Raw genomic sequence first — 57,671 nt, 5'->3', positions numbered from 1 at the left:
CCGGCGGCACGACCCTTACGCTCGACGGCCTACCCCTGACCTATGGCAAGATCAGCCAGTCCGGTGAAGCCGATTATGCCAACCCGTCCTTCATCGCGAAGGGGGCATCTTAAGGGTAGGCATCGTGCAGTCACCCCTCATCCGACCTCGCTTCGCGAGGCCAGCTTCTCCCACAAGATGTTATGAGGGCGTGGATGGCGGCGTGATCTTGCAGCAAGATTGGTTTTTCCACCCACGCAACATGGGGAGATGACCAATGTCGCATGACCAACCGAGTGTCGTATCGACGACCGCCACCCGTAGCCATCATGATGCAATCCTGGCCTCTTTGGAACTGAGCACGTCGCAATGGCTGGTCACCTCGCTGCTGCCGGGCACCGAGAAGTTGTCCAGGCACACGCTTCGCGCGGGCGATGCGGACCAGCTTCTGGGGCTTTTTGCCCGGCTGCGCGGCAAGGCCGAGCGGCGGCTGGGCGGCCCGGTCGAGATCATCACCATCCAGGAAGCCGGTTTGGACGGTTTCTGGCTGCATCGGCTGCTGGAGCGCGCCGGCATCAGGAGCCACGTCGTCGATGCCGCTTCGATCCCGGTACCGCGGCGCAGCCGGCGCGCCAAGAGCGACAAGCTCGACGGTGAGAGCCTGTGGCGTACCTTGGCGGCGTGGTTGCGGGGCGAACCCCGCGTCTGTTCGATGGTGCGGCCACCGAGCCCCGAACAAGAGGACCAGCGCCGGCTGGGACGCGAGTACGATACGCTGACGCGCGAGAGGACCCGTCAGAGCAACCGCATTCGTGGCCTGCTCGCGGCGCAGGGCATCCGCGGCTACAACCCGCTGCTGCGCAATCGCCGCGCTGCGCTGGCGAAGCTGACCACCGGTGACGGCCGCCCTCTGGGCGCGCAACTCGTGAGGGAGCTCATGCGCGCGCTCGATCGCATCGAGCTCCTCATGGCGCAACTCGCCCAGATCAAAGCCGAGCGCCGCCAGCTGCTCAAGGGCGCGGCGGCCGACCCGGTTGCCGCCCAGTTGAGCACCCTCAAAGGCATCGGTCCCTCCAGCGCCACCACGCTGGCGCTGGAGGCGTTCTTCCGCAGCTTCGACAACCGACGCCAGCTCGCCGCCTTTGCCGGCCTTGCCGCAACGCCATGGCGCAGCGGCAAGGTCGAGCATGAGCAAGGCATCTCGAAGGCCGGCAACAAGCGCATCCGCAGAACCATGATCGAGATCGCCTGGCTGTGGCTGCGTCATCAGTGCCGATCCGCCTTGAGCCAATGGTTCTTCACCCGCTGCGCCGAAGGCACGCACGGCAAGCGAAACCGCTGCGTCTTCATCGTCGCCCTGGCGCGCAAGCTGATCGTCGCGATCTGGCGCTTCGTCAGCTTCGGCGAAATCCCCGAGGGCGCCATGCTGAAGGCCTGAAGGGAGCAACGACTGCCATATCGACCAGGCCTGATCAGCCCGCGTCGATGCTGGTGGACGAGGCCCGCTTCTCCCCTTGGCTGCAACATGCCGCTCACAAGATGGGAGCTTCGTCTGCCGAACCCCGTGCCTCGCGCATGCAAGATCTTGGTACCGCCCGAACGCGGCGCATGGCGCAATGCCCGGGCGGCCGTATGTGAGGTTCTGAGGGCGCGCCCACACCAGGTCCCCTCAGCCGCCCGAGGCAAAGGTGGTCCGGGCCAGCGATACGGCCTCCACGCCGCAGTGTGGCGCCGTGCTCGACCAGCGCAAGACCAAGCCGCTCCGCGGCGGCTTGCAGCCGGTCCTGCGCCGATCTGCGCGCGGCGCTCCAGCCAACCGAAGGCGGAACGACGCCGGGGCTGCTCCGTGCCAAGCAATGCGTCGCCAAATCAACCCCTTGACCTCCATGGCCCCCATGTGAGGGGAGAAGGTCGGAGCCTGGCTTCGGCGACTCTGCAAATCGTCGAACGATGACGATTGGCCGATACGCTGGCGCGAGACTTCCCTTCTCCCCTTGTGGGAGAAGGTGGCCGCGCGAAGCGCGGTCGGATGAGGGGTTTGGAGGCGCGAGTAGATAGTGAAAACACGATGGCCGGAGGTCTCCCTCCGGCCATTATGTTTATTCCACTGTAGGGCTGGACTATTCCACGCCGACGATCTTGCCGTCTTCCCACTTGAACATCGAGAAGCTCGGCGAGCTGAGATCGCCGCTTTCGCCATAGGTCAGCTTGCCGATCGCGGTGGTGATCGGCTCGCCCGACTTGATCGCGGCTGCGACCGCCGCCGGATCGTCGGCACTGCCTGCCTTCTCGATGCCGGCCTTGATCACCTCGACCGCGGCATAGGCGTTGAGCGTGAAGGCCTCCGGCGGAATGCCCTTCTCCTTCAGCACCTTCACCGCCTCTGCCGAATCCGGGTTCTTGAGCGCGTCGGTGGCATTGGTGAACAATGTGCCGGCCGCGGCGTCGTTGCCGATCGCCCAGTATTCGGTGTTGGAGAGCCCTTCCCCGCCGACGATCGTGGCATTGACGGAGATGTCCTTGAGCTGGCGGGCAAGCAGTCCGCCCTCCGGATGATAGCCACCGAAATAGATCAGGTCGATATTCTCGGATTTGAGACGAGTCGTAAGCGCGGACAGGTCCTTTTCGCCCGGGGTGAGCGACAAATAGAGCACTTCGTTGACGCCGCCGTCGTTGATTGCCTTCTTGAAAGCATCGGCGAGGCCCTTGCCGTAGGTGCCCTTGTCGTGGATGACCGCGATGCGCTTGTCCTTCAGGTTCTTCAGCACATAGGCGGCAGCGACATCGGCCTGCTGGTCGTCGCGCCCGCAGGTGCGCAGGACATTGGTCAGGCCGCGGGCGGTCAGATCAGGCGCGGTCGCGGTCGGCGTCACCATCAGCACGCCGTTCTCGGCAAACACGTCCGAAGCGGGAATGGCGACGCCGGAGGTCACCGGCCCGACCACGTAGCGCACGTCCTCGCCGACCAGCTTGTTGGCGGCCGAAACACCCTGCTTTGGATCACCTGCATCGTCGGCGAGCTGCAGGACGATCTTCTCGCCAAGAATGCCGCCGTTCTTGTTGATCGCGTCGACAGCGGCCTCGGCGCCGTTCTTGACCTGCTCCCCGTAGGCCGCAACCGGCCCGGTAAGGGGCGCCTCGAGGCCGATCACGATGTCGGCCCTTGCGGCCGAAGCGGCGAAGACCATTGAAGCGGCGAAGGCGACGCCAGCGAGCAGCTTTCTCTTGTTCACGTCAGTTCTCCTCGAACAAAGCTCGGAACCGTGGAGAATCTCCGGCCGGCCGGAGGTCCAGGACCCTTGGCTGGGCCCCTTAGGACAGCTGCAACGATAATTGAATCGGTCGGTTGTCTCGACCTGCGGCGGTGTGACTCACCCGGCAGGGATTCCCTGCCGGAGCGAGGCGCGCTAGCGGTAGCGACATGATCGACCGGCGCGGGATCCAGCAGCGGTGGGAGGCGGACGGCTCGAAGCGCGACGAGCGCGGCCGGCGCGTGTTCGCCGCCAGCGAGGCGCGCGCTGCGGGCCGGGGTGGGCTGGCGGCGGTCTCGGAGATCACAGGGCTGGCCCGCTCGACGATCGGGCGCGGGCTGAAAGACCTCGACGCGGCGCCGCCGCGCGGTCGGGTGCGCCGAGAAGGCGGCGGCCCGCGGCCGTTGACGGCGCGCGATCCGACGCTGCTTGCCGACCTTGAGCGCCTCGTTGAGCCGGCGACCTTGGGTGATCCGGAGCGGCCTCTGTTGTGGGTGTCGAAGAGCCTGGACAAGCTGGCGCGCGCGCTTGGCGACATGGGCCATGCGATCAGCCCCAACAGCGTGCGCAAGCTGCTTGTCAAGCTCGGCTTCTCGCGCCAGCTTAACCGCAAGACGGATGAAGGCGCGCACCATCCCGACCGCGATGCCCAGTTCGCGCACATCAACGCCAAGGTGGTCGCCGCGCAGGCGGCCGGTGAGCCCGTCATCTCCGTCGATACAAAGAAGAAAGAGCTCGTCGGCGCCTTCAAGAATGGCGGCAGCGACTATCGCCCGAAGGGCGACCCGCAGCGCGTCAAGGTGCACGACTTCGTCGACACGACGCTTGGCAAGGTCGTCCCCTACGGCGTCTACGACGTGGCCGCCAACGAGGGCTGGGTCAGCGTCGGCATCACCGCCGACACCGCCGAGTTCGCGGTCCACTCGATCCGCACGTGGCTCGAGCGCATGGGCCGCCAGCGCTATCCCTCGGCCGGCGCGCTGACGATCACCGCCGACTGCGGCGGCTCCAACGGGGCGCGCGTGCGGCTGTGGAAGGTGGAACTGCAGAAGCTCGCCGACGAGACCGGGCTTGTCGTCCACGTCCATCACTATCCGCCGGGCACGTCGAAGTGGAACAAGATCGAGCACCGACTGTTCTGCCACATCACGCAGAATTGGCGCGGCCGTCCGTTGACGGATCGCCTCGCCGTGGTCGAGTTGATCGGCGCGACCACGACCAAGACCGGGCTCAAGGTCGAGTGCGCGCTCGACGCCACCACCTATGAGAAGGGCGTGAAGGTCTCGGCTGCCGAGATGGCGACCCTCGATATCACCGGCGACCAATTCCATCCAGAATGGAATTACACAATCAAACCGCGGCGGTCGGCCATAGCGTAGCGGTTATCGTTGCAGCTGTCCTTAGGCCATCGAGGACCGTCTTGGCAATCGGCCAGGCCGGGCAGGGATCAAGCCAGTTCGCGCCGCCAGGGCGGATTGGCGCCGGCGCGCGAGACCGTCACCGCCGCCGCCGTCGCGCCGAGCGACAATGCGGCGTGGACGGCAGCTTCGGAGAGGGCGGCGAGCGAGGGCTTGGTCAGCAGCCCCTGGTCGTGAAGCGAGGCGAGCACGCCCGCGTTGAAGGTGTCGCCCGCGCCGACCGTATCCACGACTGCAACCCGGGGCGCGGCGACAGAAACCCTGTGCCGGTGCGTGAAGCCTTCGGCACCCTTGGCCCCGCTGGTGATGATCACCAGCTTCGGGCCGGCTTCCAGCCAGCGCGTCGCGATCTCGGCATGCGAGCCGGTCTCGCCGAACCAGGCAAGATCGTCGTCCGAGAGTTTGACGATATCGGCCATCGCCATCATGCGGCGCATGCGCGCCAGATGCTTCTGCTTGTCGGGAATGAAGCCGGGACGGATATTGGGGTCGAGCATGGTGACGCGCCTTGCATGCTCGCGCTTCATCAGCGCCTCATAGGCCGAGCCGCAGGGTTCGGGAATGAGGCTGATGGCACCGAAGAGCATGGCATCCACGGCGCCGTCGAGCGCGGGGAGAGCCTCCTCCGACAGCATGCGGCCGGCCGTGTTCTCGTCATAGAAGGTGTAGGTGGCGTGGCTGTCGACGAGGCGCACGAAAGCGAGCGTTGTCGGCCGCTCCGACACGACGGCATAGATCGAGCCGACATTGCTCGAGGCGAGGACTTCCCGGATCTGCTGCCCGAACAGGTCGGAGGAGAGACCAGAGAAGAACTCGGTCGGCACGCCGAGGCGACCGAGCGCGATGGCGGAATTGAAGACCGCGCCGCCGGCATAGGGTGCGAAAGCGGGCTCGCCCGTCGTGCTCTCGCGCGGCAGCATGTCGATCAGCGCCTCGCCGCAGCAAACGATCATGGATCGGCTCTCCGTGGACGATGATGCTCGAATAGGGGTTCGCGGTCTCCCGCGCAACTGAGAGCCGGATGGTCGCCGGTGTGTTCGGCCCTGACGCTCATGCGCTCTTCATCGGCGCGCCTGTGCCGATCAGGAAACGATCGGACAGCGGCAGGCTCGCAGCGCCGAGCGCTCGGGCGTGGCGGCCGACCGTTCCCTCCCGGACTTCTGGCAGGTGCAGGCCTTCAACGTCGATCTTCGCGAGCGCCTCCCGCACGGATGCGACCAGCCGGCTACGGACGGCTTCCGGCATCCAGCCGTCGATGACGGCTGCCTCGAAATCCAGGACCGACGAGGCGGCAACGATCGCATAGGCGAGAGCGGTTCCGGCCGCCGCGATCCATTCATCGAGATCGGGGCCGACGTCACCCCAGTCCTGGGGCGATGTCCAAAGATGAGAGGCCTCGATACCCCTAGCGTTGAGCGCCTTTTCGAGGATCGCGATCGAAGCGATGTCGATCAGCTGCGTGGGCCGGCCTTCCGGGCCGGGAACCGGCATCGAGCCCAGGGCTCCCGCATTTCCGCTCGGGCCGACGTGAAGGCTGCCGTTCAGCACGACGCCTCCGCCGGCAAAGGCGCCTAAATAGAAATAGATGAAGTCGCGAGGGATCGTGCCGCGGCCGAACACCAGCTCGGCCCCGCATGCCGAGCTTGCGTCATTCTGCAGATAGACCGGGAAAGGGCATTTCGCCTGGATTTCAGCGCGGATGTCGCGATGGCGCCACTCGTCCATGACGCTGCTCGGCGCTCCGGCCGTCTCGGCCCAGTTCCACAGCTCGAACGGCATGGCGATGCCCATGCCCGATATGCGCTTGTCCTGCCGGCCGGTCAGCGTCGAGCGGATCTGCTCCATGCCTCGGGTCACGAAATCGACGGTCTCGCGCGGAGTCGGATACCGATAGGAGAACTGCAGCATCGCCCGCACTGCACCGACGAAATCGATGAGCACCAATTCGGCGCTTCGGCGTCCGATCTTGAGACCGAGGAAATAGGCGCCGTCCGGGTTGAGCGACATCGGAACGGAGGGCTGGCCGATCTTGCCGCGGATCGGCTGGCCGCGCAGCAGAAGGCCTTCTTCCTCCAACTCGCGCATGATGACGGAAACCGTCTGCGCCGAAAGTCCGGTCATGCGGGCGATGTCGGTCTTGGCGAGGCTGCCGCTGCGCCGCACCAGCGACAGCACGAGCCTCTCGTTGAAGTCGCGCATGCCGCTCTGGTTCGTGCCGCGCTGGAACCGGCTCTCGGGCGGCTCGGCACCGCTTCTCGAAATCTCCGCTTCCATGGCATTCCTCCCAAGCCCCGAGGGCTTTCGACCAAAGAATGCGGCGGGATGCAATCCATGTCAATATTAAATCATAGTGATTTATTTATTGACTCGGCCTTCCGATTGGTATTTTCTGAATGGGCAGGACACCGGCGCGTTCAGGAGGCGCTTCGGATCCGGCGGCGCTGATGCCGCCATCGTTTCAAGCTCACCGGGAGGACTATCGTGGCGAAGCTCACTCTGAAATTTTCCGTGTTTGGCGCGGCGACCGCCGCGATGCTGGCGATCGCGTCCCAGGCTTCGGCCGCCGATGTCGGCGCCTGCCTGATCACCAAGACCGACACCAATCCGTTTTTCGTCAAGATGAAGGAGGGCGCGACCGCCAAGGCCTCCGAGCTTGGCGTCAACCTCAAGAGCTATGCAGGCAAGATCGATGGCGACAGCGAGAGTCAGGTCGCAGCCATCGAGACCTGCATCGCCGACGGCGCGAAGGGCATATTGATTACTGCTTCCGACACCAAGGGCATCGTACCCGCCGTGCAGAAGGCGCGAGACGCCGGCATCCTGGTCATCGCCCTCGACACGCCGCTCGAGCCGGCTGACGCGGCCGACGCGACATTCGCCACCGACAATTTCATGGCCGGCAAGCTGATCGGGCAATGGGCAGCCGCTACCCTCGGCGATGCGGCCAAGGACGCAAAGGTCGCCTTCCTCGACCTTGCTCCGTCGCAGCCAACTGTCGATGTCCTGCGCGATCAGGGCTTCATGACGGGCTTCGGCATCGACACCAAGGACGTCAACAAGATCGGCGACGAGGACGATCCGCGCATCGTCGGCCATGACGTCACCAACGGTAACGAGGAAGGTGGCCGCAAGGCCATGGAGAACCTTCTGCAGAAGGATTCCGGCATCAATGTCGTGCACACGATCAACGAGCCCGCGGCGGCCGGCGCCTATGAGGCGCTCAAGGCCGTGGGCATGGAGAAGAACGTGCTCATCGTTTCCGTCGACGGCGGCTGCCCGGGCGTGAAGAATGTCGAGGCAGGCGTGATCGGTGCGACCTCGCAGCAATATCCGCTTCTCATGGCCGCGCTCGGCGTCGAGGCGATCAAGAAGTTTGCCGAGACGGGAGAGAAGCCGAAGCCGACCGAGGGCAAGGACTTCTTCGATACCGGTGTGGCGCTGGTCACCGACAAGCCGGCCGCCGGAGTGGAGTCGATCGACGTCAAGACCGGCATGGACAAGTGCTGGGGCTGATCTGATCGGCTGACGGCGACAACGCCGGAGGCGGTCTCATGACCGCCTCCATCATGGGGCGACGCCCCTGCCGCATCGGCCCGAAATATCGGGATCGAACTTCGGGAAGCCCGATGCGCGGATGCACGGTGCTGTGACGTCTTTTGCGTGTGCAGATGTACGCACGGCGCTCCAGGAGGAAAAGACATGAGCGACGCTACGGCGCATGGCCGTCAGCCGCAGGAGTTCGAGAAGGTTCTCTCGGGCAGCGACACGGCGGTTGCGAGTTTCGACACCCACAAGCGCTCCGCCTTGGAGCAGGCGCAGCATTTTCTCCATTCGAGCCCGGCGGCCGTACCGCTCATCGTGCTCGTGCTGTCGCTGCTGGTGTTCGGCGTCCTGGTCGGCGGAAAGTTCTTCTCCGCCTTCTCGATGACGTTGATCCTGCAGCAGGTGGCGATCGTCGGTATCGTCGGGGCTGCGCAGACCCTTGTCGTGCTGACGGCGGGTATCGACCTGTCGGTCGGCGCGATCATGGTGCTTTCATCCGTTGTCATGGGCCAGTTCACCTTCCGCTACGGGCTTCCGCCGGCGCTTTCGGTCCTGTGCGGACTGGCCGTTGGCGCGGCCTGCGGATGGGTCAACGGCGTGCTCGTCGCCCACATGAAGCTGCCGCCCTTCATCGTGACGCTGGGCACCTGGCAGATCGTTCTCGCCGCCAATTTCCTCTACTCCGCGAACGAGACGATCCGCTCGCAGGACATCGAGGCGCAGGCGCCAATCCTTCAGTTCTTCGGCCAGAATTTCAGGGTCGGAAACGCCGTCTTCACCTATGGCGTCGTTGCCATGGTGCTGCTCATAGGGCTCTTGTGGTACATATTGAATCACACCGCATGGGGCCGGCACGTCTATGCCATTGGCGACGACCCCGAGGCGGCGAAGCTCTCCGGCGTACAGGTCAAGCGCATCCTGGTGACCGTCTACGCGATCTCCGGCCTGATCTGCGCGCTTGCCGGCTGGGCCCTGATCGGCCGCATCGGCTCGGTTTCTCCGACCGCTGGCCAGTTCGCCAACATCGAATCGATCACTGCCGTGGTGATCGGCGGCATATCGCTCTTCGGCGGACGCGGCTCGATACTGGGCATGCTGTTCGGCGCCCTCATCGTCGGCGTCTTCTCGCTCGGGCTGAGGCTGATCGGCACCGACCCGCAATGGACCTATCTCTTGATCGGCGCGCTGATCATCGCCGCCGTCGCCATCGACCAGTGGATCAGAAAGGTGGCCGCCTGATGGAACCGATTCTCACCGCACGTGGCCTGGTCAAGCGCTACGGACGCGTCACCGCTCTCAACAGTTCCGATTTCGACCTCTATCCCGGCGAGGTTCTGGCCGTGATCGGCGACAACGGTGCCGGCAAGTCCACGCTGATCAAGGCGATCTCAGGCGCCGTCCTGCCCGACGAGGGGGAGATCACGCTCGAAGGCAAGCCGGTACACTTCAGGTCTCCCCTGGAGGCGCGTGATGCCGGCATCGAGACCGTCTACCAGAACCTTGCCCTGTCGCCGGCGCTCTCCATAGCAGACAATATGTTTCTGGGACGGGAACTGCGCAAACCAGGCCTGTTCGGGCGCTGGTTCCGGATGCTTGATCGTCCGGCCATGGAGAAGCGTGCCCGCGAAAAGCTGTCGGAACTCGGCCTGATGACCATCCAGAACATCGGCCAGGCGGTGGAGACCTTGTCAGGCGGCCAGCGCCAGGGGGTGGCGGTGGCTCGCGCTGCGGCTTTCGGCTCCAAGGTGGTGATCATGGACGAGCCGACCGCGGCGCTTGGCGTCAAGGAATCGCGGCGGGTGCTGGAGCTGATCCTCGACGTGAAGAAGCGCGGCCTGCCGATCGTGCTGATCTCGCACAACATGCCGCACGTCTTCGAGGTCGCCGACCGCATCCACATCCATCGGCTCGGCCGTCGCCTGTGCGTCATCGATCCGAAGGAATATACGATGTCCGACGCAGTCGCCTTCATGACAGGGGCGAAGGAGGCACCACATCAGGCGCTCGCGGCTTGACCAGCCGATCGCACAGCCGTTGGTGTCGATATGACGCGGTCTTCAGATTCCGCGTGCAAAATCGCCTGAAATACGGCTAGCTTCGACAGATCGGGAGGAAGCGATCAACTGAAGGCAGCCAATCGCGGCGCGCCGGTTTGTACGGAAGACTGTGATGACCGGGACCAAGACGTTCGAACTCCCGAGGCCGATCTTGAACGATTCCGATCCAAAGACGCTCGCAACCGAGATCTTGAAGTGCCTGACCTATCGCATCGGCAAGGACGCGACGGTCGCCACGCCTTATGACTGGCTCACCGCGTCCATAAAGGTGGTGCGCGACCGCATCGTCGAGCGCTGGATCGACGCGACCAAGAAGGCCTATGACCAGGAGGCCAAGCGCGTCTACTACCTTTCGCTCGAGTTCCTGATCGGCCGGCTGATGCGCGATTCCTTCTCGAATATCGGCCTGCTCGAGCCGGTGCGCGAAGCGCTCGCGTCGCTCGGCGTCGATCTCGACGTAATCGCCGCGCTCGAGCCGGACGCCGCGCTCGGCAATGGTGGCCTCGGGCGCCTGGCCGCCTGTTTCATGGAAAGCATGGCGACCGTCGACGTACCGGCTCACGGCTACGGCATCCGCTACAAGAACGGCATGTTCCGCCAGGAGATTTCCGACGGCTGGCAGGTCGAACTGCCCGAGACCTGGCTCGATCACGGCAATCCCTGGGAGTTCGAGCGCCGCGAGCGCTCCTTCGAGGTCGGCTTCGGCGGCCATGTGGAATCCGTCACCAGCAAGGACGGCCGGCTGGAGCACCATGTCTGGAAGCCGCAGGAGCGGGTGCTCGCCGTCGCCTACGACACGCCCGTCGTCGGCTGGCGCGGCAATCGCGTCAACACGCTGCGGCTGTGGTCCGGCATGCCGGTCGACCCCATCCTGCTGGAAGCTTTCAACGCCGGCGACCATATCGGCGCTCTGCGCGAAAGCAACAAGGCCGATGCGCTCTCGCGGGTGCTCTACCCCGCCGACGCCACGCCCGCGGGGCAGGAGCTCAGGCTGCGGCAGGAGTACTTCTTCACCACCGCGTCGCTGCAGGACATCGTGCAGCGTCATCTCAGCCAGTTCGGCAACCTCGCTTCCCTGCCCGACAAGGCCGCGATCCACCTCAACGACACCCATCCGGCCGTTGCCGTCGCCGAACTGATGCGGCTTCTCATGGACGTGCACGAGATCGATTTCGACACGGCCTGGGATCTCACCAAGCGGACCTTCGCCTACACCAACCACACGCTTCTGCCGGAAGCGCTGGAAAGCTGGCCGGTACCGCTTTTCGAGCGTCTCCTGCCGCGCCATATGCAACTCGTCTACGCCATCAACGCGCAGATCCTGCACGAGGCGCGGGCCGCCGAAGGTTTCGATGGCGCCCAGATCAGCCGGATATCGCTCATCCATGAGGATGGCGAGCGCCGCGTGCGCATGGGTAACCTGGCCTTTGCCGGGTCTCATTCGATCAACGGTGTGTCGGCGCTGCACACGGAGCTGATGAAGGAGACCGTCTTCGCCGACTTCCACAAGCTCTATCCGGAGCGCATCAACAACAAGACCAACGGCATTACCCCGCGCCGCTGGCTGTTCCAGTCCAATGCAGGTTTGACGGCTTTGGCGAAGGAGGCGATCGGCGACGCTTTCCTCGACGACGTCTCGCTCTTGAGGGACCTCGACCCGTTTGCCGAGGATGCGGCGTTTCGTGAAAAATTCGCTGCCGTAAAGCGCCAGCGAAAGGAGCGGCTGGCGGCGGTGGTTGCCGAGCGGCTTGGCATCAGGCTCGATCCGTCGGCCCTGTTCGACATCCAGATCAAGCGCATCCACGAATACAAGCGCCAGCTCCTGAACATCATCGAGGCCGTGGCGCTCTATGACCAGATGCGATCGCATCCCGAGCGGGACTGGATTCCGCGGGTCAAGTTCTTCGGCGGCAAGGCGGCGCCGAGCTATCACAACGCCAAGCTGATCATAAAGCTCGCCAACGACGTGGCGAGGGTGATCAACAGGGATCCGGCGGTGCGTGGCCTCCTGAAGGTGGTGTTCATGCCCAATTACAATGTCAGCCTTGCCGAAATCATGATGCCGGCGGCCGATCTTTCGGAACAGATCTCGACGGCCGGCATGGAGGCGTCGGGCACGGGCAACATGAAATTTGCGCTGAATGGCGCCATCACCATCGGAACCCTCGACGGCGCCAATGTCGAGATGAAGGAACATGTCGGTGACGACAACATCGTCATCTTCGGTCTGACCGCGGAAGAAGTCGCCCAGCGGCGAAGCAACGGCTACAATCCGCGCGCCGTCATCGAGGCATCGCCGGAACTGTCGCAAGCCGCCGCGGCGATCTCGTCGGGCGTGTTCTCGCCTGATGATCCCACTCGCTATCGCGCGCTGATGGACGGCCTCTACGATCACGACTGGTTCATGGTCGCCGCCGATTTCGACGCCTATGCGGAGGCGCAGCGCCGGGTCGACGAGCTCTGGCGCGACAGCCCCGGCTGGTATGCCAAGGCTGTCCGCAACGTGGCTCGCATGGGCTGGTTCTCGTCCGATCGGACCATTCGCCAATATGCGCGCGAAATCTGGAACGTGCCGGCATGACAATCCTGTCTCGACAATCGCATGATGGCGGAGGGGCGCCGACCGCATGAAGTCGACATCGGCAAAGGGCGAAAGCGGGATGGCGGCTTCCACCGATGTCGAGGCGATTGTTTCGGGAAAGCACCGCGATCCCTTTTCCGTCCTCGGGGTGCATCAGGCCGGCAAGGGCCTCGTCGGGCGGTGCTTCATCCCGCATGCCGAGTTCGTCACCGCTTTCACCCTTGCGGGCAAGCCGGCCGGGGAGTTGCGCCGCCGCCACGACGCCGGCTTTTTCGAGGGCCGGCTTTCGATCCGCAGGCGCCAGCCTTTGCGCTACCACGCGCGCAAGGCCGGCGGCGACTGGTGGCTGACCGATGCCTATTCCTTCGGCCCGGTGCTGGGACCGATGGACGACTACTTCATCGCGGAAGGTTCGCACCTCAGGCTGTTCGACAAGCTCGGCGCGCATCTGATTTCGCATGAGGGCGCGTCGGGCGTACATTTCGCGGTCTGGGCGCCCAATGCCCGGCGTGTCTCCGTCGTCGGCGATTTCAACGACTGGGACGGCCGACGCCACGCGATGCGGCTGCGCAGCGACATCGGCGTCTGGGAAGTGTTCGTGCCAGACATCGGGCCGGGCAGGCCCTACAAATTCGAGATCATCGGCGCGCAGGGCAAGCGGTTGCCGCTTAAGGCCGACCCCTTCGCCTTCCGGTCGGAACTGCGCCCGGCGACCGCTTCCGTCACCACCGCGCCGTCCGCGCATGAATGGGGTGATCAGGCGCATCGTGATTTCTGGAGGGGGGCGGATCCGCGCCGGCAGCCGATCTCGATCTACGAGGTCCATGCCGGGTCCTGGCAGCGCAATGCCGAGGGTGGCTTCCTTTCCTGGGATGAACTCGCCGAGCGGCTGATCCCCTATGTGGTCGACACCGGCTTTACCCATATCGAGTTCCTGCCGATCACCGAGCATCCCTACGATCCGTCCTGGGGCTATCAGACGACGGGGCTCTACGCGCCGACCGCCCGTTTCGGCGAGCCGGAAGGCTTCGCCCGTTTCGTCGAGGGGGCTCACCGTGCCGGCATTGGTGTCATCCTCGACTGGGTACCCGCGCATTTCCCGGTCGACGAGCACGGGCTGGCGAAGTTCGACGGGACGGCGCTCTACGAGCATGCCGATCCGCGCAAGGGCTTCCATCCCGACTGGAACACCGCGATCTACAATTTCGGGCGGAAGGAAGTCAGCGCCTTCCTGGTCAACAATGCGCTCTACTGGGCCGAGAAATACCATCTCGACGGGCTGCGGGTCGATGCGGTCGCCTCGATGCTCTATCTTGACTATTCGCGCAAGGAAGGAGAATGGATCCCAAATGAGCGCGGCGGCCGCGAGAACCTCGAAGCCGTGCGTTTCCTCCAGGAGATGAACAAATCCGTCTACGGTGCCCACCCCGGCGTCGTGACGATCGCCGAGGAATCGACCTCCTGGCCCAAGGTCTCGCAGCCCGTGCATGAGGGCGGCCTGGGCTTCGGTTTCAAATGGAACATGGGCTTCATGCACGACACGCTCGCCTATTTCTCGCGCGAGCCCATCCACCGCAAGCATCACCACGACGCCGTCACCTTCGGGCTGCTCTATGCCTTCAGCGAGAATTTCGTGCTGCCGCTCTCCCATGACGAGGTCGTGCACGGGAAAGGCACGCTGCTCGGCAAGATGGCCGGAGACGACTGGCAGAAATTCGCCAACCTGCGCGCGCTCTACGCCTTCATGTGGGGCTATCCCGGCAAGAAGCTGCTGTTCATGGGACAGGAATTCGCACAGCGCGACGAATGGAACGAGGGGCGCGCGCTCGACTGGCACCTTCTCGACCACGCGCCGCATCGCGGCATGCGGCAGCTCGTCCGTGACCTCAATCTTCTCTACCGTTCGAAACCGGCGCTCCATGCGCGAGACTGTGAGCCCGAAGGGTTTTCCTGGCTGGTCGTCGACGATGCCGACAATTCGGTGTTCGCCTGGCAGCGCAATGCGCCTGATGAGGAACCGCTGGTGGTGGTCGCGAATTTCACACCTGTGCCGCGCGGCGATTATCGCGTCCCTTTTCCGAAGGCCGGGCGCTGGCGCGAGATCGTCAACACGGACGCCCGGGACTATGGCGGAAGCGGCATGGGCAATGGCGGCTTCGTCCAGGCGTGGCCGGTCGCGGGAGGGGCGTCGGCGCAGATGGTGTTGCCGCCGCTCTCGACCATCATGCTGGAGTGGGTGCCATGAGCAGGTTTCGCAAAAGCGTCCCGGGATTCCGACAAGGACCTGCGACATGAGAAGCCAGGCAGGCGAGGCCTGAGCGAAGCCACGCAAACCCCTTTTGGACCGGCTCGGGATTGGACATGGGAGGATGATATGGAAAAGAGGAGCCAGCCGCTCGCACGCGATGCAATGGCCTATGTGCTTGCCGGAGGCAGGGGCAGCCGGCTCAAGGAACTGACCGCGTCGCGCGCCAAGCCTGCCGTTTATTTCGGCGGCAAGACGCGTATCATCGACTTCGCTTTGTCGAACGCGCTCAATTCGGGCATACGCCGCATCGGGGTCGCGACCCAGTACAAGGCGCATTCGCTGATCCGCCATCTCCAGCGTGGCTGGAACTTCTTCCGGCCGGAGCGCAACGAGAGCTTCGACATATTGCCGGCCAGCCAGCGCGTCTCGGAGACCCAGTGGTACGAAGGCACGGCGGATGCGGTTTTTCAGAACATCGACATCATCGAAGCCTATGGTCCCGAATACATGGTGATTCTGGCCGGCGACCACATCTACAAGATGGATTACGAGCTGATGCTGCGCGAGCACGTGGATGCGGGCGCCGACGTGACCGTCGGCTGCCTGGAGGTTCCGCGCATGGAGGCCACGGGATTCGGCGTCATGCATGTCGATGAAAAGGATCGGATCATCTCGTTCATAGAGAAACCGGCCGATCCTCCGGGCATCCCCGGCAAGCCGAACTTCGCGCTGGCTTCGATGGGCATCTACGTCTTCCGCACGGCCTTCCTGATGGACCAGTTGCGCCGCGACGCAGATGATGCGGAGTCCAGCCGCGACTTCGGCAAGGACATCATCCCTTACATCGTCGAAAACGGTAAGGCGATCGCGCACCGTTTTCATAGATCCTGCGTGCGCTCGAACTTCGAGAACGCAGCCTATTGGCGCGATGTCGGGACGGTCGATGCCTATTGGGAGGCGAATATCGACCTGACCGACGTGACGCCGGATCTCGACATCTACGACCGCGACTGGCCGATCTGGACCTATGCCGAGATCAAGCCGCCGGCGAAGTTCGTCCATGACGAGGAAGGCCGCCGCGGCTCGGCCGTGTCGTCGCTGGTTGCGGGCGACTGCATCATCTCCGGCGCGGCGCTTCGTCGAAGCCTCATCTTCACGGGCGCGCGGGTCAATTCCTTCTCGTCGCTCGACGAGGCTGTGGTTCTGCCCGATTGCTTCGTCGGCCGCAACGCGCGGTTGCAAAAGGTCGTCATCGACCGTGGCGTGCACATACCCGAGGGGTTGGTGGTCGGCGAGGATCCGGTCCTCGACGCCAAACGCTTCAATCGCAGCGAGAAGGGGGTCTGCCTCATCACCCAGCCCATGATCGACCGGCTGGAGACCGCATGAAGGTTCTCGCCGTCGCTTCCGAGGTCTTCCCGCTGGTCAAGACGGGTGGCCTTGCCGACGTCGCGGGCGCGTTGCCGCTCGCGCTCGCCGGCCAGGGCTTCGAAACCCGCACGCTCCTGCCGGGCTATTCTTCGGTGACCGGCAAGCTGAAGAAGAAGCAGGTTCTGCACAGCTACGGCGACCTCTTCGGCGGCAAGGCGGCGGTGCTGAAGGTGGAACTCGCCGGGCTCGATCTCCTGGTGCTCGATGCGCCGCATCTCTTCAACCGTGCCGGCGGGCCCTATGGCAGCCCGACCGGCGAGGACTGGCCGGACAACTGGCGGCGTTTCGCGGCCTTCGGCAAGGTGGCGAGCGATATCGCCGGCGGGGCAATAGCGGGCTACGCTCCCGATCTCGTCCATGCCCATGATTGGCAGGCGGCAATGGCGCTTGCCTATATGCGCTATGGCGGCCGTTCATCCGTGCCCGGCGTGATGACGGTTCACAATCTCGCCTTTCAGGGTCAGTTCCCCGCATCGATCTTCCCGGAACTCGGACTGCCGGCGGAAGCGATGGCGCTCGGCGGCGTCGAATATTATGGCGGCGTCGGTTTTCTCAAGGCAGGCCTTCAGGCCGCATCGGCCATTACCACCGTCAGCCCGACCTACGCGCAGGAGATCAGGACGCCGGAATTCGGCATGGGTCTCGACGGGCTCGTCAATCTGCGCAGCGCGGACCTCCACGGCATCGTCAACGGCATCGATGTCGCGGTCTGGGATCCCGAGACCGATCCGCATCTCGCCGCCAACTATTCCGCCCGTACTCTGAAGGCCCGCAGGGCCAACAAGCGCGTCGTCGAGGAGCGTTTCAAGCTGGATGCCGGCAACGGCCCGATCCTTTGCGTGGTGAGCCGTCTTACCTGGCAGAAGGGTGTGGACGTGCTGGTCTCGGCTGTCGACGCCGTCGTGGGCGCCGGCGCCCGGCTCGCAATATTGGGGGCCGGAGATCAGGCGCTGGAAGGCGCGCTGCTTGCCGCCGCCGCCCGGCACCGGGGCAAGGTCGGGGTGATCGTCGCATATGACGAGGCGCTCTCGCATCTGATGCAGGGCGGCTCGGACGCGATCCTGATCCCGTCGCGTTTCGAGCCCTGCGGCCTTACCCAGCTCTACGGCCTGCGTTACGGCTGCGTGCCCGTGGTGGCGCGCACCGGCGGGCTGGCCGACACGGTGATCGACGCCAACGAGGCGGCTGTCTCCGCCGGGGTGGCGACCGGCTTCCAGTTTGCACCGGCCAGTGGCGATGCCTTCGTTCATGCTATCCGCAGGACGCTGGCCGCCTATGCCGAGCCGGCCGGCTGGACGTCGATGCAGAGGCAGGGGATGAAGGCCGATGTCTCGTGGGCGAAAAGTGCTGCGAGATACGGCGCACTGTACAGGTCGTTGATTGCGAAGAGGCAGAAGAGCGTATGATCAAGGAAGTCGCCACAACCCCCTATGCCGACCAGAAGCCGGGCACGTCGGGGTTGCGCAAGAAGGTGCCGGTGTTCCAGCAGGAGCACTACGCCGAGAACTTCATCCAGTCGGTGTTCGATTCGCTGGAGGGTTTCCAGGGCAAGACCCTGGTCGTGGGCGGCGACGGCCGGTACTACAACCGCGAGGTGATCCAGAAGGTCATCGCGATGGCGGCGGCCAATGGCTTCGGCCGTATCATCGTCGGCCAGGGCGGCATATTGTCGACGCCGGCAGCTTCGAACATTATCCGCAAATTCAAGGCCTTCGGCGGCCTGATCCTGTCGGCCAGCCACAATCCGGGCGGCCCGCACGAGGATTTCGGCATCAAATACAATATCGGCAATGGCGGGCCGGCGCCGGAGAAGATCACCGATGCGATCTTCGCGCGCACCAAGACGATCGACCGCTTCAGGATCGCCGATGTCGGTGTCATCGACATCGACCGGATCGGCGAGAGCAGGGTGGGCGATCTCGCCGTCCAGGTGATCGATCCGGTTGCCGACTATGCTGAACTCATGGAGACGCTTTTTGATTTCGAGGCGATCCGCAAGCTGTTCCGGTCGGGCTTCCGGGTGGCCTTCGACGCGATGCATGCCGTGACCGGCCCTTACGCCAAGGAAATCGTCGAGAATCGCCTCGGCGCGCCTGAAGGCACGACCCGGAACTTCGTGCCGCTGCCCGATTTCGGCGGACACCATCCCGACCCGAACCTTGTTCATGCCAAGCATCTCTATGACGAGATGATGGCTCCGGACGCGCCCGATTTCGGCGCGGCATCGGACGGCGACGGCGACCGTAACCTGATCATCGGCAAGGGCATCTTCGTCACGCCTTCGGATTCGCTCGCCTTGCTTGCCGCCAATGCCCATCTGGCGCCGGGCTGCAAGGCAGGTCTGAAGGGAATTGCCCGCTCGATGCCGACCAGCGGCGCCGCCGACCGCGTGGCCGAGAAGCTCGGCATCGGCATGTACGAGACCCCGACCGGCTGGAAGTTCTTCGGCAATCTTCTCGACGCCGGCATGGCGACGATCTGCGGCGAGGAGAGTGCGGGAACCGGCTCCGACCATGTCCGCGAGAAGGACGGAGTCTGGGCGGTCCTGCTGTGGCTCAACATCCTGGCCGCGCGCGGCGAGAGCGTGAAGGACATCGTGACGAAGCACTGGGCCGAATTCGGCCGCAACTACTACTCCCGTCACGACTATGAGGAGGTCGAGACCGAGGACGCCAACCGTTTGATGGAAGCATTGAGAGGCAAGCTCGAAAGCCTGCCGGGATCGGTCGTGTCGGGCATGAAGATCGCCACCGCCGACGACTTCGCCTATCACGATCCGGTGGACAAGTCGGTCAGCCGCAACCAGGGCATTCGCGTGCTGTTCGAGGGCGGGTCGCGGGTCGTCTTCCGCCTGTCCGGCACCGGCACGTCGGGCGCGACGCTGCGCGTCTATATCGAACGCTACGAACCCGACAGTTCCCGCCATGGCATCGAGACCCGGGAGGCGCTGAAGGATCTGATCGCCGCCGCCGACGAGATCGCCGGGATCCGCGCCCATACCGGCCGGCAGAAGCCGAGCGTCATCACCTGAGATGACGGAGCAGGCGGGCGGGACAAGGCACGGCGCGATCGTGACGGAGAACGGCATTCGTTTCTCCGTCAGTTCGCTTACGGCCGAGCGCGTCTGGGGCTCGCTGTTCGGGGCCGACGACCGGGAGACCGGGCGGATCGAACTGGAGCGCGGCGAGGACGGGAGTTTTGCCGCGTTTGTCCCCGGCCTCGCTGCAGGCGCGCGCTATGGATTGCGCGCGGATGGGGAATACGATCCCGCTCGCGGCCTCTGGTTCGACCCTGCCAAGTTGCTGATGGACCCCTATGCGCTCGCGATCGACCGGCCGTATCGTTATGATGCGAGGCTGGCGGCGCGGCGCGGCGAGGGAGGCGACACCGCGCCTCTGATGCCGAAGGCGGTCGCTGTCGCCTTGCCGCCGCCCGAGGCTCCGTCCGCGCCGCTGTTCCAGTCGGGTGGACTGATCTACGAAGTGCCTGTCCGCGCATTCACCATGCGGCATCCTCAAGTGCCGGAGGCCCTGCGCGGCACCATCGGTGCGCTGGCTCACCCGGCGGTCCTGGAGCATCTCATCCGACTGGACGTCGATGCGGTCGAACTGATGCCGGTGACGGCCTGGATCGACGAGCGTCACCTGCCGCCGCTCGGCCTGTCGAACGCCTGGGGCTACAATCCCGTGTCCTTCATGGCCCTCGATCCGCGCCTGGCGCCGGGCGGGCCCGCCGAACTGCGCGAGACGGTGGCGGCCCTGCGCAAAGCCGGCATCGGCACGATCCTCGATCTCGTCTTCAATCACACCGGGGAAAGCGACACGCTCGGCCCGACGCTCTCCTTGCGGGGGCTCGACAATCCGACTTACTACCGACACGTGCCGGGCGATCCTGGCCGGCTGGTCAACGACACCGGCTGCGGCAACACGATCCGCACTGATCACCCTGTCGTCATAAGGCTGATCCTCGATGCGCTCCGACATTTTGTCCTGCGAACGGGCGTCGACGGCTTCCGTTTCGATCTCGCGCCGGTGCTTGGCCGCAACGACGCCGGCTTTTCCGCCGATGCGCCTTTGCTGGAGGCTGTCCGCAGCGATCCGGTTCTGAGGGGCAGGGCGCTGATCGCAGAGCCGTGGGATGTCGGCGATCATGGATACCGGCTGGGCGGCTTCCGAGAGCCATTCCTCGAATGGAACGATCGCTATCGCGACGACGTCAGGCGTTTCTGGCGCGGCGACCGCGGCATGGTCGGGCCGCTCGCTACCAGGCTCGCCGGCTCGTCCGACATCTTCGGCGGGGCGGAGGCGACGCGTACGCTCAACTTCCTGGCGGCTCACGACGGCATGACGCTCGCCGATCTCGTTTCCTACGCAGACAAGCACAACGAGGCCAATGGCGAGGATAATCGCGACGGTCACAACGAGAACTTCTCCTGGAACAACGGTGTCGAGGGGAACTCGGACGACCGGAAGATCGTGGCCGGCCGGCGCCAGGACGTAAGAGCGTTGCTGGCCACGCTGTTCGCTTCGCGCGGCTCCATCATGCTCACGGCGGGCGACGAGTTCGGCCGAAGCCAGGGTGGCAACAACAACGCCTATGCGCAGGACAACGCCGTCACCTGGCTCGACTGGCAGGGTCGGGACAAGGCTCTCGAGACCTTCGTTTCGCTGCTCGCCAGCCTTCGCAGAACGAATTCAGCCTTGTTCGCAACCTCCTTCCTGAAGGGGGAGGCAAGCGATGACGCCGCATGGCCGGATGTCGAATGGCTCGACGAAGCCGGCCGACCGCTGACCGAGACCGGATGGAACGATCCTGACAGGCACCGGCTGACGATGCTGCTCGCGGACCCGGCGGCGGGAGACGCTGCACGACTGGCAGTCATTTTCAACGGCGACCGCCGGACCGCCGTTTTCGGCCTGCCTGGACCCGCCGGCTGGCAACTGCTCCTGTCGTCTTGCGAGACGGAAATCCGTCCCCTGGAAAACGGCCGATGGCTTGTCCCCGGCCGCGCGGTGGTTTTCATGAAACAGGCTTTCGCCGAGGCTGAGCCCGGCCCGACGGGAAACAAGCTCGATGACCGGAATTGACGGCGCCGATTGGTGGCGCGGCTGCGTGATCTACCAAGTCTATCCCCGTTCGTTCCAGGATACGACCGGCGACGGTATCGGTGACCTCCCCGGCGTCACAGCCCGGCTTCCGTACATCGCTTCGCTCGATGTCGACGCGATCTGGCTGTCGCCCTTCTTCAAGTCGCCGATGGCGGACATGGGCTACGACGTCTCGGACTACCGTGACGTCGATCCGATGTTCGGCACGCTGGAGGATTTCGACCGGCTGGTTGCGGAGGCTCACCGCCTCGGCCTGAAAGTGTTCATCGATCAGGTCCTGTCACACACGTCGGATCGGCATCCCTGGTTCAGGGAAAGCCGCGCGGACCGCAAGAACGCCCGGGCCGACTGGTACGTCTGGGCAGACCCGAAGCCGGACGGCACGCCGCCCAACAACTGGCTGTCTGTCTTCGGCGGCTCTGCCTGGGAATGGGACGGGATGCGCAAGCAGTATTACCTGCACAATTTCCTGGCATCCCAGCCCGACCTGAATTTCCACAACGGCGAGGTCCAGGACGCGCTGCTTGAGACGGTGCGCTTCTGGCTGGAGCGTGGGGTCGACGGTTTTCGCGTCGATGCGGTGAATTTCCATTTCCATGACCGTTCGCTGGCGGACAATCCGCCGGTGCCGGCCGGCAAGATTTCCGACGTTCCCGACACCAATCCCTACGGCTATCAGGAGCATCTCCACGACAAGACGCAGCCGGAGAATATCGGTTTCCTGAAGCGGTTCCGCGCCCTGCTCGATGCCTATGGCGGACGCGCGGCAGTGGGCGAGGTCGGCGACGGCGACCGGTCGCTGCGCACGGTCGCCGCCTATACCGAGGGCGGCGACAAGCTCCACATGTGCTACACTTTCGACCTTCTCAGTCCCGAATTCTCGGCCGGCCATGTCAGGCACAGCGTCGAAGCCTTCGAGACAGCCGTTGCGGGCGGGTGGATTTGCTGGGCCTTCTCCAATCACGACGTCGTGCGCCATGTGTCCCGCTGGGTGCGGCCGGGCGGCAGCAAGCAGGCGATAGCGAAATTCTCGATCGGCCTGCTTTCGGCGCTGCGCGGTTCGATCTGCCTCTATCAGGGCGAGGAGCTCGGATTCGAGGAAGCCGATATTGCCTTCGAGGATCTGAGGGATCCCTACGGAATCCGCTTCTGGCCTGCATTCAAGGGCAGGGACGGCTGCCGCACGCCGATGGCGTGGGAGCATTCGGCCGCGAATGCGGGCTTCACCACCGGCAAGCCCTGGCTGCCGGTGCCTGCCGCCCATGCAGCGCAAGCGGTCGATATCCAGCGGACGCTTCCCGGCTCCGTCCTGGATCACTACCGGGACGTGCTCGCCTTCCGCGGCCAGCATCCGGCCTTGCGCAACGGTACGATCGAATTCCTCGAAAGCGACAGTCAGGACGTGCTGGCCTTCCTGCGGAAGTCCGGCAACGAGGCGCTGCTTTGCGTGTTCAACTTCTCTGAAGATCCGGCGGGCTTTTCCATCCCGCCCGTGGTTGGTACGGTGTCGTCGCTCGATTTCCCGGGACAGGAAGCCGTATTGTCGTCGGGTGAAGTGCAATTGCCCGGCCTGGGTGTGTTTTTCGGCCGAGTGGACTGACGGAAAATTCTCCGTCGGTTCCTGCGGGAAGCGGCGGCGAAACTACTGCGTATGCAGGCGAAGCAGTGGGCTAGCCATGCAAGCCTGCGTCGGAACACGCGATGAAGATGGCAGGCATTGCCGCCGCCGGGGTTGTCCTTGCGGCGGGAATGCTTAGGTTTCGGGTCATGGAGAATCGACAATCCGTGCCGGCCGGCCGCCAGACGGCGGGATCCGGGCATAGCGTTGCCTCGGGTCTGCCAAGCCGGCTCGCCGGGCTGTGCGTGTTCCTCGATATAGACGGCACGCTGCTTGACCTTGCGCAGACGCCCGACGCCGTCGTCGTGCCGAACGGCCTCGATGCCGACCTCGCCGGGCTGGCTGCCCGTGTCGGCGGCGCGCTGGCCCTGGTCACCGGTCGACCGGTCGATTTCGTTGAGACGCTGTTCCCCGGGCACGGGTTTTTCGTTGCCGGTCTGCACGGTGCCGAGATCCGCACGCCCGGTTCCGTCGAGCCGGCTTTTGCCCTCGGTGTTCGACGTTTCGAGGAGGCGAAGACCCGCATCGCGGAAGCGGCGCGCAACTGGCCGGGCGTTCTGGTGGAAGACAAGGGCATCGCCGTCGCGCTGCACTACCGGCTGTCGCCGGCCAGCGAGGCGGCCGTAAACGCGCTCATGACCGAAATCCAGCGATCCGTTCCTGGTTGGGAGCTTCAGCCAGGCAAGTGCGTGCTCGAACTGAGGCCGGCGGGTCGCGACAAAGGGGGCGCCCTCAAGGCTTTCATGGAACACGCGCCCTTCATCGGGCGTTTGCCGCTCGCCATCGGCGACGACGTGACGGACGAGGCGATGTTCCGGGCGGCCAACGATGCGGGCGGTCTCTCCGTCCGTGTAGCGGGGGCCGGATTTCCGACCGCCGCGCGCGGGCATGTTGCGAGCCCAGCCGCATTGCGGGCCTGGATCGCGGCGCAGAGTCGGGAAGGGGATCGGGAATGACGCAGCCATCGTCGCTGGACCTGGGCGTGATCGGCAATGCCGCGGTCGCGGCCCTGATCGATCGTGATGCCCGACTTATCTGGATGTGCACACCCCGCATGGACGGCGACCCGATCTTCTGCCGGCTGCTGAAGGGCGAGGGCGACGAGGCGGCAGGAGGCGCGTGGTCGATCACGATCGATGACTGCGTCTCTTCGCAGCAGGCCTATCTTCGCAATACCGCGATACTCGAGACGACGCTCACGGACAAGGACGGCAATACGCTGCGGATCCGCGATTTCGCGCCACGTTTCAAGCGGGCCGGGCGCATCTTCCGTCCCGTTGCGGTCACACGGATCATCGAGCCGATATCGGGCACGCCACGGGTGACCGTGGCTGTCGATCCGCTCCATGACTACGGCGCTCGTGTGCCGGAGACCACGCGCGGCTCGAGCCATGTTCGCTTCCTGCTCGGCAGCCAGGTCCTGCGCCTCACCACGGATGCCCCTGTCGACTTCATCCTGCGCCGGACGCCGTTCGTGGTCGACCGTCCCTATGCTTTCGTTCTCGGTCCCGACGAGACGCTTACCACAGCGCCCGCGGCGGCCGCACAGCATTCGCTGGAGAAAACGCGCGAATACTGGGTGGAATGGGTCCGCTATCTGTCGCTCCCTGTCGACTGGCAGGATGTCGTCATCAGGTCCGCCATCACGCTGAAACTCTGCTCGAACGAGGAATCGGGCGCCATCATGGCGGCGCTGACGACGTCGATTCCCGAATATGGCGAAAGCGGCCGTACCTGGGATTATCGCTTCTGCTGGCTGCGCGACGCGTTCTTCACCGTGAAGGCGCTCAATGCGCTCGGCGCGACCAAGACGATGGAGGATTATCTGGCCTATGTCGTCAATGTCGTTGCCGGTTCGTCCGACGGCTATCTCCAGCCCCTGTTCGGCATCGGTCTGGAGCGGCATGTGGACGAACGTGTGCTCGGGTCGTTGGCCGGCTATCGCAACCTCGGTCCGGTGAGGAGCGGCAACGCCGCCTACACGCAGGTTCAGAACGACGGCTATGGCTCGGTGATCCTGGCAACCGCGCAGTGCTTCTTCGACGAGCGCCTGCCTGACATGGGAGGCGCGGCCTTGTTCCGTCGCCTCGAACCGCTCGGCGAGCAGGCTGTCCGCCGCTGGGACCAGCCGGATGCAGGAATATGGGAGTTCCGGACGCGCAATGGCGTGCACACCCATTCCAGCCTGATGTGCTGGGCCGCCTGCGATCGTCTCGCCAAGATCGCGGGCAAGCTCGGGCTCGCCGAACGGGCGGCCTATTGGCGCGGCCATGCCGAAACGATCCGCAAGGGGCTCCTCGATCGCGCCTGGAACGAGAAACTCGGGCATTTCACCTCGACCTTTGGCGGCGCCGATCTCGACGCCAGCCTGCTTCTGTTTCCGGAAATAGGGATCGTTCAGGCCGACGACCCTCGCTTCGTGGCGACGCTTGAGGCGATCGAGAAGCATCTGCGTTTCGGCAACCATCTCTATCGCTACCGGGCTCCTGACGATTTCGGCGAACCCGAGACCGCTTTCACCGCCTGCACTTTCTGGCTGATCGACGCCTTGGCGCGCGCCGGCAGGGATCACGATGCACGCGACATTTTCGCCGATGTCTTGGAGCGGCGGAACCATCTCGGGCTGCTCTCCGAAGGGCTGCATGTTGATACCGGCGAGCTGTGGGGGAATTTTCCGCAGACCTATTCGATGGTCGGCCTGATCAATGCCGCGATGCGTCTGTCGCGTCGCTGGGAGGAAGTGCTTTGAGTCGTCTTGTCGTCGTATCGAACAGGGTCGCCACGCCCGCTGCCGGCGCGGCCCAGGCGGGCGGCCTGGCAGTCGCCATGCGCGCCGCGCTGGCCGAGCACGGCGGCGTATGGACAGGGTGGTCGGGCAAGTCGAGCGGCGAGCACGAGCCCGGAAAGCCCTTCCTTCGCGAGGAGGGCCGCATCACCTATGCGCTGACCGATCTCAGCCAGACCGACATCGACGAATACTACACCGGTTTTGCCAACAGCGTTTTGTGGCCGCTCTGCCACTATCGGCTCGACCTGACTGACTATGCGCGCAAGGACATGGCCGGCTATTTCCGCGTGAACCGCTTTTTTGCCCAGCAGCTCGCGCAACTCTTGCAACCCGACGACCTCATCTGGGTGCAGGACTATCACCTGATCCCGATGGCCGCCGAATTGCGCCGCATGGGCGTTACCAATCGTGTGGGATTCTTCCTCCATATCCCCTGGCCTCCGCCCGACGTGTTCTTCACCGTACCGGTTTACGAGACGCTGCTCCGAGGCCTGACTGCCTACGACGTGGTCGGCTTCCAGACCCGGTTCGACGCCGACAATTTTGCGAGCTGCCTTGAGCGCGAGGGCATCGCCCGCAATCTCGGCGAGGGCTGGTTCGATATCCCGGGACATAGATTTCGGGTCGGCGTGTACCCGATCAGCATCGACACCAAGGGTTTTGCCGAGCTTTCGAGCAAGGCGACGCAGAAGGCTTCGTTTCGTCGCATGGAAGAGAGCTTCCGAGAGCGCGAGGTGATCGTCGGCGTCGACAGGCTCGACTATTCCAAGGGCCTCACCCACAGGATCGAGGCCTTCGATCGGTTCATCACCGACAATCCGGCCTATCTCGGGCGAGCGACTTTGCTTCAGATCACGCCCAAATCCCGCTCCGAAGTCCCGCAATACGCCGCCATGCAGCGGCAGGTCGCCGAACTCGCCGGCAGGGTCAATGGCCAGCATGGGACATTGGAATGGGTGCCGATACGCTATGTGAACCGGTCTATCGGCCAGGCGACGCTGGCAGGCATCTACCGCGTTGCGCCGGTCGGCCTGGTCACGCCGCTTCGGGACGGCATGAACCTCGTCGCCAAGGAATATGTCGCCGCGCAGGATCCCGAGGACCCCGGCGTGCTCGTGCTGTCGCGCTTTTCCGGCGCCGCCCGCGAGCTCGATGGGGCGATCCTCGTCAATCCCTACGATACCGAGGCCGTCGCCAACGCCATCGCCAAGGCGCTTTCCATGCCGGTGGAAGCGCGGCGGGAGCGCTGGCAGCAGATGATGCCCCGCCTGCTCGAGAACGATATTTCCAAATGGTGTAGCGATTTCCTGGCGGCGCTGCGCGGCGGCTGATCCAGCCTCTCGTCAGGCCACGCGCCGTCCGGCCGAATTCAGGTTCCTCGCCCGACTGACGAGTCATGGCCAGCGCGTTGCGTGACGTGCCGCAGGCAGGATTCTGATAGATCGTGACGGCTATCGGGCGAGGCGGTCCTTGCAGTTGGATCGACGGGGAACACTCCTCATTGGGACCGGTCATCCTTGCCCGGCAAAGGCCAGGGAGTGAAACGGTTCACCACAAGGCCGATACCGACACCGATGATCCCGCCGAAGGCCTTGACCACGGCGTCGTCGAGCCGTGCATGCCGATCGGGCGTCAGCATCTGCATCGCCTCGAAACCGAACGCGGCGACCGTCACGATGGCCAGCGCAAATGGCCAGGCGCGGCGGTAGCCGAGGCAGAACAGGATGCCGAGCAGGATAAAGGCGGCCATCCGGTCCAAGGACGGTCCGGACGCCAGATGCGGCCGCTCCTCGATCGGCGAAACGGTCGCCAGGAAAATGGCCAGCAATATGGCCCAGGCAAGGGTGCGAATCGCTATCTTGAGCACGGTCTATGTCTAGCCCATCGGTGTTGGAGGCGCGAGACGACCTGCTTGCTTCGCAATGCCACGGTGTCGGACCACTATTCCGCACAGCTGCGAAGGCCCTGTGGGGGGCGCTGAAGTCGATGGGAAACGGGAAACGCCAAGTTTTTGATTTTTCTGGTCGGAGTGGCAGGATTTGAACCTGCGACCCCATCGTCCCGAACGATGTGCGCTACCAGACTGCGCTACACTCCGTGACCAGACGGGCGGGCTTATAGCTGCCGCAGATCGTTCCTGCAAGCGTCAAGGACATCTTTCCCACACCGTCGGCTCACCTTTTTTCGGCCACGCGGAAGACGTCGTTCCGATCGGGCGGCCGGTCGCCCGGAGGTGAGAATGCCTGGTATACCTGCTTCATGCGCCCTTAACCGCGCCATGCTAGGGCTGCATGCTTCGAAGCCGTTGGCTGATGCTCGCTCCGGCGAGCGGCCGAGAGGATGGGCATGGCGGAACGCATAACCAGTTTCGTGATGAGCGGGGGGATCGGCTCACGCCTCTGGCCGCTGTCGCGTGAGGACAACCCCAAGCAGTTCCACGATCTTTCCGGCAATGGCTCGATGCTGTCCAAGACGTTGCAGCGTCTGAAAGCCAGGCGGGAGGGCGAGACACCGATCTTCCTCATCGCCTCGGAGCGCCATGCCGAGCGCGTGCTCGGCGACCTCGAAGGGATCGACCTGGCCGGCGGTGGCGCGATCTTCGAACCGGCCGGACGCAATACGGCGGCTGCCGTTGCGATTGCGGCTCTGCATGTGCTCACCCTCTACGAGGACGGGCTGGTGCTGGTCGCCCCGTCCGACCACGAGATTTCCACAGACGAGCAGTTCTGGCGGACGGTCGAGCGCGGCGTGGCGGCGGCCCAGGCCGGTCGTCTCGTCGTCTTCGGCATCAGGCCGACCCAGCCCGAGACGGGTTACGGCTATATCGAAGCCTCCGAGACTTCAGACGCCGGTGTCGCCGACGTCCTGCGCTTCGTCGAAAAGCCCGACCTCGATCGTGCGAAGGCCTACCTGGCCGCCGGCAACTTCTTCTGGAACACCGGCATGTTCCTCTTCCGGGCGAGCACGATGCGGGATGCCTTCCTGCAATTGCGGCCGGAGATCTGGCAAGCGTGCGAAGCCGCATATCTGAAGTCGGCGAGCGACCTGTCCGGGCTCTATTTGCCGCTCGACCTCTACCTTCAGGTTCCGTCGATCTCCATCGATTATGCGATCGCGGAGCGCCTGCCTGACATCGCCATGGTGCCGGCGAGCTTCCGTTGGAACGACCTCGGTTCCTGGCAATCGCTGCTCGATGCCGGACTCTCTGACAAGGACGGCAATGTGGTCGTCGGCGACGTCGTGGCGATCGACTGCGCAAATTCCTACCTCCGCAGCGAGGGCAGGCTGCTGTCGGTGATCGGGCTGCACGACGTGGCCGTGGTCTCGACATCGGATGCGACCTTCGTCGCGCCGGTGAGCTACAGCCAGAACGTCAAGAAGATTGTCGAGCAGCTCGAGCGGAGCGGCCGGCTCGAAACCAGATACACGCCCGCGACGGATCGCGTTCTCGAACCCGGCGCCTGGCGCACGCGGGTGCATCACTGGCTGTTCGAGGAAACACTACCGCTCTGGTCGACATCGGGCGTAGACGATCGCCATGGCGGGTTCCATGAGGCATTGGCCTTCGACGGGACGCCGCTGGTCAGGACCAAACGCATGCGCACCATGGCGCGGCAGATCTATGCCTTCGCCGTGGCCAAGGAGCGGGGCTGGACCGGTCCGGCCGACCGGCTAGTCGCGCATGGCATCGACTTCATTTCGAGACATGGCCGCAGCGATGATGGCGGCTGGTTCCGGGCGCTGAACATCGACGGTTCGGTTGCCGACGCGACCGAGGACGCCTATGACCATGCCTGCGTGCTTTTGGCGCTCGCCCATGCGCACCGCGTCGGTCATCCGGACGCCCGCCGCCTCGGAGCGGAAACCTTCCGCTTCCTCGACGACCATCTGGAGGATGTGCGCCTCACCGGTTTCCGCGAGACGCGCCAGGGCGAGAGCCTGCGGAGGACCAACCCGCATATGCATCTTCTGGAGGCGTTCCTTGCCTGGTACGGGGCGACCGGAGAGCGGGTCTATCTCAGGCGCGCCGTCCGCATCATCGACCTCTTCAGGTCGAGCTTCTTCGATGCGGAAAGCTGGACGCTCGGCGAATATTTCGACGACGCCTGGAAGCCGGCGCATGGCGAAATGGGAGACTGGACGGAGCCGGGCCACCATTTCGAATGGGCATCATTGCTTGTCGATTTCGCCAAGGCGAGCGGCCAGGCGGACCTCGTCGGTTTCGCGCGCAAGCTTTATGCGTCGGCGGTCGCCAACGGGCTGAACCGTGCGACCGGCCTTGCCTATGCCGCTGTGTCGCGCCAGGGGATTCCCCTCGAAGGCGTGTCGCGCAGTTGGCCGCAGACCGAGGTGATCAAGGCCGCGATCGCTCTCGACGGTACCGGCGGCCCGGACATGAAGCCGGAGATCGAGGCGCGGGTCAGGCGCCTTTTCCGCTGGCACATCGACCCCGCGCCGTTGGGCCTGTGGATAGACCGGATCGACGAGAAAGGCCGCTCGCTCGCGGCGGATGTTCCGGCCAGCATCTTCTATCATATGGTCTGCGCGCTGATGCAGTATCTGGACGCGACCGCGGACGCCGGCGATCGATAGGATCCGACAACGGAGCGCACGGCTGCAGTCGCGTGGATTTTCGGCATCAGGCCCGTTGGCATGAAACGGGTCAATAGGGGCTGACCACGTCCCCGGTCTCCACATAGACCGATTTGAGCTGCGAGTAGTGATGAAGCGCTGCGAGCGAGTTTTCGCGGCCGATGCCTGACCGCTTGGCGCCGCCGAAGGGGATCTCCGCCGGCGCCAGATTGTAGTGGTTGATCCAGCAGCTCCCGGCCTGCAGATCGGCGATCACCCGGTGCGCGCGCGGCAGGTCGCGGGTGAAGACGCCGGCCGAGAGGCCGAACTCGGTGTCGTTGGCGCGGGCGACCACCTCGTCCTCCTCGGCGAAGGTCAGCACGCTCATGACCGGGCCGAAGATCTCTTCGCGGGCGATGCGCATGCCGTCCGTGACGCCGGTGAAGATCGTCGGCTCGACGAAGAAGCCGCCCTCGAAACCCTGCAGCGAAGGTACGTTGCCGCCGTAATGCAGCACCGCGCCCTCGTCCTTGCCGATCGCGATGTAGCCGGTCACCTTCTCGTGCTGGGCCTTGCTGATCAGCGGCCCCATCTGCGTGTCCGGGTCGAGCGGATCGCCGATGCGGATCGCCTTGGTGCGTTCCGTCAGCCGGTCGAGGAAGCGCTCATAAATGCCGTTCTGGACGAAGACGCGGGTGCCGTTGGAGCAGACCTGGCCGGTCGAATAGAAATTGCCGAGCATGGCGCCGCCGACTGCGTTCTCGACATCGGCGTCGTCGAAGACGATGAGCGGAGACTTGCCGCCGAGCTCCATCGTCGCATGCTTCATCAGCGAACCGGCGAGCGCCAGCACCTTCTTGCCGGTCGGCACCGAGCCGGTGAGCGACACTTTCGCCACCACGGGATGGGAGGCGAGGGCGGCGCCGACGTCGCCATAGCCTTGCACCACGTTGAACAGCCCGTCGGGCAGCCCGGCTTCGGTGTAGATCTCGGCCAGGGCGAGCGCCGACAGCGGCGTGTTCTCCGAAGGCTTGAACACCATTGCGTTGCCCATGGCGAGCGCCGGCGCCGACTTCCAGCCGGCGCCCTGGATCGGATAGTTCCAGGCGCCGATGCCGACGCAGACGCCCAGCGCCTCGCGCCGCGTATAGGCGAAGGGCCCGCCGAGATCGACATAGTCTCCGTTGAAGGAGGCGACCGCGCCGCCGAAGAATTCGAGCGCGTCGGCGGCCGAGGCCGGATCGGCCACGAGCGTCTCCTGGATCGCCTTGCCCGTGTCCAGCGTCTCCAGTCGCGCCAACTCCGCATTGCGGGCGCGCAATATGTCTGCGGCGCGGCGCAGGATGCGGCCCCTGTCTGCCGGCTTCATGCGCGCCCAGGCCGGCTGCGCGGCGCGGGCTGCCTCGATCGCCAGTTCCACGATGTTGCTCGTCGCGGAACGGAGCGTCGCGATCGTTTCGCCGGTCGCCGGGTAAATCACCGGAAGCGCTGTACCATGGTCGTCGTCGACATAGCGGCCGTTGATGTAGTGCGATGCGGTTGGCTGCGCCTTCATGGTCGCCTTTCCCTGGATGGTCTGCCTGTCGCTGCCGGCGCTCGGTTGCCCGATCATGGCCTATCGGTCCGAAACCTGCCAGCGCGGATTGATCCACGGCTCCTGGTTCGAGGGCGCGAGCGGGGTCTTGCCGAGGATATGATCGGCCGCCTTCTCGCCCGTCATGATCGACGGGGCGTTGAGGTTGCCGTTGGTGATGCGCGGGAAGATGGAGGAATCGGCGACCCGCAATCCGTCGACGCCGATCACCCGGCATTCGGGATCGACCACCGCCAGCCGATCGTCGGCCTGGCCCATGCGGCAGGTTCCGCATGGATGATAGGCGCTTTCGGCATGGGCGCGGATGAAGTCGTCGAGATCAGCGTCGGTTTGGACGTGGCTTCCCGGAGAAATCTCCCGCCCGCGATAGGGGTCGAAGGCCGGCTGGCCGAAGATCTCGCGCGTGAGACGGATGCAGTGGCGGAAGTCGGTCCAGTCGTCCTCATGCGACATGTAGTTGAACCGGATCACAGGCTTGTCTTTCGGATCGTTGGAGCGCAGCGTCACCGAGCCGCGGGACTTCGACCGCATCGGGCCGACATGGGCCTGGAAGCCGTGCGAATTGGCTGCCGCCTTGCCGTCGTAGCGTATGGCGGCAGGCAGGAAGTGATACTGGATGTCGGGGTAGTCGACACCTGGCCGCGAGCGCAGGAAGGCGGCGGATTCGAAGTGGTTGGTGGCGCCGAGACCGGTCTTGAAGAATAGCCACTCAGCACCGATCATCGCCTTGGAGAACAGGTTGAGCTTCGAATGGAGCGTTATCGGCTGGACCGATTCCTGCTGGATGTAGAGCTCCATATGGTCCTGCAGATTAGCGCCGACGCCGGGCCGGTCGGCCACCACGTCGATACCGTTCTCGCGAAGATGGGCGGCCGGTCCGATACCCGACAGCATCAGGATTTTCGGTGAATTGATCGAGGAGGCGGCGACGATCACCTCACGTCGTGCCTTAACCACTTGAATCTGATCGCGAAGCAAAAGCTCCACGCCGACGGCGCGTTGATTCTCGATCACCACGCGCCGGGCCAAGCCATTGACGAGACTCACATTCTTCCGCTTCAGAGCTGGCCTGAGATAGGCATTTGCGGTGGACCAGCGCCGCCCGAGATGGATCGTCTGCTCCATCCGGCCAAAACCTTCCTGCTTCGAACCGTTGTAGTCCTCGGTCGTCTCGAAGCCCGCCTGGCGGCCCGCCTCGACGAAGGCTTTGAACAGCGGGTTCCACTGGCTGCCGGGGCGGACATGGAGCGGACCGTCGGTGCCGCGCCAGCCGTCCTCGCCACCATGCGAGTGCTCCATGCGCTTGAAATAGGGAAGCACGTCGGCGAAGGCCCAGCCGTTGGCGCCCTGCTCGGCCCAATGGTCGAAATCGCGGGCGTGCCCGCGCACATAGACCATACCGTTGATGGAGGATGAGCCGCCCATGACCTTGCCGCGCGGCGTCGCCAGGACGCGCCCGCCCAGATGCGGTTCGGCCTCCGTCTGGAAACCCCAGTCGTAGAGGCTCATATTCATCGGGAAGGACAGGGCGGCCGGCATCTGGATGAGCGGGCCGAAATCTGTGCCGCCATGCTCGATGACGATCACGCTGTTGTTGCCGTCCTCCGAAAGGCGATAGGCAAGGGCGGCACCGGCCGAGCCCGAGCCGACGATGACGAAATCGGCCTCAAGCATCGGCGACGTGCTTCATGAAATCGGCGAGTGAGACATTGCCGCCGGTGGCAACAACGAGAACGGTCTTACCTGATACGTCTACCCCGCCCTCCAGCAGGCCCCCAAGCGACGCCGCACCCGACGGCTCCAGCACCAGCTTCATGCGCTCGAAGGCGATCTTCATGGCGCGGCGGACCGCGGCGTCCGACACCGCCAGTCCCTCGACACCCGCCGCCTTGACGGCCGCGAAGGGCGCCACGCCGGGACGCCGGGCCATCAGCCCGTCGCAGATCGATGCCGGCCCGAGCGGCATCGTCTCGATGGCGCCATGGGCGAGCGACGTGCCCATGCCGTTGAAGCCTTCGGGCTCGACGCCGATGACCCGCGTCTGCGGCGACAGATAGTGGAAGGCGAGCGAGACGCCGCCGATCAGCCCGCCGCCGCCCACCGCGCAGAACAGCAGATCGGCCTTGGCGTCCTTGGCGGCGAGCTGGTCGAGTGCCTCCAGCCCGGCACCGGCCTGCCCGGCGACGATCTCGATGTCGTCGAAGGGATGAAGCAACGCGAAACCTTCGTCGGCGGCGATCTGGCGCGCACGTTCGGAGGCGACTTCCTCGCGGGCTCGCGTCCCGTGGTCGGAGAGCACCACGCGCGCGCCATAGCCTGCGGTCGCGTCGCGCTTGGCGGCAGGCGCGTCGATCGGCATGACAATGGTGACCGGGATGCCGAGCGCTTCGCCCGCCGCCGCAAGGCCCTGCGCGAAATTGCCGGAGGAATAGGCGACCACGCCGCGCTTGGCCTCCTCCGGCGAGAGCTGCTTCAGCCGCCAATAGGCGCCGCGGACCTTGAAGGACCCGGCCCACTGCAGCGATTCCGGTTTGACGAAGACACGCGCCGCGCCGGTGGCGCGAGCAAGTGCTGCGGATTCCAAAAGCGGCGTGATCTGAGTCGCGCGGCTGGTGACGGTATAGGCCCGCTTCAAATGGGCGAGGTCGGGGACGGTTGGGGTCATCATTCTCCTCGCGGGAAACGCTTGCTGTCTTCGAGCTCGTTGAGATCCATATGGTTGCGCATGTAGCGCTCCGCCGCATTCTGCCGCGGCTCATACTCCCATGCGTGATAGGCGCCGTTGCGCAGCGCCGGATAGACGATCCAGCGGCGCGCCTGGCTTTCGCGAACCGCCTTGTCGAAAGCCGCCATGTCCCAGCGACCCCGCACCTGCTGCATGAATTCCGCCACCAGCGCGCCATGTTCCGGCCAGGTCGCCAGATTGTCGAGCTCGCGCGGATCCGATTCCAGATCAAAGAGTTGCGGCGGATCGATCTCGCAATGGACGAACTTGTACCGTCCGTCCCGGATGGCGACGAGCGGCGCATAGCTGCCCTCAGCGGCATACTCCATCAGCACGGGTGCAGTGCGCGTGCCGCCGGCGATCAGCGGCAGCAGGGATTGACCATCGGTCCACGGCGCGACGCTGTCGGGATCGATCCCGGCGAGCTCGCAGAGCGTGGAGGCGATGTCGAGATTGGAGACCGGGGCGTCGATCCGGTCCGGCGTCACGCCGGGCCCGGCGAGCATCAGCGGGACCCTGACCGAGCCCTCGTAGAAGCACATCTTGAACCACAGGCCGCGCTCGCCCAGCATGTCGCCATGGTCGGAGCAGAACAGGATGATCGTATCGTCGCGCATCCCGGTGGCTTCGAGAACGCCGATCAGCTCGCCGACCTTGTCGTCGAGGTAGGAGATGCTGGCGAAATAGCCGCGTCGCGCGCGCCTGATCTGTTCCCGCCGGATGTCGAAGCTCGCATAGTCACTGGCGAGGTAGAGACGCTGCGAGTGCGGGTCCTGGTCTTCGGCGGGGATGAAGCCGACCTCGGGCTCCAGAGCCGGGCAATCCTCATAGAGGTCCCAATATCTGCGCCGGGCGACATAGGGGTCGTGCGGATGGGTGAAGGAGACCGTGAGGCACCATGGTTGGCGGTCGGGAGCATCCGAGACGCGCGCCAGTCGGTAGAGTTTCTGGATAGCGTGAAAGGCGACCTCGTCGTCATACTCCATCTGGTTGGTGGTCTCGGCGACGCCTGCGCCGCTGACGGAGCCGAGATTGTGATACCACCAGTCGATGCGCTCGCCCGGGTTCCGATAGTCGGGCGTCCAGCCGAAGTCGGCCGGGTAGATGTCCGTCGTCAGCCTCTCCTCGAAACCGTGAAGTTGATCTGGCCCGACGAAATGCATCTTGCCGGACAGGCAGGTGTGATAGCCGGCGCCGCGCAGGTGGTGCGCGAAGGTCGGGATGTCGGAGGCGAATTCGGCCGCGTTGTCGTAGACGCCCGTTCGCGCGGGCAATTGCCCGGTCATGAAGGAGGCACGGCCGGGCGCGCAGAGCGGCGAGGCTGTATAGGCATTTGCGAAACGCGCCGACCGGGCGGCCAGCGCCTTGAGATGCGGAGCATGGAGAAAGTCTGCAGGGCCGTCCGGAAACAGAGTCCCGTTCAACTGGTCTACCATGATGATGAGGATATCGGGCCGTCTGGTCATGGCTGCTTCCGCTGATTTATCCTGGCCGCGAGAAACTCCTCGACCAGTGCTATAGCGTTGCCGGCATCCGGCGGGCCGTCGCGCAGCGCGCGGCGGATGTAGAAACCATCGATGAGGGCGGCCGTGGATTCGGCCGTGCGCTCCGCCTCGTTGCGCGGCAACAGGCGGCCGAGCCCGGTCATCAGGTTGGAGTGCAGCCGGCGCGCATAGACGCGCAGCAGGCGGCGCAGTTCCGGCGAGTGCTGGGCGGCCACGTAGAAGGTCAGCCAGGCGGCGACCGTCTCGGGTTGGAACTGGGTCGGGGAGAAGTTGACCCTCACCACCGCCGACACGCGCGAGCGGGCATCGGGCGCCGTCGCAAGTGCCGCACGCAGGTCGCGGCCGAGTTCGGCCAGCAGATGACGCATCGTGGCGTGCAACAGGTCGCCCTTGGCGCCGAAATAGTGATGCGCGAGCGCCGGAGACACGCCGGCGCGGCCGGCGATCTCGGACATGGTCACGTCGAGCGAACCGCGTTCGCCGATCGCCGAAATCGTCGCATCGATGAGCGCGCGCCGACGCAGGGGTTCCATTCCGACCTTCGGCAAGTGAGCATCCTCCTGTGTTGCACAGGCTATTTTTTATTGATGCATCAATCAACAAAAAACCGATATCGCCTTCGAACCGGTTCGGCTCTTTACGTCCTCTGGTATTTCGTTCACTCTTGAACAATATATTGACTATGCCGGGGCGTGTGACTCCGTGCTAGGCTCATATCAAGGATGGAGAATTCCGATGACGGCATGCATCGTTGGCTGGGCGCATTCGCGTTTCGGCAAGCTCGAAGGCGAGACTCTCGAGAACCTCATCGTGACGGTAGCCAATCAGGCGCTCGAACATGCCGGTATCGGCCCCGAGGACGTCGACGAGATCGTGCTCGGTCACTTCAACGCTGGCTTCTCAGCCCAGGACTTCACGGCAAGCCTGGTGCTCCAGGCTGACGACAGGCTGCGCTTCAAACCGGCAACGCGCGTCGAGAATGCCTGCGCCACCGGCTCCGCGGCCGTGCGGCAGGGCATACGCGCGGTCGATGCCGGCGCGGCGCGGATCGTGCTCGTGGTCGGCGCCGAGCAGATGACGACCACGTCAGGACCCGAAGTCGGGCGCAACCTGCTGCGCGCTTCCTACCTTCCCGAGGACGGCGATACCCCGGCCGGTTTCGCCGGTGTCTTCGGCAAGATCGCCCAGGCCTATTTCCAGCGCTACGGCGACCAGTCCGATGCCCTGGCGACGATCGCCGCTAAGAACCACCGGAACGGCGTCGACAACCCCTATGCCCAGATGCGCAAGGATTTCGGCTTCGACTTCTGCCGCCAGGAAAGCGAGAAGAACCCCTTCGTCGCGGGGCCGTTGAAGCGGACCGACTGCTCGCTGGTATCGGACGGCGCGGCCGCGCTCGTCTTGACCGATGCGACCACGGCGCTGTCGATGCGCCGGGCCGTCGCGTTCCGCGCCAACGAGCATGTGCAGGACTTCCTGCCGATGTCGAAGCGCGACATCCTCTCGTTCGAGGGCTGCGAGCAGGCCTGGGCGCGGGCGCTGAAGAAGGCCGGCGTCACGCTTGACGACCTGTCCTTTGTCGAGACGCACGACTGTTTCACCATTGCCGAGCTCATCGAGTATGAGGCAATGGGTCTGGCCAAGCGGGGCGAGGGCGCCAAGGCGGCGCTCGAAGGCATCACCGCCAAGGACGGCAAACTTCCCGTCAATCCGTCGGGCGGGCTGAAGGCCAAGGGTCATCCGATCGGCGCGACCGGCGTTTCGATGCATGTGCTGAGCGCCATGCAACTCGCCGGCGAGGCCGGCGGCATCCAGATACCGGGCGCGAAGCTCGGCGGCATCTTCAACATGGGCGGTGCCGCGGTCGCCAATTACGTGTCGATCCTGGATCGGATCAGATGAAGCAATCGGCCGTCGTCACCGGAGGCGCTTCGGGCATCGGACTTGCCGTCGCCGAACGTCTCCTTGACGATGGCTGGCCCGTGGCGGTGCTTGACGCCGACCTGGAGGCCCTTGCCCGGGCGGAAGAGGCGTTATCGGGCGAGAATGCCATCTTTCTGGCGGCTGACGTCACCGACGAGGACGATGTCGCGGAGTCCTTCGACGAAGTCGTCGACAGGCTCGGTCTGATCGGCGGCCTCGTCAATTCCGCCGGCATTGCCTGCAATCTTTCGGCCGAAGAGACAAGTGCGGAGCGTTTCCGGGAAGTCCTCGACGTCAATCTGGTCGGTTCCTTCATCACTGCCAAGGCCGGGCTGGAGCGGATGGGCGCTTCGCTTTCGATCGTCAATCTCACGTCGGTATCAGGCCTGCGCGCCAATCGCGGCCGTGTCGCCTATGGAGCATCCAAGGCCGGCGTGAAGCTGATGACGGAAGTGCTGGCGCTGGAATTCGGCAATCGGGCCGTTCGGGTGAACTGCGTTGCCCCAGGCGCGATCCAGACGCCGATGATCACCCGGTTGCATACGCCCGAGGCGCGGCGGCAGTGGCTCGGCCGCGTGCCGCAGGCCCGCTACGGAGAGCCCGAGGAAGTGGCGGCGGCGATAGCTTTCCTGCTTTCGCCGGAGGCGAGCTACATCAACGGCCACACGCTTGCCGTCGACGGCGGATTCCTTGCTGCCGGCCTCATAGAGGAGGGCTAGAGAGGGATTGGATAAGGCTGCCTGTCTGCCGGTGGGTCTTTGGCGTTGGTAACAAAAGGGCATGAGCTGATGAAGACACGCAAGATTGGATCGGACCTCGCCGTTTCGGCAGTCGGGCTCGGCTGCATGGGCATGAGCCACGCCTATGGTGGTCAGGACGAGGCGGAATCCATCCGCACGCTGCACCGGGCCGTCGAGCTCGGGGTCACCTTCTTCGACACCGCCGAGGTCTACGGTCCGTTCGAGAACGAAATCCTCGTCGGCAAGGCATTGAAGGCCTATAGGGACAAGGTGGTGATCGCCACCAAATTCGGCTTCCGGATCGACGCCGGCAAGCAAGGCGTCAACGCCATGTCCGGCGTCGACAGCCGGCCGGATCATGTCCGCGAGGTGGCCGAGGCGTCGTTGAAACGGCTCGGGGTCGACGCGATCGACCTTTTCTACCAGCACCGCGTCGACCCGCAGGTGCCGATCGAGGATACCGTCGGCGCGATGGCGGATCTTGTGAAGGAAGGCAAGGTGCGCGCCCTCGGCCTTTCCGAGGCGGGAGCCGATATCATCCGCCGGGCCCATGCCGTCCATCCGATTTCCGCTCTCCAGAGCGAATATTCGCTATGGACCCGCGATCCGGAAGGCGAGATCCTCGACACCTGCCGTGAATTGGGTATCGGCTTTGTGCCGTTCAGCCCCCTTGGGCGAGGCTTCCTGACGGGCAAGATTCAGAAGCCGGAAGATTTCGGCCCCGACGATTTCCGCCGGACGCTTCCCCGCTTCAGTCCCGAGAACATGGCCGGAAACGCCTCCCTTGTGAGAATGCTGGAGGAGATGGCGACGGAAAAGGGTGTGACCGCCGCACAGCTCGCACTTGCCTGGGTCGTCAACCAGGGAGATTTCATCGTGCCCATCCCGGGGGCACGGAAGATCGCGCATCTCGAGCAGAACGTCGCTGCCGCGGACATTGCGCTTACGCTGGAAGAGCTCAAGACGCTCGGCGACATGCTGGCACCGGAAAAGTTCGCTGGCACGCGCTATGGTTCTGCCGGCGCCTGGGTGACCAAGCGGTGAATTGCGGAATTCTGGCTGGCTCCCTTCCGCTCGGAAGCCGGACCTGATACCAGCTCGCCGAATTACACGCCCTCATCACTGCGGAATGCAAGAAGTGTCCGATCCGGTTCTTGTCGAAGTTCTCCGTGGCGACACGGTCGAAAGCCTGCACCGCGGCGCGGTTGTCGTCGTCGACGCCGACGGCAAGACGGTGCTGGCCCTGGGCGAGATCGATCGCCCGGTGTTTCCTCGTTCCGCTGTCAAGACGATCCAGGCGCTGCCTTTCGTCGAAAGCGGGGCCGCCGATGCCTGTGGTTTCGGCGACCGGGAACTTGCGCTGGCCTGCTCGTCCCATTCCGGCGAGGCCGCCCATGTCACCCTGGCCGAAGCCATGCTGGCCAAGGCAGGGCTCGCCGAGTGTGCGCTCGAATGCGGCGCGCACTGGCCGTCCTCGCAGGATGCCATGGTCGAGCTTGCCCGCGCGGGCAAAGTGCCGACGCAGTTGCACAACAACTGCTCGGGAAAGCACTCGGCTTTCCTGTGCACCTGCCGTCATTGTGGAATCGATCACGCCGGCTATGTCGAGGCCGGCCATCCTTTCCAGGACATGGTCCGCGTCACCATGGAGGAAGTGACCGGGGCCGTTCACGGGCCGCAAAACCGAGGCATCGACGGCTGTTCCATCCCGACCTATGCCGTTCCGCTCAGGAGCCTCGCACTTGGCTTCGCCCGCATGGCGACCGGCAATGGCTTGGGGCGGGAGAGGGCGGTTGCGGCGAAACGGCTGATGTCGGCCTGCATGGCCGAGCCTTTCTACGTGGCCGGGACGAACCGTGCCTGTACCCGGCTGATGGAAGCCGCACCGGGGCGGATTTTTGTCAAGACCGGAGCGGAAGGCGTGTTCTGCGGAGCGCTGGAGGAACTCGGGCTGGGCATCGCCATCAAGTGCGACGACGGGGCGAGCCGCGCGGCGGAGGTCGTGGTGTCGCAAGTGCTCGCTTCGCTGTTGCACAAGGACGGGGACGTGTCGACCAGGCTCGCCGGCCTCGCCCGACCCGAATTGCGCAACTGGCGTGGCACGCATGTGGGCCGGCTCCGGCCCGCATCCGTGCTTGCCACGCCGATTGCGGCCTAACTCACGCGGTTCCTTTCCACGGTGAGGTGGCGATAGGCGTCGCTGCCTTCCGCGGCCAGATCGCCGGTGACCTGCCGTGTCCATTCGAAGCCGACGATCGCGCCTCTCTCTGCCCCGTCGATCATATTGTCGGTGATGATGGCCGGGCCGACGCCGGCGACGACCGTGACGCCGATGCCCGTGCGAGCCTTGCGGATGACGTTGCCGGTCGCGACGACATTGCGCATGAACTCGCCCCAGCCGATGTTGATGCCGAAAAGCGGGGCGTTCTCGATGACGTTGCCGCTGGCGGCGCAATCTGCCTCGACCGCGATGCCGACGCCGAAACCGGGCGGATCGGCGGTATAGGGGCCTTGGGTCGACAGGTTGCGCACGATGTTGCCGCTGCACACGCCCATGCGTCCGCCTTCGTTGAAGTTGACCATGGAGATGCCGTTGGCCGCGCCGTCTACGATGTTGGCGTTGATCACGGCTCCTTCATAGGCGAATTCCGCGTAGATCGCCGTTTCGCCGGAGCGCATCGCCTGGTTGCCGACGATCTGGAGATTGCTCGAGCTGTTGGTGCGGATCGCCGAGAAGGCGCAATCCAAGACGCTGTTGTTGGCGATCACGACATTGTCGGCGCGATAGGTGTTGATGCCGTTTCCGAACTGGCCCGTGCCGCCGTTGCGGGCGAGTATGCGTTCCACGCGGTTTCCCATGACGAGCGTGCCGTCCTCGCCGATCTCCCAGCGATGCACGAGGATGCCGCCATTGCCGCAGTCCAGGACGGTGTTCGCCGAAATCCGCAGCCGCCCCGCCTCTACCGAATAGATGCCGGCTTCGGCGGCGCCGGAGATCGTGCAGCGCTCGACGCGGCCGCTCACATGCTGAAGCGCCAGGCCATTCTTGCCTGAGCCGACGATCCGACAATTATCCATGGCGATTTCGTCGACGCGGCGGAAGTCGAGCAGGCCCTGCGCATGGTCGCCGATCCACCGGTTGGCCCCGTCGAAGACGAGGCCGGTAAGCTCGATCTTCTCCGCCTCGTCTGCAAGGAGCAGATGTCCGTCGCCGCCATAGACGATGCGGGTCGCGCCGGGCACCCCCGAGAGCCGGACCCGCCGGGGCAGCGTTATGTTCGAGACGAGATAAACACCAGGAGGCATGAACACGGCGACGTCGCTGTCCGAGGCCGTGCGGAGCAAGTTGGCGAAAGCCCGGCTCTGATCGTCGTGGCTGCCGGGGTGCAGGCCGAAGGTGGTCGCGTCGATCGCGCCGGGCATCGAATTCGCCTCTGTCGTGGCAGCTGCGTCGGCCGAGGCGGGAAGAACCAGCCCGCCGGCGGCGAGGCCGGCTGTGCCGGAAAGGAGGTCGCGTCTGTTCAACATCGGGACAGTTTCCTTGTTGCGACCGTAACCAAGCAGGGACCGTGCCATCCGAAGGAATGCTTCCGTCGATCCTTGTTAAGCCGCTCGGACACGCTTAGATTTCTGGAATGAGCAGAGCTTTCACCCGTCAGGACGACAACGAGACCGGGCTTTCGGATATTGGGGAAAGGCCGGTCAGCCAGCACCGCAATCTGGTGACGCCGAACGGCCTCGCCGCGATGGACAAGGAACTCGCCGAACTGCGCGAGGAATTCGCCAAGGCCGAAGCGAGCGGCGACCGCGAACGCATCGCGCTCGTGTCGAGAGACTTGCGTTATTGGAACGCGCGGCGAGAGAGCGCGGAAGTCTCGGTGCCCGACACCGACAGCAAGGTCGTGCGCTTCGGCATGCGGGTGACCGTCGAGGACGACGACGGCAAGAGGAAGAGCTGGACAATCGTCGGCGAGGACGAGGCCGACGCCGCGCACGGCACGATCTCGCATGTCTCGCCCATGGCGATTGCCATGTTCGGCAAGGCTGTCGGCGACGTCGCGACCGTCAACGGCAAGGACTGGGAGATCGTCGCGCTCGAAGTGGCGTGACTATGCTTCGATGGGCTCGATATGATCGCGGAAGAAGGCGGCTGCGCCGGCTTCGTCGATCTCTCCAGCTGCGACCATTAGCACGAGCTGTATGATATCCTGCTGTTCGGCCTCCACGCTGAAGCCGTTGAAGTAGAGGAAGAGGTCGGCTGCCGCGAAGCCGGTCCTTTTGTTGCCGTCGACGAACGGGTGGTTCTTTACGATCCCAAACAGATAGGCCGCTGCGAGTTCGCAAATGTCGGGCTCGCCATAGGCTTCTTTCTGCTGTGGGCGGAACAGCGCCGATTCCAGCATGCCTTCGTCGCGGATTCCTTGCGCTCCGCCGTGCAGGCGTAACTGTTCGGCATGCATTGCCTCGACGAATTCCCTGCTGTGGAACTCGGTCACTTGGCGAGCACGCGATAGGCGACCTCGTATTTCTTCATACGTTCGCGCGCGATTTTCATTTTGCGCTCGAACTCCTCGGGATCGTCTGCCGAGCGGCGCAGCCTCAACTCGTCGCCATCCTCGATCAGAACGAGGGTGTCACCGGTGCTGAGATTATGCCTCTCGAGCAACTCCTTCGGCAGGATCACGCCCTCGGAATTGCCGATCTTCCGGATGGTCACGTTCATGGCTGTCTCCATGATGTTATAACGCAAGATATAACATCGCTCAGCCAAGAGGGCAATGACTGTTATTACGCCCGTTGCAACAGCCCGCTCATCAAGCGTTCGGCGGCTTCGGGGATGACGGTGCCGGGAGGGAAAATGTCGGCCGCTCCCGCCTTCAGCACCGCGTCGAAATCCTGCGGCGGGATGACGCCGCCTGCCACGATGACGATGTCGTCCCGGCCGAGCCTGCCGAGAGCTTCCCTGAGCTCGGGAATGAGCGTGAGATGGCCAGCCGCCAGGGAGGAGGCGCCCACGATATGGACATCGTGATCGGCAGCGATCTTGGCGATCTCCTCCGGTGTCTGGAACATGGCGCCAACGATCACGTCGAAGCCGAGATCTGCGAAGGCGGTCGCAATGACCTTCTGGCCGCGATCATGTCCGTCCTGGCCCATCTTGGCGACCAGGATGCGCGGCTTCGATCCGGTCTTCCTCTCGAACAGCTCGACCTGCTCCTGGACCCGGTCTACCGCCGCGTTCTGGCCGATCTCCTTTCGATAGACGCCCGAGATGGTGCGGATCTCGGCCACGTGCCGGCCGAATACTTTCTCCAGGGCGAGCGAGATTTCGCCGACGGTGGCCTTGGCGCGCGCCGCATGAATCGCGAATTCGAGCAGGTTGCCGCCCCCCTCGGCCGCCCTGGTGAGGGCCGCGAGCGCGGCCTCGGCCTCTGCGACGTCGCGGGTGCCCTTGAGTTCCTGCAGCTTCGAAAGCTGGCGCGCGCGCACCTCGGCATTGTCCACCTTCAGCACGTCGACTTCGATGTCCCGTTCCGGCCGGAACGCATTCACGCCGACCATCACCTGCTCGCCGGAATCGATACGCGCCTGCGTGCGGGCGGCCGCCTCCTCGATCCGCATCTTCGGAATGCCTTTCTCGATCGCAGCGGCCATGCCGCCGAGGCTCTCCACCTCCTCGATATGCGTCCGCGCCCGGGCGACGAGATCATGGGTCAGCCGCTCGACGAAGGCCGAGCCGCCCCAGGGATCGATGATGCGTGTCGTGCCGGATTCCTTCTGCAGCACCAGCTGGGTGTTGCGCGCGATCCGCGCCGAATGGTCGGTCGGCAGCGCCAATGCCTCGTCGAAGGAGTTGGTATGCAGCGACTGCGTATGGCCTTGGGTTGCGGCCATCGCCTCGATCATCGTCCTGACGATGTTGTTATAGGGGTCCTGAGCGGTCAGCGACCAGCCCGAGGTCTGGCAATGGGCGCGCAGCGACAGCGACCGCGGGTCTTTCGGCGCGAAGTTCTTCTTCATCAAGGCCGCCCACAGCAGCCGTCCCGCGCGCAGCTTCGCGACCTCCATGAAGAAATTCATGCCGGCGTTCCAGAAGAAGGAGAGCCGGGGCGCGAATTTGTCGATGTCGAGGCCGGCGGCGACGCCGGCACGGGCATATTCGATGCCGTCGGCGATCGTATAGGCGAGCTCCAGGTCGACCGTCGCCCCGGCTTCCTGGATGTGATAGCCCGAGATCGAGATCGAGTTGAACTTCGGCATATGCCGCGACGTGTAGGCGAAGATGTCCGAAATGATCCGCATCGAGGGCTTCGGCGGATAGATGTAGGTGTTTCGGACCATGAACTCCTTGAGGATGTCATTCTGGATGGTGCCGGCAAGGTCCTTCTGCGCGACGCCTTGCTCCTCGCCCGCCACGATGTAGAGCGCCATGATCGGCAGCACGGCGCCGTTCATGGTCATCGACACGGTCATCTCGCCGAGCGGGATGCCGTCGAAGAGCTGGCGCATGTCGAGAATGGAATCGATCGCCACGCCGGCCATGCCGACATCGCCGGCGACACGCGGGTGGTCGCTGTCATAGCCGCGATGCGTCGCCAGGTCGAAGGCGACCGACAGGCCCTTCTGGCCGGCGGCGAGATTGCGCCGGTAGAAGGCATTCGATTCCTCCGCTGTAGAGAAGCCGGCGTATTGGCGGATGGTCCAGGGCTGCTGGACATACATGGTCGGATAGGGGCCGCGGATGAATGGCGCCATGCCGGGATAGGTGTCCAGGAACGGCAGCCCGGCGACGTCGCGCTCGTCATAGCTGCGCTTGAACGGGATGCCCTCTGGCGTTTCCCAGCGCTCCAGGCCCGTTTCGGCGGTGCTGCTACGGGGCTGCGACCAGCCGAGCCTGGAGAAATCCGGAATCATGGCCGGCCCTCGACCAGTTCGTCGATGCGAAGCGCGCCCAGCGCCTCGCAGAAAACCGTGCCTTCCTGCGGCGCAGGGCGACGCTCGGCATCGAGCGTCGAGACCGGGCGTTCCGACTTCAGCGGATAAAGCGTCGTGCCGACGATCGACCGCTTCTTGTCGCGATAGGCCTTGGCGCGCTTGTCGCGGGCCTCGCCGACACGGACCTGCAGGCGGTTGTCGGCAAGGCTCTTCAGAGGCCCGCCCTCCGCTTCGATCGCCTGGAACTCCTTCCAGGCCTGCTCGCAGAGCCCGTCGGTCAAGGCCTCGATGCCGCCGGAGCCGATGGCCGGATCGGCGACGAAGTCGACATGGCTTTCTCCGGCCATGACGAGTTGGGTGTTGCGCGCGACGCGGCGCGCGAACGCGTCAGGCAGGCCGTGCGTGATGGTGTGCGGCAGGATGGAGATCGAATCGGCGCCTCCGGTGGCCGCGGCGAAACAGGCGACGGTGGCGCGCAGGATGTTGGTCTCCGGGTCCTTCGCGGTCATCATGCGCCAGGATGTCTCGGCATGTACCTGGCAGGGAACCGGAGCGATCGAGCAGGCCTCCTGCGCCCGCGCCCACAGCTTGCGCAAGGCGCGGACCTTGGCCATGGACAGGAATTGGTCCTGGTCGACGCTGAGCGCGAAACCGATATGCGGCGCGGCATAGACCAGTGGCTGTCGCGCGGCCTCGAACATGCGCAGATGCGACACGGCCGCCGCCAGCATGATGCCCAGTTCCTGCGCCTCCGTGGCTCCGCCATTGTGGAAGACGCGGCCATCGGCCTCGAGCAGCACGCCGGGCACGCCAAGGCCGAAGAAATGCGCCAGCGACTGCGGCATCGAGGCCAGCAGTGCTTCCACCGACATGCGCAGCCTGCCGGTACCCGCAAAAATCGCTGCCGGGTCGATGCCGAAGGACAGGCTGAGATTCGCCGGGTCGACGCGGCGCGCCGTCAGCAGAGCAACGAGCCAGTCGATGCTCGCGCGGCTCATCGGATGGACGTCGATCCTGAGATGGGTGCGTGCGATGTCGATGCCGTCGAGCGCCTTGGCAAGTGCGTCGGGATTGGCCGGGAGTCCGTAGCCGAACGCATTCGGAGCCCCCTCGAAGACAATAGACAGGCCGGTTGCGCCTTGCGCGACGTCTTCCTGCGCCTGACGGTTGGCACGGGTCGGGTCCGGATCGTCGATACGCTGGGTGACGGTCCAGCGGGTGGCGGGGTTGGCGCGGGGGAGCAGCATGGCGTCCTTGGCCCTTTCGTAGAGCGGCATGACCGCGATGGCGTCATCCGTTCGGGAGACGAGCACTTCATCGAATGTGGCGCCGGCCAGCGCCTTGTCCGCGAGCGCCCTCCATTGCGCCGCATCCGACGTTTCGAACCGGACGTCCTCGAGCAGCTTTCCGCCGATCATCATTCCTCCCTATCGCCAGCCTCGTCGAGCAGGATCAGCAGACTTTAATACCCGCTCCCCGCCGCAACGCAACAAAGCTGAACACTTCTTCGGGGCGCGGTCGCCACCCCGTTTGTCATAGGCATATGTCACGCATGTCACCGGCAACGCTCCCCATCACAGCCCTATTCGGAATGACCAAGCTATCCCGGAACGGCGAGCCTGTAACGGCGCATTTTCGTGCAACGCCATTGTGACGCCATCGGCGCCTCATTATACCTTGCCCGAATACTTGCCCCAGGGCCGGCTGGCCCCTTGATCCATTGTCCTGTGCGGAGGTCGAAACCATGGCGGACGAAAGCAGTATTTTCCTCGGTGCCAGCCGCAAGCCGGACGACAGCTACCAGCGGCCCGAAGAACTGCTGCTGAAATACGGCAACCGCCACGGATTGGTGACCGGGGCCACGGGCACCGGCAAGACGGTGACGCTTCAGATCCTCGCGGAAGGCTTCTCCAATGCCGGCGTTCCGGTCTTCGCGGCCGACATCAAGGGCGACCTTTCCGGCATCGCGGCGATGGGCACGGCGCAGGACTTCCTGAGCAAGCGCGCCGAGGCGGTGAAGCTCGACCCGTATGAATTCCAGGAATTCCCGGTCATCTTCTGGGATCTCTTCGGCCAGCAGGGCCATCCGATTCGCGCCACCATATCGGAGATGGGGCCGCTGCTCCTGTCGCGGCTGATGAACCTCACCGAAGCCCAGGAAGGCATCGTCAACATCGCCTTCCGGATCGCCGACGAGGAGGGTATGGCCCTTCTCGATCTCAAGGACCTCCAGGCGCTGCTGGCCAACATAGCCGAACGCGCCGACGAGATCGGAGCGCGCTACGGCAACGTCACCAAGCCGTCGGTCGGGGCGATCCAGCGCTCGCTGCTGATTCTGGAGCAGCAGGGGGCGGCGAACTTCTTCGCCGAGCCGGCGCTGAAAATCTCGGATCTTATGCGCACCACGCGTGACGGACGTGGCGCGATCAACGTGCTGGCCGCCGACAAGCTGATGATGAATCCGCGGCTCTACGCCACGTTCCTGTTATGGCTGCTTTCCGAGCTGTTCGAGGAACTGCCCGAGGTTGGTGATCCCGACAAGCCGAAGCTGGTCTTTTTCTTCGACGAGGCGCATCTGTTGTTCGACGACGCGCCGAAGATCCTCGTCGACCGCGTCGAGCAGGTCGTGCGGCTGATCCGTTCCAAGGGCGTGGGCGTCTATTTCGTCACGCAGAACCCGCTCGACGTGCCCGAGACGGTACTGGCCCAACTCGGCAATCGTATCCAGCATGCCTTGCGTGCCTATACGCCACGCGAGCAGAAGGCGGTGAAGACCGCGGCCGACACCTTCCGCCCGAACCCCGACTTCAACTGCGCCGACGCCATCACCCGGCTCGGCACCGGCGAGGCACTGGTGTCCACGCTCGAGGCGAAGGGCATTCCGTCGATGGTCCAGCGAACACTGATCCGCCCGCCCGCGTCGCGCCTTGGACCGGTTACGCCGCAGGAGCGCCAGGGCATCATGGCTGCAAGTCCGGTGGCCGGCCAGTATGACCAGACGGTCGATCGCGAATCGGCCTTCGAGATCCTGCAGAAGCGGGCTGCCGACCGGGCCAAGGCCGAGGAAGAGGCGCAGCAGCGCGACGCCGGCCAGCAGGGCGGCGGGCGATCGCGTTGGACGTTGCCCGATGGTTTCGGGGATGCCGAGCCCGCGCCCTCGGGCCGCTCGCGCACGACCTATCGCGCGCCGCGCCCCTCGAACCGTCAATCGGTGACCGAGGCCGCGATCAAGTCAGTCGTGCGCTCGGTGGGATCGCAGGTCGGCCGCGCCCTTGTGCGGGGCATTCTGGGAAGCCTGAAGAAGGGGTTCTGAACCGGCCTTCCGGCCGGTTCCGGGCGATCTGTTCCGGGGGCCTCCCGGAACGCGCGTACCATTTTGGGATGTCCTATATTGGGTCAGCTGACGCCGATACCGTTGGTGACGACGATCGGGGTCTTGTTGGGTACCCGATCGTAGAGATCCATCACGTCCTGATTGAGCATGCGCACGCAGCCCGATGAGACCGACTTGCCGATGGTCCACCATTCCGGCGAGCCATGGACACGGTAGAGCGTGTCCTCGTTGTTCTGGAAAATGTAGAGGGCCCGCGCGCCGAGCGGGTTCATCAGACCCGGCTCCATGCCGCCGTTCCTGACGCTGTATTTCTCGAGCTCCGGTTGACGAGCGATCATGTCGTCCGGCGGCGTCCATTTCGGCCACTTGCGCTTCCATTGGATGACCGCGCGGCCGGACCAGGCGAAACCTGCACGACCCAGGCCGACGCCGTAGCGGATCGCCTCGCCGCCCTCGCGCACGAGGTAGAGGAAGTGGGTCGAGGTGTCGACGACTACCGTCCCGGGCCGCTCGCCGGTCGGATCGGCGACGATCTGGCGCAGGAACTTCCGGTTCATCTTCTCCAGCGGAATGCCTGGGAGCTGATAGCCCTCGTCGACGACAGGCGCGTACATCATCTCGTAGCTGCCGAAAGCGGGATCGACGCTGACCGGCGGCATTACCTTGGGTGGCACGGAAATGTCGTGGCGAAATGTCGTGCAGGCCGAGAGCGCCACGGATGCGGCGCCGGCGGCGGAGAGGGAGAGGAGGCGGCGGCGGGTAAGGGAGGCAGGCGAAGTCGCGGACATGATGACCTTGTTCTTGCAGTTCAAAAAAAGCGTGGCCGTCCCGGCCGGGACGGAGCGTCTTTTCCTCCCGTTGATGTCGAAGGCGATAGGCGGTTCGAATTCCGACTTCAGGGTGAAGAAAGCAAGGCGAAGTTGTGAAGGTTCCGGCCTTGTTGCATTTCTGCCACGGCCGTTCCGCCGTCGAGAATCGGGGCGGATCCCCGGACGGCGCACGATGCGTCGACTGAGGGACTGGAAGTGCCCCGCTTCAAGGGTGGGTCAACCCGCCGCGAGCAGTCCTTCGAGGGACGGCAGGATGACGTCGGGGCTAAGGTCGCGATACTCGTCGGGCTGAGCGGTGCGGTTGATCCAGACCGTGCGGAAACCGAACTTCGTCGCACCCGCAACGTCCCAGCGATTCGACGACTGAAAGGAGACCGCACTCGGATAGAGCCGCCATGCTGTCGTTGCCATGTCGTAGACGGAAGGGTCCGTCTTGAACCGGCGCAGCGCGTCGACCGAGAATATCTCGTCGAGGACGTGGTCCAGTGCCGCGGACTTCACGGCCGCTTCCAGCATCCTGGGAGAACCGTTGGAGAGGATGGCCAGACGCGCGCCGTCGGCCTTCAGCGCCTTCAGTACGGCGGGCACCTCGGGGTAGCAATCGAGATGCCAATAGGCGTCGAGCAACTCGGCGCGGAGCTTGGGGTCGGCCGACGGGATCTTCTGGAAGGCAAAGTCGAGCGCCTGCTCGGTGAGCTGCCAGAAATCGGCATAGGCGCCCATCATGCTGCGGGTCCAGGAATATTCGAGTTGCTTGGCGCGCCAGATCTCGGAGAACATCTGGCCGTCCGGGCCGATCCTGCCCGCCAGCCGGCGCACGGCGGCATGGACGTCGAACAAGGTTCCGTAGGCATCGAACACGTAGGCGGAATGGCGCATGGCTTCCTCTTGCGTCGCCAGAGTTTCCCGCATGCACCGCCCCTGCCGCGGACCATGGCTGGCGCATGTACTGGACCGAGCGATTCTCTCGTCAACCCGGTTGACGATCGCACCGCAAAGGTATTCTGCATAGGGCCACGTCGAAAAGATGGAGCATGCCGATGAGCTTGGCGACCCCCGCGCAATCCAGGACCTGGACCTTTGTCGATGGCGACTGGCATGAGGGCAATGTCGCAATCGTCGGCCCACGCTCGCACGCCATGTGGCTGGGCAGCAGTGTCTTTGACGGGGCGCGGTGGTTCGAAGGCGTGGCCCCCGACCTCGACCGGCATGCGCGCCGGGTCAATGCCTCCGCCATCGCGCTCGGGCTGAAGCCGACCGAGACGGCCGAGACCATCTGCCGGCTGACCTGGGAGGGCCTGCGCAAATTCGATGGCAAGACGGCTGTCTATATCCGGCCGATGTATTGGGCCGAGCATGGTGGCTATATGGGGGTGCCGGCCGACCCGGCCTCGACCCGCTTCTGCCTCTGCCTCTACGAATCGCCGATGCTTCCGCCGGAAGGTTTTTCCGTGACGGTTTCGCCTTTCCGCCGGCCTTCGCTGGAGACAATGCCTACGAACGCCAAGGCCGGATGTCTCTACCCCAACAACGGACGGGCGATCATGGAGGCCAAGATGCGCGGCTTCGACAATGCCCTCGTTCTGGACATGCTGGGCAACGTCGCCGAAACCGGCTCGTCCAACATCTTCATGGTCAAGGACGGCGTGGTCTTCACGCCGGCCGCCAACGGAACGTTCCTTTCCGGCATCACCCGCTCGCGGACCATTTCGTTGCTCGCCGAGGACGGGATGCAGACGGTCGAACGGACCTTGTCGGTTCGCGAATTCATGGAAGCCGACGAGATCTTCTCGACGGGCAACCATTCCAAAGTCGTGCCGGTGACACGCATCGAGCAGCGAATCCTGCAGCCCGGACCGGTGGCCAGGAAGGCGCGCAAGCTCTATTGGGACTGGGCGCATTCGAGCGCCGGGAAGTGACCGGATATTTCCGCGCAAACCGCGATCGTGCGGTTGAGCTGTCGCAAAACCCGCCTATCTTCCGGAGCAGGACCTGCCCGGACATTGCCAAAGAAGGAGTATGATCCATGGCTTTCGAACTGCCCGAATTGCCCTATGACTACGAAGCTCTGCAGCCCTTCATGTCGAGGGAAACGCTGGAATATCATCACGACAAGCACCACAAGGCCTATGTCGACAACGGCAACAAGCTGGCGGCCGAGGCCGGAATGGACAACCTCTCCCTCGAGGAGATCGTCAAGCAGTCCTTCGGCAAGAATCCCGGTCTCTTCAACAATGCAGGCCAGCACTACAACCACATCCATTTCTGGAAGTGGATGAAGAAGGGTGGCGGCGGCAACAAGCTTCCGGGCGCACTGCAGAAGGCGATCGACAGCGACCTCGGCGGCTACGACAAGTTCAAGGCCGACTTCATCGCAGCCGGCACCACCCAGTTCGGCTCGGGCTGGGCCTGGCTCTCGGTAAAGGACGGCAAGCTCGCTGTCTCCAAGACACCGAACGGCGAGAACCCGCTGGTCCACGGCGCCACGCCGATTCTCGGCGTCGACGTGTGGGAGCACTCCTACTACATCGACTACCGCAACGCCCGGCCGAAATATCTGGAAGCCTTCGTCGACAGCCTCATCAACTGGGATTACGTGCTGGAACTCTACGAGAAGGCCAAAGGCTGATCGCAGCATTCCGAGACGGATGGCCCCCGGCATCGCCGGGGGTTCTTGTTTGTGTATGAGCGTTCACGGAAGCGTGTAGCGATTTCGCGGAAGTTTTGGTCCAGCTTTCGCGTTGCCGACAAGGGGCGGCATTTCCACAACCGGAGGACTTCATGAGAAAGCTCATACTCGCCATCTCAGTTCTTGCACTGGCCGGATCGGCCGCATTCGCAGATCCGATCGCCGACAGGCAAGCGCTCATGAAGGCGAACGGCAAGGCGGCCAGCGTGCTGGCGCCGATCGTGAAGGGCGAAAAGCCTTTCGATCAAGCTGCGGTGATGGCTGCTCTCACGCAACTCAGCGAGAATGCGCAGAAGATCGACGTCGCAGCGTTGTTCCCCGCGGGCAGCGACACGGGCGAGAAGACAACCGCCTCGCCCAAGATCTGGGAAGAGCCGACGGAGTTCCAGGCCAAGGTGGACAAGTTCAGGGCCGACACGGCCGCGGCCGTTGCCGCCGCCCCAAAAGATGTCGATGCGCTGAAAGCGCAATTCGGCGCGATCGGCGCCAATTGCGGCGGCTGCCACGAAACCTTCCGCATCAAGAAGGGCTGACCCCGGCTTGGCGCGGCTGTTCGGGAAACTCGCGGCCGCCGCCGTCATTGTCGGTGGCCTGGCCGCTGCAGGCTTCTGGTTTCTCACCACACCAAACAGGCTGAGCGCGGCTGAACTGGCCGCGCTCGGCACAGGTGACGCAAAGCGTGGCGAGCGCATGTTCTGGGCCGGCGGCTGCACATCCTGCCACGCCCGGCCCAAGGCGGAAGGCGACGCGAAACTTGAACTTGCCGGTGGCTTGATGCTCAAGACGGCCTTCGGCACTTTTGTCGCGCCGAACATTTCGCAGCACCCGGAGGATGGCATTGGCGCCTGGTCGCTCGAGGACTTCGCCAACGCGATGCTGCGGGGCGTGTCGCCTTCGGGCGAGCACTTCTACCCGGCGTTTCCCTACCCCTCCTACACACGCATGGAGCCGTCGGATGTCGCCGATCTCCATGCCTTCATGAAGACACTGCCGCAGGTCGGCGGCAAGGCTCCGCCGCATGTGCTCGGTTTCCCCTACAACATCCGTCGCGGTATCGGCCTCTGGAAGCTGGCCTATCTCCGTTCCGACCCGGTGATCGCACTCGGTGACGACACGGCGGAACCAGTGCGGCTCGGGCGCTACCTCGTGGAAGGGCCGGGCCATTGCGGCGAGTGCCATACGCCGCGCGCCTTCACCGGCGGCATCGAGCGGGGCCAATGGCTCGCCGGCGCCGTCGCTGCCGAGGGCGAAGGGGTGGTGCCAAATATCACCGGCGGCGAGGGTGGCATCGACGCGTGGTCCGAGGGCGATATCTCGGGTTTCCTGGAAACCGGCTTCACACCCGACTTCGATTCCGTTGGCGGCGCGATGGTGCCTGTGCAGCAGAACATGGCGAAGCTGACGCCGGAAGACCGCGCCGCGATCGCCGCCTATCTGAAGGCGGTACCGCCACATCCGAACGGCTATCCCGCAAGGCCGCAGCCCGCGGAATGACGTTTGCCGCCGCAGGGAGCCAAGCTGGCTCCGGCGACGGCTACCGCGCAGGCACGAGCAACAGGCTGAGCTTCAGATTTCGGCGGCGACGGCCTGTTCCTGTGGCTGAGGCCGTGCGCCGCCGCGACCGGAATGCGCGCCAGCCGGCGGCGCCTTCAGCAAGAGGACGAGGCCGGCCACGGCAAGAAACGCCAGCACTTCGTAGAGCAATGCGCCTTCGAAGCCGACGACATAGGCGGGGTGCTTCGCCGATCCCGCGGCAATCCGGGCGGTCAGCGTTGAAAAGAAGATCTGGCCCGTGATGGCGATACCGACCGCGCTGCCAATCTGCTGGAAGGATTGCAGCGCTCCTGAGCCAGAGCCGGCGTCGCGCGGCGGCACGCCCGACAGCACCGTCTGGAACATGGGCGAGATGCCGACGCCCATGCCGAAGCCGCACAGGATGAGCGGCACAAAGAGATCCCAGTGGTCGACGGCATCACCGGTCCCGCCGACGATGACGCGCAGGATCAGCATGCCGGCGGCCAGGCACAGCGCGCCGAGCGCGATGCGCTGTCGGGACCAGCGCAGGCCGAGGCGGCCTGAAATGACCGAGGCGATCAGCACGCCCGCGGGAAAGGGCGTGGTGGTGAGGCCCGACTGGAGGGGCGTGAAGCCGAAACCGCTCTGCAGGAAGATGGCGAGCACCAGAAAGAAGCCGGAGACACCGCTGAAGAAGACGATCGTCATCATCGATCCCAGCAGGAAATTGGTGTTTCCGAGCAAGGCAACCGGCAGCAACTCGCTGGCATTCTGCCGCGCACGCCAGCGTTCGTAGACAAAAAAGAGCGCAAAGCCGGCGATTGCCGCTGCGATCATGACGAAGGCCCAACCCGGCCATCCATAGGAATGGCCCTCGATCAGCGGAAAGATCAGCAGGAAGACGGAAAGCCCGGCGATCAGCATGCCACCCCAATCGTTCCTGAGGTCCCGGTTCGCACCGGTCGCCGGCACCACCATGGCGGCGGCAAGAATCGCAAGCAGCCCGATCGGCAGGTTGACGAGGAAGATCGGCCGCCAGTCGAGGCCGAAAAGGTTGGCGTCGATCAGGAGGCCGCCCGCCAGCGGGCCGGTCACCGACGCCAGCCCGGCCGACAGCCCGAACAGCGAGAAGGCGAGAGCGCGTTCCTCGGGTGGGAACATGATCTGCGCCAGGGCCAGCACCTGCGGGATCATCATGGCGCCGGCGAGGCCTTGCAGCGCCCGAGCCGCGATCAGCGTGGTCATGGTCGGGGCCACGCCGTACAACATCGAGAACAAGGTGAAGCCCCCGACACCCAGCAGGAACATGCGCTTGCGTCCGATGCGGTCGCCCAAGCGGCCGAAGGGAAGCAGCCCGAGCGCGAAAGCCATCACATAGGCCGCCGCGACCCACTCGATCTGGGCGCTGGTGGCATCCATGTTGCGCTGCATGCTGGGCAGGGCGACATTGACGATCGACAGGTCGACGAGATTCATGAATGCGGCGAGAAGCAGGATGGCGAGGGCCGCCCAGCGGCGCGGATAGGCCTCTGCTGTCGGTGCGGGCATGTTCATGGGCTTGACCTGTAAATGGCGGCGGGGTTCGTGAGGGCGCGCTCGAGTTCGGCGACCACGCGGTCGAAATGGGCTGCCGGATCGTCGGAAAACCGCTCCGACGCCATGAGGGCACCGATCACCATGGTTGCCGCGGCGGCGGGGTCGAGATCTGGCCGCAGACTGCCGTCGTTGCGGCCGGCGGACAGGATTTCGCTCCACTGCCGATGCCAGTAGGCCGTCATCGGGCCGATGGCGGCTGCAACCTTCTTGTCGCGCCGTGCTCGGATCCTCAACTCGGTAAGAACGACGAAAAGTTCCGGATTTTTCACGAGCGTGTCGCGGAAGTCGTCGAACTCCAGACGGATCTTCTGTAGCGGGGAGAGGCCGGCACGCGGGCGCGCTTCGGATTGAGCAATGAAATCGTCCCGAAGCGACTGGGCCACGAGTTCGATCAGGCTCTCCTTGGTCGGTATGTGGTAGTGCAAGGTGGCGATATTGATGCCCACCCGCTCGGCGATGTCGCGCGTTCGCAGCCCCTCGAAGCCGCGCTCGGCAACCAGCGAGCGTGCCGCCATCGCAATTTCGGCCCTGCGGGTCGTGGTTCCGCTTACATTCATCGTATTCGACTCTCCATCAATCAATTGATTGAGATTTTGGGAAAGTCAAGAGCCGACCGGACTCGACGACGTTCCGGTCGTTCCTAAGGGTACTATCTCCTATGCCGCGGCCTTGCCCGTCACCTTGAGGGCGAATGCGTATGTGAAAGCAATCTCTTCCAGTCTCGAGAAGCGGCCGGAAGCACCTGCATGGCCGGCGTCCATGTTGATCTTGAACAGAACAGGGTTTGATCCCGTCTTGCGCTCGCGCAGCCTGGCGACCCATTTCGCCGGTTCCCAATAGGTCACACGGGGGTCGGTGAGACCGGCAACTGCCAGGACAGGCGGATAGTCCTGGGCGGAGACGTTGTCGTAAGGCGAATAGGCCGCGATCGTATGGTAGTCCGCCTCCGATACGATCGGATTGCCCCATTCCGGCCATTCCGGCGGGGTGAGGGGAAGCGTGTCGTCGAGCATGGTCGTCAGCACGTCGACAAAGGGTACCTCGGCGACGATGCCGCCGAAGGCTTCCGGCGCCATGTTCGCGACCGCGCCCATCAGCATGCCGCCGGCCGACCCGCCCTGGGCGACGATCCGGCCGTGCGAAGTGTAGTGTTCCGCGACGAGGTGGCGAGCCGCCGCGATGAAGTCGTGGAAAGTGTTGGTCTTCTTTTCCCGCTTGCCGTCCTCGTACCAGGAGTAACCCTTGTCCTTGCCGCCGCGGATATGGGCGATGGCGTAGACGAAGCCGCGGTCGACGAGCGACAGGCAATTGGTGTTGAAGGCGGCGGGCACGGTGATGCCGTAGGAGCCGTAGCCGTAGAGAAGGCAAGGGGCGGTCCCGTCGAGTCTCGTGTCACGATGATGGATCAGCGACACCGGCACCAGTTCGCCGTCGTGCGACGGAGCCATCAGCCGGCGCGTCACATAATGCTCCGGGTCGTGGCCGGAAGGCACCTCCTGGGTCTTCAGCAAGGTGCGCTCGCGGCTGCGCATATTGTAGTCGAAGAGCTGCGAAGGCGTGGTCATCGACGAATAGGAGAACCGCATGACCTCGGTGTCATATTCGTAGGACCCGGAGAGGCCGAGGGAGAAGGCTTCCTCGTCGAAGGCGATGAGGTGCTCGTCGCCGCTTTTCAGTTCGCGGATGACGA

General features: G+C 64.6%; 46 protein-coding genes, 1 tRNA gene and 1 pseudogene (2 of these 48 cut by a window edge). 27 read left to right on the top strand and 21 right to left on the bottom strand.

Annotated features, from left to right (window positions below; genetic code table 11):
* Together cysQ and JN280_RS29985 are read left to right on the top strand one after the other, a co-directional pair.
* Window positions 1-113: the 3' end of a 3'(2'),5'-bisphosphate nucleotidase CysQ gene (gene cysQ / locus JN280_RS29990; protein WP_202307687.1), read on the top strand. Its footprint begins 712 nt before the window's first position; the window shows 113 of its 825 coding nt (coding positions 713-825); its start codon lies off the left edge, out of view; the stop codon is at window positions 111-113.
* Between the two features lie 143 nt (window positions 114-256).
* Window positions 257-1,417 carry an IS110 family transposase gene (locus JN280_RS29985; protein WP_202307686.1) on the top strand — a complete coding sequence of 387 codons (1,161 nt, stop codon included), beginning with the start codon at window positions 257-259 and terminating at the stop codon, window positions 1,415-1,417.
* A 682-nt stretch (window positions 1,418-2,099) separates the two neighbouring features.
* On the opposite strand, the gene JN280_RS29980 is transcribed toward JN280_RS29985, so the two are convergent.
* Window positions 2,100-3,167, bottom strand: a complete 1,068-nt coding sequence (locus tag JN280_RS29980; protein WP_202315116.1) for a branched-chain amino acid ABC transporter substrate-binding protein — start codon at window positions 3,165-3,167, stop codon at window positions 2,100-2,102.
* 233 nt (window positions 3,168-3,400) lie between these two features.
* On the opposite strand from JN280_RS29980, the gene JN280_RS29975 reads away from it, so the two are divergent.
* Complete coding sequence (locus JN280_RS29975) at window positions 3,401-4,609, top strand: ISAzo13 family transposase (protein WP_202307379.1); 1,209 nt, start codon at window positions 3,401-3,403, stop codon at window positions 4,607-4,609.
* Window positions 4,610-4,677: 68 nt separating this feature from the next.
* Here the strand turns inward: JN280_RS29975 and JN280_RS29970 are convergent, their stop codons facing one another.
* Both JN280_RS29970 and JN280_RS29965 read right to left on the bottom strand, forming a co-directional pair.
* Window positions 4,678-5,601: a carbohydrate kinase family protein gene (locus tag JN280_RS29970; RefSeq protein WP_202307685.1), complete on the bottom strand. Its 924-nt coding sequence runs from the start codon at window positions 5,599-5,601 to the stop codon at window positions 4,678-4,680.
* 97 nt (window positions 5,602-5,698) lie between these two features.
* Window positions 5,699-6,922, bottom strand: a complete 1,224-nt coding sequence (locus tag JN280_RS29965) for an ROK family protein (protein ID WP_202307684.1) — start codon at window positions 6,920-6,922, stop codon at window positions 5,699-5,701.
* Window positions 6,923-7,180: 258 nt separating this feature from the next.
* Between JN280_RS29965 and JN280_RS29960 the strand changes: the two genes are divergently transcribed.
* The 13 genes from JN280_RS29960 to otsA all read left to right on the top strand — a co-directional run bounded on the left by JN280_RS29960 (window position 7,181) and on the right by otsA (window position 27,353).
* Window positions 7,181-8,161 carry a sugar ABC transporter substrate-binding protein gene (locus JN280_RS29960; protein ID WP_202315114.1) on the top strand — a complete coding sequence of 327 codons (981 nt, stop codon included), beginning with the start codon at window positions 7,181-7,183 and terminating at the stop codon, window positions 8,159-8,161.
* A gap of 186 nt (window positions 8,162-8,347) precedes the next feature.
* Window positions 8,348-9,430: an ABC transporter permease gene (locus JN280_RS29955; RefSeq protein WP_202307683.1), complete on the top strand. Its 1,083-nt coding sequence runs from the start codon at window positions 8,348-8,350 to the stop codon at window positions 9,428-9,430.
* Window positions 9,430-10,206 (top strand): ATP-binding cassette domain-containing protein, encoded by a 777-nt coding sequence (locus tag JN280_RS29950; RefSeq protein WP_202307681.1) that lies wholly within the window; start codon window positions 9,430-9,432, stop codon window positions 10,204-10,206. The genes JN280_RS29955 and JN280_RS29950 overlap by 1 nt, the downstream gene beginning before the upstream one ends.
* Before the next feature lie 154 nt (window positions 10,207-10,360).
* Complete coding sequence (locus JN280_RS29945) at window positions 10,361-12,829, top strand: glycogen/starch/alpha-glucan phosphorylase (RefSeq protein ID WP_202307679.1); 2,469 nt, start codon at window positions 10,361-10,363, stop codon at window positions 12,827-12,829.
* 46 nt (window positions 12,830-12,875) lie between these two features.
* Window positions 12,876-15,074, top strand: coding sequence for a 1,4-alpha-glucan branching protein GlgB (gene glgB / locus JN280_RS29940; protein ID WP_202307677.1), 2,199 nt, complete (start codon window positions 12,876-12,878; stop codon window positions 15,072-15,074).
* Between the two features lie 129 nt (window positions 15,075-15,203).
* The gene (gene glgC / locus JN280_RS29935) at window positions 15,204-16,466 is read left to right on the top strand and encodes a glucose-1-phosphate adenylyltransferase (RefSeq protein WP_202307675.1); all 1,263 of its coding nucleotides are present in this window, start codon (window positions 15,204-15,206) and stop codon (window positions 16,464-16,466) included.
* Window positions 16,463-17,914 carry a glycogen synthase GlgA gene (gene glgA / locus JN280_RS29930; RefSeq protein ID WP_202307673.1) on the top strand — a complete coding sequence of 484 codons (1,452 nt, stop codon included), beginning with the start codon at window positions 16,463-16,465 and terminating at the stop codon, window positions 17,912-17,914. The genes glgC and glgA overlap by 4 nt, the downstream gene beginning before the upstream one ends.
* Window positions 17,911-19,539, top strand: a complete 1,629-nt coding sequence (locus JN280_RS29925; RefSeq protein ID WP_202307671.1) for an alpha-D-glucose phosphate-specific phosphoglucomutase — start codon at window positions 17,911-17,913, stop codon at window positions 19,537-19,539. The genes glgA and JN280_RS29925 overlap by 4 nt, the downstream gene beginning before the upstream one ends.
* Before the next feature lies 1 nt (window position 19,540).
* Window positions 19,541-21,595 carry a glycogen debranching protein GlgX gene (glgX, locus tag JN280_RS29920; protein WP_202307669.1) on the top strand — a complete coding sequence of 685 codons (2,055 nt, stop codon included), beginning with the start codon at window positions 19,541-19,543 and terminating at the stop codon, window positions 21,593-21,595.
* The gene (gene bglA, locus JN280_RS29915; RefSeq protein ID WP_202307668.1) at window positions 21,582-23,216 is read left to right on the top strand and encodes a beta-galactosidase BglA; all 1,635 of its coding nucleotides are present in this window, start codon (window positions 21,582-21,584) and stop codon (window positions 23,214-23,216) included. Before glgX ends, bglA begins: the two co-directional genes overlap by 14 nt.
* A 101-nt stretch (window positions 23,217-23,317) precedes the next feature.
* The gene (gene otsB, locus JN280_RS29910) at window positions 23,318-24,190 is read left to right on the top strand and encodes a trehalose-phosphatase (RefSeq protein WP_244742255.1); all 873 of its coding nucleotides are present in this window, start codon (window positions 23,318-23,320) and stop codon (window positions 24,188-24,190) included.
* Window positions 24,187-25,983, top strand: a complete 1,797-nt coding sequence (locus tag JN280_RS29905) for a glycoside hydrolase family 15 protein (protein WP_202307667.1) — start codon at window positions 24,187-24,189, stop codon at window positions 25,981-25,983. Before otsB ends, JN280_RS29905 begins: the two co-directional genes overlap by 4 nt.
* Entirely contained in the window at window positions 25,980-27,353 is a 1,374-nt protein-coding gene (gene otsA / locus JN280_RS29900; protein WP_202307666.1) for an alpha,alpha-trehalose-phosphate synthase (UDP-forming), read from the top strand. Before JN280_RS29905 ends, otsA begins: the two co-directional genes overlap by 4 nt.
* A gap of 37 nt (window positions 27,354-27,390) precedes the next feature.
* Here the strand turns inward: otsA and JN280_RS39635 are convergent.
* The 3 genes and pseudogenes from JN280_RS39635 to JN280_RS29890 form a co-directional block, all read right to left on the bottom strand.
* Window positions 27,391-27,477 (bottom strand): annotated as a pseudogene (locus tag JN280_RS39635) (arsenate reductase); the annotation flags it as partial.
* 43 nt (window positions 27,478-27,520) lie between these two features.
* Window positions 27,521-27,889 carry a VanZ family protein gene (locus JN280_RS29895; protein ID WP_202307665.1) on the bottom strand — a complete coding sequence of 123 codons (369 nt, stop codon included), beginning with the start codon at window positions 27,887-27,889 and terminating at the stop codon, window positions 27,521-27,523.
* 154 nt (window positions 27,890-28,043) lie between these two features.
* Window positions 28,044-28,120: transfer RNA gene (locus JN280_RS29890), tRNA-Pro, on the bottom strand.
* A gap of 248 nt (window positions 28,121-28,368) precedes the next feature.
* On the opposite strand from JN280_RS29890, the gene JN280_RS29885 reads away from it, so the two are divergent.
* Window positions 28,369-30,615 (top strand): mannose-1-phosphate guanylyltransferase/mannose-6-phosphate isomerase, encoded by a 2,247-nt coding sequence (locus tag JN280_RS29885; protein ID WP_202307664.1) that lies wholly within the window; start codon window positions 28,369-28,371, stop codon window positions 30,613-30,615.
* Between the two features lie 70 nt (window positions 30,616-30,685).
* On the opposite strand, the gene betB is transcribed toward JN280_RS29885, so the two are convergent.
* From betB to betI, 5 genes are read right to left on the bottom strand one after another with little or no spacing between them, the layout of a single operon-like run.
* Window positions 30,686-32,149: a betaine-aldehyde dehydrogenase gene (gene betB, locus JN280_RS29880; protein WP_202315110.1), complete on the bottom strand. Its 1,464-nt coding sequence runs from the start codon at window positions 32,147-32,149 to the stop codon at window positions 30,686-30,688.
* 60 nt (window positions 32,150-32,209) lie between these two features.
* Window positions 32,210-33,862: a choline dehydrogenase gene (gene betA, locus JN280_RS29875; protein WP_202307663.1), complete on the bottom strand. Its 1,653-nt coding sequence runs from the start codon at window positions 33,860-33,862 to the stop codon at window positions 32,210-32,212.
* Entirely contained in the window at window positions 33,855-34,856 is a 1,002-nt protein-coding gene (locus tag JN280_RS29870; protein WP_202307662.1) for a threonine/serine dehydratase, read from the bottom strand. The genes betA and JN280_RS29870 overlap by 8 nt, the downstream gene beginning before the upstream one ends.
* The gene (betC, locus tag JN280_RS29865; protein WP_202307661.1) at window positions 34,853-36,379 is read right to left on the bottom strand and encodes a choline-sulfatase; all 1,527 of its coding nucleotides are present in this window, start codon (window positions 36,377-36,379) and stop codon (window positions 34,853-34,855) included. Before betC ends, JN280_RS29870 begins: the two co-directional genes overlap by 4 nt.
* On the bottom strand, window positions 36,376-36,966 hold the full coding sequence (betI, locus tag JN280_RS29860) for a transcriptional regulator BetI (protein ID WP_202307660.1): 591 nt from the start codon (window positions 36,964-36,966) through the stop codon (window positions 36,376-36,378). The genes betC and betI overlap by 4 nt, the downstream gene beginning before the upstream one ends.
* A gap of 187 nt (window positions 36,967-37,153) precedes the next feature.
* On the opposite strand from betI, the gene JN280_RS29855 reads away from it, so the two are divergent.
* The 4 genes from JN280_RS29855 (at window position 37,154) to JN280_RS29840 (ending at window position 41,239) form a co-directional block, all read left to right on the top strand.
* Window positions 37,154-38,320 (top strand): acetyl-CoA acetyltransferase, encoded by a 1,167-nt coding sequence (locus JN280_RS29855; RefSeq protein WP_202307659.1) that lies wholly within the window; start codon window positions 37,154-37,156, stop codon window positions 38,318-38,320.
* Entirely contained in the window at window positions 38,317-39,060 is a 744-nt protein-coding gene (locus JN280_RS29850) for an SDR family NAD(P)-dependent oxidoreductase (RefSeq protein WP_202307658.1), read from the top strand. Before JN280_RS29855 ends, JN280_RS29850 begins: the two co-directional genes overlap by 4 nt.
* A 69-nt stretch (window positions 39,061-39,129) precedes the next feature.
* Window positions 39,130-40,125: an aldo/keto reductase gene (locus tag JN280_RS29845; protein ID WP_202307657.1), complete on the top strand. Its 996-nt coding sequence runs from the start codon at window positions 39,130-39,132 to the stop codon at window positions 40,123-40,125.
* Window positions 40,126-40,219: 94 nt separating this feature from the next.
* Window positions 40,220-41,239: an asparaginase gene (locus JN280_RS29840; protein WP_202307656.1), complete on the top strand. Its 1,020-nt coding sequence runs from the start codon at window positions 40,220-40,222 to the stop codon at window positions 41,237-41,239.
* On the opposite strand, the gene JN280_RS29835 is transcribed toward JN280_RS29840, so the two are convergent.
* A complete protein-coding gene (locus JN280_RS29835) occupies window positions 41,236-42,609 on the bottom strand; it encodes a TIGR03808 family TAT-translocated repetitive protein (RefSeq protein WP_202307655.1) in 1,374 nt (457 codons plus the stop codon). The genes JN280_RS29840 and JN280_RS29835 overlap by 4 nt on opposite strands.
* A gap of 107 nt (window positions 42,610-42,716) precedes the next feature.
* Between JN280_RS29835 and greA the strand changes: the two genes are divergently transcribed.
* The gene (gene greA, locus JN280_RS29830; RefSeq protein WP_202307654.1) at window positions 42,717-43,190 is read left to right on the top strand and encodes a transcription elongation factor GreA; all 474 of its coding nucleotides are present in this window, start codon (window positions 42,717-42,719) and stop codon (window positions 43,188-43,190) included.
* On the opposite strand, the gene JN280_RS29825 is transcribed toward greA, so the two are convergent.
* The 4 genes from JN280_RS29825 to JN280_RS29810 form a co-directional block, all read right to left on the bottom strand.
* Window positions 43,191-43,577, bottom strand: a complete 387-nt coding sequence (locus JN280_RS29825; protein WP_202307652.1) for a type II toxin-antitoxin system death-on-curing family toxin — start codon at window positions 43,575-43,577, stop codon at window positions 43,191-43,193. It lies immediately after the preceding gene.
* Window positions 43,574-43,804 (bottom strand): AbrB/MazE/SpoVT family DNA-binding domain-containing protein, encoded by a 231-nt coding sequence (locus JN280_RS29820; RefSeq protein WP_202307651.1) that lies wholly within the window; start codon window positions 43,802-43,804, stop codon window positions 43,574-43,576. Before JN280_RS29820 ends, JN280_RS29825 begins: the two co-directional genes overlap by 4 nt.
* Window positions 43,805-43,869: 65 nt before the next feature.
* Window positions 43,870-45,996, bottom strand: coding sequence for a methylmalonyl-CoA mutase (scpA, locus tag JN280_RS29815; protein ID WP_202307650.1), 2,127 nt, complete (start codon window positions 45,994-45,996; stop codon window positions 43,870-43,872).
* On the bottom strand, window positions 45,993-47,435 hold the full coding sequence (locus tag JN280_RS29810) for a methylmalonyl-CoA mutase subunit beta (RefSeq protein WP_202307649.1): 1,443 nt from the start codon (window positions 47,433-47,435) through the stop codon (window positions 45,993-45,995). The genes scpA and JN280_RS29810 overlap by 4 nt, the downstream gene beginning before the upstream one ends.
* Before the next feature lie 326 nt (window positions 47,436-47,761).
* On the opposite strand from JN280_RS29810, the gene JN280_RS29805 reads away from it, so the two are divergent.
* On the top strand, window positions 47,762-49,330 hold the full coding sequence (locus JN280_RS29805) for a helicase HerA-like C-terminal domain-containing protein (RefSeq protein ID WP_202307648.1): 1,569 nt from the start codon (window positions 47,762-47,764) through the stop codon (window positions 49,328-49,330).
* 83 nt (window positions 49,331-49,413) lie between these two features.
* On the opposite strand, the gene JN280_RS29800 is transcribed toward JN280_RS29805, so the two are convergent.
* Entirely contained in the window at window positions 49,414-50,139 is a 726-nt protein-coding gene (locus tag JN280_RS29800; protein WP_202307647.1) for a L,D-transpeptidase, read from the bottom strand.
* 258 nt (window positions 50,140-50,397) lie between these two features.
* The gene (locus JN280_RS29795) at window positions 50,398-51,060 is read right to left on the bottom strand and encodes a haloacid dehalogenase type II (protein WP_202315109.1); all 663 of its coding nucleotides are present in this window, start codon (window positions 51,058-51,060) and stop codon (window positions 50,398-50,400) included.
* 161 nt (window positions 51,061-51,221) lie between these two features.
* On the opposite strand from JN280_RS29795, the gene JN280_RS29790 reads away from it, so the two are divergent.
* The 4 genes from JN280_RS29790 to JN280_RS29775 all read left to right on the top strand — a co-directional run bounded on the left by JN280_RS29790 (window position 51,222) and on the right by JN280_RS29775 (window position 54,364).
* Window positions 51,222-52,100 (top strand): branched-chain amino acid aminotransferase, encoded by an 879-nt coding sequence (locus JN280_RS29790; protein ID WP_202307646.1) that lies wholly within the window; start codon window positions 51,222-51,224, stop codon window positions 52,098-52,100.
* A gap of 107 nt (window positions 52,101-52,207) precedes the next feature.
* Window positions 52,208-52,810 (top strand): superoxide dismutase, encoded by a 603-nt coding sequence (locus tag JN280_RS29785; RefSeq protein ID WP_202307644.1) that lies wholly within the window; start codon window positions 52,208-52,210, stop codon window positions 52,808-52,810.
* 152 nt (window positions 52,811-52,962) lie between these two features.
* Window positions 52,963-53,403: a c-type cytochrome gene (locus JN280_RS29780; RefSeq protein WP_202307642.1), complete on the top strand. Its 441-nt coding sequence runs from the start codon at window positions 52,963-52,965 to the stop codon at window positions 53,401-53,403.
* 7 nt (window positions 53,404-53,410) lie between these two features.
* Window positions 53,411-54,364: a cytochrome c gene (locus tag JN280_RS29775; RefSeq protein WP_202307640.1), complete on the top strand. Its 954-nt coding sequence runs from the start codon at window positions 53,411-53,413 to the stop codon at window positions 54,362-54,364.
* A 72-nt stretch (window positions 54,365-54,436) separates the two neighbouring features.
* Here JN280_RS29775 and JN280_RS29770 read toward each other — a convergent pair whose 3' ends face one another.
* The 3 genes from JN280_RS29770 to JN280_RS29760 form a co-directional block, all read right to left on the bottom strand.
* The gene (locus JN280_RS29770; RefSeq protein ID WP_244742251.1) at window positions 54,437-55,939 is read right to left on the bottom strand and encodes an MFS transporter; all 1,503 of its coding nucleotides are present in this window, start codon (window positions 55,937-55,939) and stop codon (window positions 54,437-54,439) included.
* The gene (locus JN280_RS29765) at window positions 55,936-56,538 is read right to left on the bottom strand and encodes a TetR/AcrR family transcriptional regulator (protein WP_202307637.1); all 603 of its coding nucleotides are present in this window, start codon (window positions 56,536-56,538) and stop codon (window positions 55,936-55,938) included. Before JN280_RS29765 ends, JN280_RS29770 begins: the two co-directional genes overlap by 4 nt.
* A gap of 99 nt (window positions 56,539-56,637) precedes the next feature.
* Window positions 56,638-57,671, bottom strand: the 3' portion of a protein-coding gene (locus JN280_RS29760; protein WP_202307636.1) for a S9 family peptidase. 1,072 nt of this gene lie beyond the right edge of the window; 1,034 of the gene's 2,106 nt are visible here — the last part of the coding sequence; the start codon falls outside the window, past its right edge; it ends in the stop codon at window positions 56,638-56,640.

It is taken from the genome of Mesorhizobium sp. L-8-10 (assembly GCF_016756635.1).
In the GTDB taxonomy this organism is placed as follows: Bacteria; Pseudomonadota; Alphaproteobacteria; order Rhizobiales; family Rhizobiaceae.
The sequence above is the reverse complement of the archived record's forward strand: the minus strand, read 5'-3'. Positions and strand labels throughout refer to the sequence as shown.

What these genes read in the sequence shown, in the direction of transcription:
- scpA (WP_202307650.1), bottom strand. Translation starts at nt 45,996, where the DNA reads ATGATTCCGGATTTCTCCAGGCTCGGCTGGTCGCAGCCCCGTAGCAGC.
- JN280_RS29780 (WP_202307642.1), top strand. Translation starts at nt 52,963, where the DNA reads ATGAGAAAGCTCATACTCGCCATCTCAGTTCTTGCACTGGCCGGATCG.
- glgA (WP_202307673.1), top strand. Translation starts at nt 16,463, where the DNA reads ATGAAGGTTCTCGCCGTCGCTTCCGAGGTCTTCCCGCTGGTCAAGACG.
- JN280_RS29785 (WP_202307644.1), top strand. Translation starts at nt 52,208, where the DNA reads ATGGCTTTCGAACTGCCCGAATTGCCCTATGACTACGAAGCTCTGCAG.
- JN280_RS29925 (WP_202307671.1), top strand. Translation starts at nt 17,911, where the DNA reads ATGATCAAGGAAGTCGCCACAACCCCCTATGCCGACCAGAAGCCGGGC.
- JN280_RS29955 (WP_202307683.1), top strand. Translation starts at nt 8,348, where the DNA reads ATGAGCGACGCTACGGCGCATGGCCGTCAGCCGCAGGAGTTCGAGAAG.
- JN280_RS29835 (WP_202307655.1), bottom strand. Translation starts at nt 42,609, where the DNA reads ATGTTGAACAGACGCGACCTCCTTTCCGGCACAGCCGGCCTCGCCGCC.
- otsB (WP_244742255.1), top strand. Translation starts at nt 23,318, where the DNA reads ATGAAGATGGCAGGCATTGCCGCCGCCGGGGTTGTCCTTGCGGCGGGA.
- JN280_RS29965 (WP_202307684.1), bottom strand. Translation starts at nt 6,922, where the DNA reads ATGGAAGCGGAGATTTCGAGAAGCGGTGCCGAGCCGCCCGAGAGCCGG.
- bglA (WP_202307668.1), top strand. Translation starts at nt 21,582, where the DNA reads ATGACCGGAATTGACGGCGCCGATTGGTGGCGCGGCTGCGTGATCTAC.
- JN280_RS29810 (WP_202307649.1), bottom strand. Translation starts at nt 47,435, where the DNA reads ATGATCGGCGGAAAGCTGCTCGAGGACGTCCGGTTCGAAACGTCGGAT.
- JN280_RS29845 (WP_202307657.1), top strand. Translation starts at nt 39,130, where the DNA reads ATGAAGACACGCAAGATTGGATCGGACCTCGCCGTTTCGGCAGTCGGG.
- betB (WP_202315110.1), bottom strand. Translation starts at nt 32,149, where the DNA reads ATGAAGGCGCAGCCAACCGCATCGCACTACATCAACGGCCGCTATGTC.
- JN280_RS29885 (WP_202307664.1), top strand. Translation starts at nt 28,369, where the DNA reads ATGGCGGAACGCATAACCAGTTTCGTGATGAGCGGGGGGATCGGCTCA.
- JN280_RS29980 (WP_202315116.1), bottom strand. Translation starts at nt 3,167, where the DNA reads ATGGTCTTCGCCGCTTCGGCCGCAAGGGCCGACATCGTGATCGGCCTC.
- JN280_RS29960 (WP_202315114.1), top strand. Translation starts at nt 7,181, where the DNA reads ATGCTGGCGATCGCGTCCCAGGCTTCGGCCGCCGATGTCGGCGCCTGC.
- JN280_RS29770 (WP_244742251.1), bottom strand. Translation starts at nt 55,939, where the DNA reads ATGAACATGCCCGCACCGACAGCAGAGGCCTATCCGCGCCGCTGGGCG.
- JN280_RS29765 (WP_202307637.1), bottom strand. Translation starts at nt 56,538, where the DNA reads ATGAATGTAAGCGGAACCACGACCCGCAGGGCCGAAATTGCGATGGCG.
- JN280_RS29820 (WP_202307651.1), bottom strand. Translation starts at nt 43,804, where the DNA reads ATGAACGTGACCATCCGGAAGATCGGCAATTCCGAGGGCGTGATCCTG.
- JN280_RS29905 (WP_202307667.1), top strand. Translation starts at nt 24,187, where the DNA reads ATGACGCAGCCATCGTCGCTGGACCTGGGCGTGATCGGCAATGCCGCG.
- JN280_RS29790 (WP_202307646.1), top strand. Translation starts at nt 51,222, where the DNA reads ATGAGCTTGGCGACCCCCGCGCAATCCAGGACCTGGACCTTTGTCGAT.
- JN280_RS29855 (WP_202307659.1), top strand. Translation starts at nt 37,154, where the DNA reads ATGACGGCATGCATCGTTGGCTGGGCGCATTCGCGTTTCGGCAAGCTC.
- JN280_RS29805 (WP_202307648.1), top strand. Translation starts at nt 47,762, where the DNA reads ATGGCGGACGAAAGCAGTATTTTCCTCGGTGCCAGCCGCAAGCCGGAC.
- JN280_RS29970 (WP_202307685.1), bottom strand. Translation starts at nt 5,601, where the DNA reads ATGATCGTTTGCTGCGGCGAGGCGCTGATCGACATGCTGCCGCGCGAG.
- betA (WP_202307663.1), bottom strand. Translation starts at nt 33,862, where the DNA reads ATGCTTGAGGCCGATTTCGTCATCGTCGGCTCGGGCTCGGCCGGTGCC.
- greA (WP_202307654.1), top strand. Translation starts at nt 42,717, where the DNA reads ATGAGCAGAGCTTTCACCCGTCAGGACGACAACGAGACCGGGCTTTCG.
- JN280_RS29985 (WP_202307686.1), top strand. Translation starts at nt 257, where the DNA reads ATGTCGCATGACCAACCGAGTGTCGTATCGACGACCGCCACCCGTAGC.
- glgB (WP_202307677.1), top strand. Translation starts at nt 12,876, where the DNA reads ATGAAGTCGACATCGGCAAAGGGCGAAAGCGGGATGGCGGCTTCCACC.
- glgC (WP_202307675.1), top strand. Translation starts at nt 15,204, where the DNA reads ATGGAAAAGAGGAGCCAGCCGCTCGCACGCGATGCAATGGCCTATGTG.
- JN280_RS29975 (WP_202307379.1), top strand. Translation starts at nt 3,401, where the DNA reads ATGATCGACCGGCGCGGGATCCAGCAGCGGTGGGAGGCGGACGGCTCG.
- JN280_RS29795 (WP_202315109.1), bottom strand. Translation starts at nt 51,060, where the DNA reads ATGCGCCATTCCGCCTACGTGTTCGATGCCTACGGAACCTTGTTCGAC.
- JN280_RS29950 (WP_202307681.1), top strand. Translation starts at nt 9,430, where the DNA reads ATGGAACCGATTCTCACCGCACGTGGCCTGGTCAAGCGCTACGGACGC.
- JN280_RS29850 (WP_202307658.1), top strand. Translation starts at nt 38,317, where the DNA reads ATGAAGCAATCGGCCGTCGTCACCGGAGGCGCTTCGGGCATCGGACTT.
- JN280_RS29945 (WP_202307679.1), top strand. Translation starts at nt 10,361, where the DNA reads ATGACCGGGACCAAGACGTTCGAACTCCCGAGGCCGATCTTGAACGAT.
- glgX (WP_202307669.1), top strand. Translation starts at nt 19,541, where the DNA reads ATGACGGAGCAGGCGGGCGGGACAAGGCACGGCGCGATCGTGACGGAG.
- betC (WP_202307661.1), bottom strand. Translation starts at nt 36,379, where the DNA reads ATGACCAGACGGCCCGATATCCTCATCATCATGGTAGACCAGTTGAAC.
- JN280_RS29870 (WP_202307662.1), bottom strand. Translation starts at nt 34,856, where the DNA reads ATGATGACCCCAACCGTCCCCGACCTCGCCCATTTGAAGCGGGCCTAT.
- JN280_RS29800 (WP_202307647.1), bottom strand. Translation starts at nt 50,139, where the DNA reads ATGTCCGCGACTTCGCCTGCCTCCCTTACCCGCCGCCGCCTCCTCTCC.